Annotated in this window: 62 protein-coding genes (1 of these 62 running past the window's edge); 44 read left to right on the top strand and 18 right to left on the bottom strand. The window is 68.8% G+C overall.

Annotated features, from left to right (window positions below; all coding sequences use genetic code 11):
* The 18 genes from infB to ACFOWZ_RS18430 form a co-directional block, all read left to right on the top strand.
* Nucleotides 1-133, top strand: the final stretch of a protein-coding gene (gene infB, locus ACFOWZ_RS18515; RefSeq protein ID WP_382374050.1) for a translation initiation factor IF-2. Its footprint begins 3,050 nt before the window's first position; 133 of the gene's 3,183 nt are visible here — the last part of the coding sequence; its start codon lies beyond the left edge, outside the window; its stop codon occupies nt 131-133.
* Nucleotides 134-205: 72 nt separating this feature from the next.
* Nucleotides 206-502, top strand: coding sequence for a DUF503 domain-containing protein (locus ACFOWZ_RS18510; protein WP_382374048.1), 297 nt, complete (start codon nt 206-208; stop codon nt 500-502).
* Nucleotides 503-515: 13 nt separating this feature from the next.
* Nucleotides 516-965, top strand: coding sequence for a 30S ribosome-binding factor RbfA (gene rbfA, locus ACFOWZ_RS18505; RefSeq protein ID WP_382374046.1), 450 nt, complete (start codon nt 516-518; stop codon nt 963-965).
* A 126-nt stretch (nt 966-1,091) separates the two neighbouring features.
* Nucleotides 1,092-2,078, top strand: a complete 987-nt coding sequence (locus tag ACFOWZ_RS18500) for a DHH family phosphoesterase (RefSeq protein ID WP_382374044.1) — start codon at nt 1,092-1,094, stop codon at nt 2,076-2,078.
* Entirely contained in the window at nt 2,075-3,208 is a 1,134-nt protein-coding gene (locus ACFOWZ_RS18495; RefSeq protein WP_382374042.1) for an ROK family transcriptional regulator, read from the top strand. Before ACFOWZ_RS18500 ends, ACFOWZ_RS18495 begins: the two co-directional genes overlap by 4 nt.
* A gap of 464 nt (nt 3,209-3,672) precedes the next feature.
* Nucleotides 3,673-4,974, top strand: a complete 1,302-nt coding sequence (locus ACFOWZ_RS18490; protein WP_382374040.1) for an MATE family efflux transporter — start codon at nt 3,673-3,675, stop codon at nt 4,972-4,974.
* A 475-nt stretch (nt 4,975-5,449) separates the two neighbouring features.
* Nucleotides 5,450-6,775, top strand: a complete 1,326-nt coding sequence (locus ACFOWZ_RS18485; protein WP_382374038.1) for an MFS transporter — start codon at nt 5,450-5,452, stop codon at nt 6,773-6,775.
* Between the two features lie 11 nt (nt 6,776-6,786).
* Nucleotides 6,787-7,674, top strand: a complete 888-nt coding sequence (truB, locus tag ACFOWZ_RS18480; RefSeq protein ID WP_382374036.1) for a tRNA pseudouridine(55) synthase TruB — start codon at nt 6,787-6,789, stop codon at nt 7,672-7,674.
* Between the two features lie 19 nt (nt 7,675-7,693).
* Nucleotides 7,694-8,023, top strand: coding sequence for a hypothetical protein (locus ACFOWZ_RS18475; RefSeq protein ID WP_382374034.1), 330 nt, complete (start codon nt 7,694-7,696; stop codon nt 8,021-8,023).
* A 49-nt stretch (nt 8,024-8,072) separates the two neighbouring features.
* Nucleotides 8,073-9,005, top strand: coding sequence for a bifunctional riboflavin kinase/FAD synthetase (locus ACFOWZ_RS18470; RefSeq protein ID WP_382374032.1), 933 nt, complete (start codon nt 8,073-8,075; stop codon nt 9,003-9,005).
* Nucleotides 9,006-9,089: 84 nt separating this feature from the next.
* Nucleotides 9,090-9,569, top strand: coding sequence for a helix-turn-helix domain-containing protein (locus tag ACFOWZ_RS18465; RefSeq protein WP_382374030.1), 480 nt, complete (start codon nt 9,090-9,092; stop codon nt 9,567-9,569).
* Complete coding sequence (locus ACFOWZ_RS18460; RefSeq protein WP_382374028.1) at nt 9,566-10,012, top strand: 2'-5' RNA ligase family protein; 447 nt, start codon at nt 9,566-9,568, stop codon at nt 10,010-10,012. The genes ACFOWZ_RS18465 and ACFOWZ_RS18460 overlap by 4 nt, the downstream gene beginning before the upstream one ends.
* Before the next feature lie 127 nt (nt 10,013-10,139).
* A complete protein-coding gene (gene rpsO, locus ACFOWZ_RS18455) occupies nt 10,140-10,409 on the top strand; it encodes a 30S ribosomal protein S15 (protein ID WP_030471762.1) in 270 nt (89 codons plus the stop codon).
* A gap of 229 nt (nt 10,410-10,638) precedes the next feature.
* On the top strand, nt 10,639-12,891 hold the full coding sequence (locus tag ACFOWZ_RS18450) for a polyribonucleotide nucleotidyltransferase (RefSeq protein WP_382374026.1): 2,253 nt from the start codon (nt 10,639-10,641) through the stop codon (nt 12,889-12,891).
* Nucleotides 12,892-12,986: 95 nt separating this feature from the next.
* The gene (locus ACFOWZ_RS18445) at nt 12,987-14,288 is read left to right on the top strand and encodes a M16 family metallopeptidase (RefSeq protein ID WP_382374024.1); all 1,302 of its coding nucleotides are present in this window, start codon (nt 12,987-12,989) and stop codon (nt 14,286-14,288) included.
* Nucleotides 14,285-15,022, top strand: a complete 738-nt coding sequence (gene dapB / locus ACFOWZ_RS18440; RefSeq protein ID WP_382374022.1) for a 4-hydroxy-tetrahydrodipicolinate reductase — start codon at nt 14,285-14,287, stop codon at nt 15,020-15,022. The genes ACFOWZ_RS18445 and dapB overlap by 4 nt, the downstream gene beginning before the upstream one ends.
* Complete coding sequence (locus ACFOWZ_RS18435; protein WP_382374019.1) at nt 15,019-15,456, top strand: tetratricopeptide repeat protein; 438 nt, start codon at nt 15,019-15,021, stop codon at nt 15,454-15,456. The genes dapB and ACFOWZ_RS18435 overlap by 4 nt, the downstream gene beginning before the upstream one ends.
* Nucleotides 15,457-15,522: 66 nt before the next feature.
* Entirely contained in the window at nt 15,523-16,101 is a 579-nt protein-coding gene (locus ACFOWZ_RS18430; protein WP_382374017.1) for a hypothetical protein, read from the top strand.
* A gap of 42 nt (nt 16,102-16,143) precedes the next feature.
* Here the strand turns inward: ACFOWZ_RS18430 and ACFOWZ_RS18425 are convergent, their stop codons facing one another.
* Nucleotides 16,144-17,349: a winged helix-turn-helix domain-containing protein gene (locus tag ACFOWZ_RS18425; RefSeq protein ID WP_382374015.1), complete on the bottom strand. Its 1,206-nt coding sequence runs from the start codon at nt 17,347-17,349 to the stop codon at nt 16,144-16,146.
* Nucleotides 17,350-17,419: 70 nt separating this feature from the next.
* Between ACFOWZ_RS18425 and ACFOWZ_RS18420 the strand changes: the two genes are divergently transcribed.
* Together ACFOWZ_RS18420 and ACFOWZ_RS18415 are read left to right on the top strand one after the other, a co-directional pair.
* Entirely contained in the window at nt 17,420-17,962 is a 543-nt protein-coding gene (locus ACFOWZ_RS18420; RefSeq protein WP_382374013.1) for a GNAT family N-acetyltransferase, read from the top strand.
* A gap of 21 nt (nt 17,963-17,983) precedes the next feature.
* Entirely contained in the window at nt 17,984-18,490 is a 507-nt protein-coding gene (locus ACFOWZ_RS18415; RefSeq protein ID WP_382374011.1) for a hypothetical protein, read from the top strand.
* A gap of 168 nt (nt 18,491-18,658) precedes the next feature.
* Here ACFOWZ_RS18415 and ACFOWZ_RS18410 read toward each other — a convergent pair whose 3' ends face one another.
* Together ACFOWZ_RS18410 and ACFOWZ_RS18405 are read right to left on the bottom strand one after the other, a co-directional pair.
* Nucleotides 18,659-19,525 carry an SRPBCC domain-containing protein gene (locus tag ACFOWZ_RS18410; protein ID WP_382374009.1) on the bottom strand — a complete coding sequence of 289 codons (867 nt, stop codon included), beginning with the start codon at nt 19,523-19,525 and terminating at the stop codon, nt 18,659-18,661.
* Nucleotides 19,522-20,064, bottom strand: coding sequence for a winged helix-turn-helix domain-containing protein (locus ACFOWZ_RS18405; RefSeq protein ID WP_166042933.1), 543 nt, complete (start codon nt 20,062-20,064; stop codon nt 19,522-19,524). Before ACFOWZ_RS18405 ends, ACFOWZ_RS18410 begins: the two co-directional genes overlap by 4 nt.
* Nucleotides 20,065-20,193: 129 nt before the next feature.
* On the opposite strand from ACFOWZ_RS18405, the gene ACFOWZ_RS18400 reads away from it, so the two are divergent.
* Genes ACFOWZ_RS18400 through ACFOWZ_RS18390 form a run of 3 tightly spaced genes read left to right on the top strand, consistent with a single transcriptional unit; the run spans nt 20,194 to nt 22,300 of the window.
* Nucleotides 20,194-21,174 carry an aldo/keto reductase gene (locus tag ACFOWZ_RS18400; RefSeq protein ID WP_382374007.1) on the top strand — a complete coding sequence of 327 codons (981 nt, stop codon included), beginning with the start codon at nt 20,194-20,196 and terminating at the stop codon, nt 21,172-21,174.
* A 4-nt stretch (nt 21,175-21,178) separates the two neighbouring features.
* A complete protein-coding gene (locus ACFOWZ_RS18395; RefSeq protein ID WP_382374005.1) occupies nt 21,179-21,787 on the top strand; it encodes a TetR family transcriptional regulator in 609 nt (202 codons plus the stop codon).
* Between the two features lie 18 nt (nt 21,788-21,805).
* Nucleotides 21,806-22,300, top strand: a complete 495-nt coding sequence (locus tag ACFOWZ_RS18390; RefSeq protein WP_382374003.1) for a hypothetical protein — start codon at nt 21,806-21,808, stop codon at nt 22,298-22,300.
* A gap of 39 nt (nt 22,301-22,339) precedes the next feature.
* On the opposite strand, the gene ACFOWZ_RS18385 is transcribed toward ACFOWZ_RS18390, so the two are convergent.
* Together ACFOWZ_RS18385 and ACFOWZ_RS18380 are read right to left on the bottom strand one after the other, a co-directional pair.
* Nucleotides 22,340-23,242: a DUF4097 family beta strand repeat-containing protein gene (locus ACFOWZ_RS18385; protein ID WP_382374001.1), complete on the bottom strand. Its 903-nt coding sequence runs from the start codon at nt 23,240-23,242 to the stop codon at nt 22,340-22,342.
* Between the two features lie 5 nt (nt 23,243-23,247).
* A complete protein-coding gene (locus ACFOWZ_RS18380; protein WP_382373999.1) occupies nt 23,248-23,760 on the bottom strand; it encodes a toxin-antitoxin system HicB family antitoxin in 513 nt (170 codons plus the stop codon).
* A gap of 68 nt (nt 23,761-23,828) precedes the next feature.
* Here ACFOWZ_RS18380 and thyX point away from each other — a divergent pair, with 68 nt between their 5' ends.
* The 8 genes from thyX (at nt 23,829) to ACFOWZ_RS18340 (ending at nt 30,950) form a co-directional block, all read left to right on the top strand.
* Nucleotides 23,829-24,533, top strand: a complete 705-nt coding sequence (thyX, locus tag ACFOWZ_RS18375; RefSeq protein ID WP_382373997.1) for an FAD-dependent thymidylate synthase — start codon at nt 23,829-23,831, stop codon at nt 24,531-24,533.
* Between the two features lie 5 nt (nt 24,534-24,538).
* Nucleotides 24,539-24,940, top strand: coding sequence for an ACT domain-containing protein (locus tag ACFOWZ_RS18370; RefSeq protein WP_382373995.1), 402 nt, complete (start codon nt 24,539-24,541; stop codon nt 24,938-24,940).
* Between the two features lie 71 nt (nt 24,941-25,011).
* Nucleotides 25,012-26,451 (top strand): serine/threonine-protein kinase, encoded by a 1,440-nt coding sequence (locus tag ACFOWZ_RS18365; protein ID WP_382373993.1) that lies wholly within the window; start codon nt 25,012-25,014, stop codon nt 26,449-26,451.
* 2 nt (nt 26,452-26,453) lie between these two features.
* A complete protein-coding gene (locus ACFOWZ_RS18360) occupies nt 26,454-26,867 on the top strand; it encodes a hypothetical protein (RefSeq protein ID WP_382373991.1) in 414 nt (137 codons plus the stop codon).
* Nucleotides 26,868-26,875: 8 nt separating this feature from the next.
* Nucleotides 26,876-27,487 carry a TIGR03085 family metal-binding protein gene (locus tag ACFOWZ_RS18355; RefSeq protein ID WP_382373989.1) on the top strand — a complete coding sequence of 204 codons (612 nt, stop codon included), beginning with the start codon at nt 26,876-26,878 and terminating at the stop codon, nt 27,485-27,487.
* A gap of 19 nt (nt 27,488-27,506) precedes the next feature.
* A complete protein-coding gene (dapA, locus tag ACFOWZ_RS18350; RefSeq protein ID WP_382373987.1) occupies nt 27,507-28,403 on the top strand; it encodes a 4-hydroxy-tetrahydrodipicolinate synthase in 897 nt (298 codons plus the stop codon).
* On the top strand, nt 28,400-30,079 hold the full coding sequence (locus ACFOWZ_RS18345; RefSeq protein WP_382373985.1) for a ribonuclease J: 1,680 nt from the start codon (nt 28,400-28,402) through the stop codon (nt 30,077-30,079). The genes dapA and ACFOWZ_RS18345 overlap by 4 nt, the downstream gene beginning before the upstream one ends.
* 76 nt (nt 30,080-30,155) lie before the next feature.
* Entirely contained in the window at nt 30,156-30,950 is a 795-nt protein-coding gene (locus ACFOWZ_RS18340) for a F0F1 ATP synthase subunit A (RefSeq protein WP_382373983.1), read from the top strand.
* A 161-nt stretch (nt 30,951-31,111) separates the two neighbouring features.
* On the opposite strand, the gene ACFOWZ_RS18335 is transcribed toward ACFOWZ_RS18340, so the two are convergent.
* On the bottom strand, nt 31,112-31,726 hold the full coding sequence (locus ACFOWZ_RS18335) for a class I SAM-dependent methyltransferase (protein WP_382373981.1): 615 nt from the start codon (nt 31,724-31,726) through the stop codon (nt 31,112-31,114).
* Between the two features lie 104 nt (nt 31,727-31,830).
* Here ACFOWZ_RS18335 and ACFOWZ_RS18330 point away from each other — a divergent pair, with 104 nt between their 5' ends.
* Genes ACFOWZ_RS18330 through ACFOWZ_RS18320 form a run of 3 tightly spaced genes read left to right on the top strand, consistent with a single transcriptional unit; the run spans nt 31,831 to nt 36,145 of the window.
* Nucleotides 31,831-34,635, top strand: coding sequence for an AfsR/SARP family transcriptional regulator (locus ACFOWZ_RS18330; protein WP_382373978.1), 2,805 nt, complete (start codon nt 31,831-31,833; stop codon nt 34,633-34,635).
* Between the two features lie 9 nt (nt 34,636-34,644).
* Nucleotides 34,645-35,421, top strand: coding sequence for an alpha/beta fold hydrolase (locus ACFOWZ_RS18325; protein WP_382373976.1), 777 nt, complete (start codon nt 34,645-34,647; stop codon nt 35,419-35,421).
* 43 nt (nt 35,422-35,464) lie between these two features.
* Nucleotides 35,465-36,145, top strand: a complete 681-nt coding sequence (locus ACFOWZ_RS18320; RefSeq protein ID WP_382373974.1) for a hypothetical protein — start codon at nt 35,465-35,467, stop codon at nt 36,143-36,145.
* Here ACFOWZ_RS18320 and ACFOWZ_RS18315 read toward each other — a convergent pair.
* Nucleotides 36,042-36,785 carry a lysophospholipid acyltransferase family protein gene (locus tag ACFOWZ_RS18315; RefSeq protein ID WP_382375078.1) on the bottom strand — a complete coding sequence of 248 codons (744 nt, stop codon included), beginning with the start codon at nt 36,783-36,785 and terminating at the stop codon, nt 36,042-36,044. The two genes, ACFOWZ_RS18320 and ACFOWZ_RS18315, sit on opposite strands and share 104 nt — an antisense overlap.
* A gap of 147 nt (nt 36,786-36,932) precedes the next feature.
* Here ACFOWZ_RS18315 and ACFOWZ_RS18310 point away from each other — a divergent pair, with 147 nt between their 5' ends.
* Nucleotides 36,933-39,308 carry a DNA translocase FtsK gene (locus tag ACFOWZ_RS18310; RefSeq protein WP_382373972.1) on the top strand — a complete coding sequence of 792 codons (2,376 nt, stop codon included), beginning with the start codon at nt 36,933-36,935 and terminating at the stop codon, nt 39,306-39,308.
* A gap of 1 nt (nt 39,309) precedes the next feature.
* On the opposite strand, the gene ACFOWZ_RS18305 is transcribed toward ACFOWZ_RS18310, so the two are convergent.
* The 8 genes from ACFOWZ_RS18305 to ACFOWZ_RS18270 form a co-directional block, all read right to left on the bottom strand.
* The gene (locus ACFOWZ_RS18305; RefSeq protein WP_382373970.1) at nt 39,310-39,849 is read right to left on the bottom strand and encodes a GNAT family N-acetyltransferase; all 540 of its coding nucleotides are present in this window, start codon (nt 39,847-39,849) and stop codon (nt 39,310-39,312) included.
* Nucleotides 39,850-39,952: 103 nt separating this feature from the next.
* Nucleotides 39,953-40,420 carry a phospholipase gene (locus ACFOWZ_RS18300; protein ID WP_382373968.1) on the bottom strand — a complete coding sequence of 156 codons (468 nt, stop codon included), beginning with the start codon at nt 40,418-40,420 and terminating at the stop codon, nt 39,953-39,955.
* An 83-nt stretch (nt 40,421-40,503) separates the two neighbouring features.
* Nucleotides 40,504-41,157 carry a nitroreductase family protein gene (locus ACFOWZ_RS18295; RefSeq protein ID WP_382373966.1) on the bottom strand — a complete coding sequence of 218 codons (654 nt, stop codon included), beginning with the start codon at nt 41,155-41,157 and terminating at the stop codon, nt 40,504-40,506.
* A 5-nt stretch (nt 41,158-41,162) separates the two neighbouring features.
* Entirely contained in the window at nt 41,163-42,317 is a 1,155-nt protein-coding gene (locus ACFOWZ_RS18290; RefSeq protein ID WP_382373964.1) for a YcaO-like family protein, read from the bottom strand.
* Complete coding sequence (locus ACFOWZ_RS18285) at nt 42,314-42,724, bottom strand: hypothetical protein (protein ID WP_382373962.1); 411 nt, start codon at nt 42,722-42,724, stop codon at nt 42,314-42,316. The genes ACFOWZ_RS18290 and ACFOWZ_RS18285 overlap by 4 nt, the downstream gene beginning before the upstream one ends.
* 94 nt (nt 42,725-42,818) lie before the next feature.
* Nucleotides 42,819-43,610, bottom strand: a complete 792-nt coding sequence (locus ACFOWZ_RS18280; protein ID WP_382373960.1) for a hypothetical protein — start codon at nt 43,608-43,610, stop codon at nt 42,819-42,821.
* Complete coding sequence (locus ACFOWZ_RS18275) at nt 43,594-44,445, bottom strand: MerR family transcriptional regulator (RefSeq protein ID WP_382373958.1); 852 nt, start codon at nt 44,443-44,445, stop codon at nt 43,594-43,596. Before ACFOWZ_RS18275 ends, ACFOWZ_RS18280 begins: the two co-directional genes overlap by 17 nt.
* Before the next feature lie 63 nt (nt 44,446-44,508).
* Entirely contained in the window at nt 44,509-45,009 is a 501-nt protein-coding gene (locus tag ACFOWZ_RS18270; protein ID WP_382373956.1) for an amino-acid N-acetyltransferase, read from the bottom strand.
* Between the two features lie 244 nt (nt 45,010-45,253).
* Here ACFOWZ_RS18270 and ACFOWZ_RS18265 point away from each other — a divergent pair, with 244 nt between their 5' ends.
* The 9 genes from ACFOWZ_RS18265 to ACFOWZ_RS18225 all read left to right on the top strand — a co-directional run bounded on the left by ACFOWZ_RS18265 (nt 45,254) and on the right by ACFOWZ_RS18225 (nt 53,540).
* Nucleotides 45,254-46,438, top strand: coding sequence for an AAA family ATPase (locus ACFOWZ_RS18265; RefSeq protein WP_382373954.1), 1,185 nt, complete (start codon nt 45,254-45,256; stop codon nt 46,436-46,438).
* On the top strand, nt 46,365-46,979 hold the full coding sequence (locus tag ACFOWZ_RS18260; RefSeq protein WP_382373952.1) for an RloB family protein: 615 nt from the start codon (nt 46,365-46,367) through the stop codon (nt 46,977-46,979). Before ACFOWZ_RS18265 ends, ACFOWZ_RS18260 begins: the two co-directional genes overlap by 74 nt.
* 39 nt (nt 46,980-47,018) lie before the next feature.
* A complete protein-coding gene (rimO, locus tag ACFOWZ_RS18255) occupies nt 47,019-48,422 on the top strand; it encodes a 30S ribosomal protein S12 methylthiotransferase RimO (RefSeq protein WP_382373950.1) in 1,404 nt (467 codons plus the stop codon).
* On the top strand, nt 48,419-48,997 hold the full coding sequence (gene pgsA / locus ACFOWZ_RS18250) for a CDP-diacylglycerol--glycerol-3-phosphate 3-phosphatidyltransferase (protein WP_382373948.1): 579 nt from the start codon (nt 48,419-48,421) through the stop codon (nt 48,995-48,997). The genes rimO and pgsA overlap by 4 nt, the downstream gene beginning before the upstream one ends.
* On the top strand, nt 48,994-49,473 hold the full coding sequence (locus ACFOWZ_RS18245; protein WP_382373946.1) for a CinA family protein: 480 nt from the start codon (nt 48,994-48,996) through the stop codon (nt 49,471-49,473). Before pgsA ends, ACFOWZ_RS18245 begins: the two co-directional genes overlap by 4 nt.
* Nucleotides 49,474-49,575: 102 nt before the next feature.
* Nucleotides 49,576-49,998 (top strand): helix-turn-helix domain-containing protein, encoded by a 423-nt coding sequence (locus tag ACFOWZ_RS18240; protein ID WP_030471805.1) that lies wholly within the window; start codon nt 49,576-49,578, stop codon nt 49,996-49,998.
* A gap of 408 nt (nt 49,999-50,406) precedes the next feature.
* On the top strand, nt 50,407-51,258 hold the full coding sequence (locus tag ACFOWZ_RS18235) for a PspA/IM30 family protein (protein WP_053734427.1): 852 nt from the start codon (nt 50,407-50,409) through the stop codon (nt 51,256-51,258).
* Between the two features lie 28 nt (nt 51,259-51,286).
* A complete protein-coding gene (gene pspM / locus ACFOWZ_RS18230) occupies nt 51,287-52,108 on the top strand; it encodes a phage shock envelope stress response protein PspM (RefSeq protein ID WP_382373943.1) in 822 nt (273 codons plus the stop codon).
* Nucleotides 52,109-52,289: 181 nt separating this feature from the next.
* Nucleotides 52,290-53,540, top strand: coding sequence for a uracil-xanthine permease family protein (locus tag ACFOWZ_RS18225; RefSeq protein ID WP_382373941.1), 1,251 nt, complete (start codon nt 52,290-52,292; stop codon nt 53,538-53,540).
* On the opposite strand, the gene ACFOWZ_RS18220 is transcribed toward ACFOWZ_RS18225, so the two are convergent.
* From ACFOWZ_RS18220 to ACFOWZ_RS18210, 3 genes are read right to left on the bottom strand one after another with little or no spacing between them, the layout of a single operon-like run.
* A complete protein-coding gene (locus ACFOWZ_RS18220) occupies nt 53,515-54,498 on the bottom strand; it encodes a quinone-dependent dihydroorotate dehydrogenase (protein WP_382373939.1) in 984 nt (327 codons plus the stop codon). The genes ACFOWZ_RS18225 and ACFOWZ_RS18220 overlap by 26 nt on opposite strands.
* Nucleotides 54,499-54,540: 42 nt before the next feature.
* Nucleotides 54,541-55,068, bottom strand: a complete 528-nt coding sequence (locus tag ACFOWZ_RS18215) for a hypothetical protein (protein ID WP_382373937.1) — start codon at nt 55,066-55,068, stop codon at nt 54,541-54,543.
* Nucleotides 55,065-55,622: an RNA polymerase sigma factor gene (locus ACFOWZ_RS18210; protein ID WP_382373936.1), complete on the bottom strand. Its 558-nt coding sequence runs from the start codon at nt 55,620-55,622 to the stop codon at nt 55,065-55,067. The genes ACFOWZ_RS18215 and ACFOWZ_RS18210 overlap by 4 nt, the downstream gene beginning before the upstream one ends.
* Nucleotides 55,623-55,651: the final 29 nt, after the last annotated feature.

The following is a 55,651-nucleotide window of genomic DNA, read 5'->3' as shown; positions in this document are numbered from 1 at the left end:
CAAGCGGTTCAAGGACGACGCCACCGAGGTCCGCGAAGGTTTCGAGTGTGGTCTCACGCTCGGCAACTACAGCGACCTCAAGCTGGAAGACATCATCGAGACCTTCGAGATGCGCGAGAAGCCGCGCGCCTAGTCGGTTGACGTGAGGGGTGCGGAGCCGTTTAACCGGTGGCTCCGCACCCTTTTCTTCTGGAGGATCTTGCCCATGTACGTGGGGGCTCTGGAACTGGACGTGCTGCTCGGTGACGTCCACTCGTTGAAGGAGAAGCGCTCGGTGGTCCGCCCTGTCGTGGCGGAGCTGCGCAAGCGCTTCGAGGTCGCTGTCTCCGAGGCCGGTCATCTGGACCTGCATCGGCGCAGCCTGATCGGGGTCGCGGCCGTCGCCGCCGACTCCGAGCACGTCAGGGACGTCCTGGCCGCCTGTGAAAGGCTGGTCGCCGGACGTCCCGAACTTGAACTGCTCTCCGCCCGGACGCGTCTCGTCGGGCCGGAGGACGACTAGGAAGGGGAGGCTCGTGGCCGACACGGCACGTGCCCGCAAGCTCGCCAAGCGGATCTCGCAGATCGTTGCCTCGGCTCTGGAGCACGAGGTCAAGGACCCGCGTCTGGCTCGGGTCACCATCACCGACACCAAGGTGACCGGTGACCTGCACGACGCGACCGTGTACTACACGGTGCTGGGTGAGCGTCTGGATTCCGAGCCCGATCTCGCCGGTGCCGCGGCGGCGCTGGAGAAGGCCAAGGGCGTGCTGCGTTCCATGGTCGGACAGCAGACCGGGGTCCGCTTCACACCGACGCTGACGTTCATCACCGACACCGTGCCCGACACGGCGCGGAAGATGGACGAGCTGCTGGCCAAGGCTCAGGCCGCCGACGCCGAGGTGGCCAGGCTGGCCGCCGGGGCGTCTCCTGCCGGCGAGGCGGATCCGTACAAGGCGCCGCGCGAGGACGAGGACGAGGACTGACGCACCGTCCACACAGCACTGTTCGGGGCACCCGCGGTTGGGCCGTTCACCTCGTGCCAGAGGGACATGGTCTTGTCCGTGGGTGCCCTGCAGCACATCGGGACGGTGAACAGCTAACGTCTCCCTGTGGCAGACGACCTGAGCACCACCATTGCCGAGGCCGCGCGGTTGCTGGCCGACGCCCGCGACGTGACCCTGCTGAGTCACATCAACCCCGACGCGGACACGCTCGGGAGCGCGTTGGCGGTGGGGCTCGCGTTGCACCGGCGCGGGGTCGCGGTGCGAGTGGCGTTCGGTGAGCCCGAGACGGTGCCGGAGTCGCTGAAGGCGTTGGACACGGCGGGGTTGCTGGTCCACCGCGACGAGGTGCCTCTGGAGCCTTCGTTGTTGGTCGTGATGGACACCGGCAGCCTGCAGCGACTCGGGCCGCTGGCCGGCAGGGTCGAGCGGTGCACGGGTCCGGTCATCGTCGTCGACCACCACGTGTCGAACACGCGGTACGGGACGGTGCACTGCATCGACGAGCACGCGGAGGCGACGGCGCTCATCGCGTTGAAGCTGCTGGACGAGATGGACGTGGAGATCGACGAGCCGATCGCGCGGTGCATCTACGCGGGGCTGGTCACGGACACTGGGGGCTTTCGCAAGGCGGGGCCGGCGGCGCACGAGACGGCCGCCCGGCTGCTGCAGACCGGAGTGGACGCGTACAGCGTCACGCGGCCGTTGATGGACGCGCATCCGTTCGCGTACCTGGGCATGCTGTCGCGGGTGCTGGGCAGGGCCGAACTGGACCAGCGCGCGGCGGGAGGCCTCGGGCTGGTGCACGCGGTGGTCGGGCTGGACGACGCGCGCGATGTGCGCAGCGAGGAGGTGGAGAGCGTGATCGACGTGGTGCGTTCCACCTCCGAGGCCGAGGTCGCCGCCGTGTTGAAGGAGTTGCGACCCGGCTTCTGGTCGGTGTCGCTGCGGGCCGTGAGCCGGGTCGACGTGCGCGAGGTGGCGCAGGTCCTCGGCGGTGGTGGGCACCGGCTGGCCGCCGGGTTCACCTTCGACGGGCCCGCGGAGCAGGTCGTCGCCGCGCTCAAGGGCGCGTTGGAGCGGGTGGGGTCATGACGAGGACAGGAAGCCCGCGGCTGCTGCGGGAGATCAACGACCGGGCCGCGATCGAGACATTGCTGCGCAGCGGTGCGATGACGCGGGCCGAGCTGGAGGAGGTCATCGGCCTCTCCAAGCCCGCGACCGCCCAGCTGCTGGCGCGGCTGGAGGAGGACGGCATGGTCGTCCGCACCGGCCTGCGTGGTGGTGGGCGCGGCCCGCGCGCGCAGATGTGGGCGGTCAACGGCGGGGTGGGGCACGTCGCGGCCGTGGCGTTGTCGGCGGACCTGATCGACGTGGTCATCGCGGACATCACGGGCTCGTTGCTCGCGGAGCACAGCGCGCCGATGCCCAAGGAGAACACGCTGCAGGCGTTCCGGGAGACCGTGCAGAAGGCGGCGGCCCTCGCGGGTCTCCGGCTCGACGCGCTGTCGCACGTCGTGGTCGGCACGCCGGGCGCGGTGGACCCGGCGACCGGGCACCTGGGCTTCGCGCCGCACCTGCCGGGCCTGGTGGACGTCGACCTGCCCGCGACCCTGCGCGAGCTGCTGGGGACGTCGGTGTCGATCGAGAACGACATCAACCTCGCCGCGCTGGAGGAGATGAGCTCCGGCAGGGCGGTGGGCGTGCGGAACTTCGTGCTGTTCTGGCCGGCCGACGAGATCGGGTCGGCGGTCGTCGTCAACGGCGTGCTGCTGCGCGGTGTCACGGGCGGTGCCGGCGAGATCGACTCGATGCAGGTCCCCGGCGGCCGCTACGGCGACCAGGTCGACAGCGACGCGATCGTGGCGCTGGCGGCGTCGCACGGGATCTCGGCGTCGTCGGGTCTGGAGGCCGTCGCCCACGCGCTGACCTCCGGGACCGAAGGACGCGCGTTCTTGTCGGACCTCGCTCGTAGAATCGCTTTGGGGCTGGCGAACGTGGTGTGCGTGCTCGACCCGGAGCTGGTGCTGCTCTCCGGTGGAGTGGCGCAGGCCGGTGGCGAGACGCTGTGCGACCTGGTGTCGGCGGAGCTGCTGAAGCTGGTGGTGCCGCGGACGCCGGTGCACCTCGCGCAGATCACCACGAACCCGGTCCGTGCGGGGGCGCTGCACTCGGCGCTGGCGGTCGCGCGCGAGCAGGTGTTCGGGCTGCCGCAGCGGGCGTAGGTGGCGTTTCTTGTCGCTCGATCGGGTGGTTCAGGGCGCTTGGAGGTCCTGAAACGCTGTTACGCGCGCCTCGCGTATCGAGGAAGCGCGCGGGGGAGCGAACCGGGAGAGCGTTGGGTGAGCGAACCGGTAGGTCGGGGGGGAGTGAACCGGTAGGTCGTGGGTGACCGAACCGGTGGGCGTGGGGGAGTGAACCGGAAGAGCGTGGCGAGCGAACCGGGAGAGCCTGGGTGAGCGACCCGGTAAGGCGCGGGTGAGTGACCTGGTCGAGCGTGGGCGAGTGACCCGGTCGAGCGTGGTGAGCGAACCGGGAGGGCCTGGGAGAGCGACCCGGTAGGGCGTGGATGAGCGGCCCGGTTGAGCGTGGGCGAGTGACCCGGTCGAGCGCGGGGAGCTCCCAGGAGGTGAGTGCTTTCCATCGCTAAACAGATGGACAGCGCTCCCCGAACGCCTAGGTTCGGCCTGTGGAGGATCGGGTTCCCGCGCGGCGGGTGATCGGGTTGGCGGTGCCGGCGCTGGGCGTGCTGGCGGCCGAGCCGTTGTACGTGCTCGTCGACACGGCCGTCGTCGGGCACCTGGGCGCGCTGCCGCTGGCGGGCCTGGCGCTCGGCGGGGTGCTGCTGACGCAGGTGTCGACGCAGCTGACGTTCCTGTCGTACGGCACGACGGCCCGTACGGCCCGTCTGCACGGTGCTGGCCGCCGCGCCGACGCCGTCGAGGAGGGCGTGCAGGCCACCTGGCTGGCACTGGCGGCGGGACTGCTCGTGGTGGTGCTGGGCCAGCTGTTCGCGCGCCCGCTGGCGTCGCTGCTGGCCGGCGAGGGCGCGGTGGCCGACGCCGCGGTGGAGTGGGTGCGCATCGCGTTGTTCGGGGCGCCGTTCATCCTCGTGACGATGGCCGGCAACGGCTGGATGCGCGGCGTCCAGGACACCCGCCGGCCGTTGCGGTACATCCTGATCGGCAACGGCATCAGCGCCGTGCTGTGCCCGGCGCTGGTGTACGGCGCGGGGTGGGGGCTCGAGGGGTCGGCCGTCGCGAACGTGGTGGCGCAGGTGCTGGCGGCGGGGCTCTTCGTGCGCGCGCTCTTCGCGGAGAAGGTGCCGTTGGCGCCGCATTGGGGTGCCATGCGCGCGCAGCTCGGCATGGGGCGTGACCTGGTGTTGCGGAGTTTGGCGTTCCAGGCTTGCTTTGTGAGTGCGGCTTCGGTGGCTGCTCGGACGTCTGTTGCTGCTGTGGGGGCGCATCAGGTCGTGTTGCAGCTGTGGACGTTCCTGGCGTTGGTGCTGGATTCGCTGGCGATCGCCGCGCAGTCGTTGGTGGGGGCGGCGTTGGGGGCGTCTCGGCGGGTGCAGGCTGAGCGGCTGGCTTGGCAGGTCACTCGGTACGGGCTGGTTTTCGGGGTTGGGCTCGGGGTTTTGTTCGCTTGCCTGGTTTCTGTGTTGCCTCGGGCGTTCACTTCGGATGCTGGGGTGTTGGCGGAGATTCCGCATGCTTGGTGGTTTTTTGTTGCGCTGCAACCGGTTGCTGGGGTCGTGTTCGCGTTGGACGGGGTTTTGTTGGGGGCTGGGGACGTTCGGTTCATGCGGACTGCGACGTTGGGGGCGGCGGTGGTGGGGTTCTTGCCGTTGGTTTGGGCTTCGTACGTTTTCGGGTGGGGGTTGGTTGGGATTTGGACTGGGCTGTCGGCGTTCATGGTGTTGCGGTTGGGGGCTGTGGTGTGGAGGGCTCGGTCTGGGGAGTGGGCTGTTGTTGGGGCGGTTCGGTAGGAGCGCGTCGGGTCGTCTTGGGTCCGCCTGGGTTTCGTAGGTTGGCCTGGGTTTCGTAGGTCGTCCCCCTGTTGCGTTGGGCGGCTTGCTGTTGCGTAGGTGTTCGGCGTGTGGGGACCACCCCACCAGCGTTGTTTGCTCAAAACGGCTCGGCATCGCTTCGGCTCGCCTGCGGCCTCGCCTTGGGGCGGCTGGCCTTCGGCCTCGCCGCTTGTCGTGTTCCGCTCGTGTCAGGTCCGCCGTGTGCCGTTGGCCTTGCGCGTTCCGTTCGCATGGCCGGTCTCGCCCGGTTTCGCCCCCTCGGCGCCTTGCTTCGCGTCGCTGGCCGCCCGGAGGCCTGGCGGTGTGAGCGGGGGCACGGGCGTTTTGGCTGGTGGGGACCTGTGGCCGACCTCACGGCATGGAATCGTTACCAAGAAGGTTGTTTAGGCGATGTAACTAATATCTGCTCGCCTCCGACCTGGGAGAGTGCGTCTTGCCGTCGGTCGATCGCGCCACCCGAACCTCGTGGCTGATCTGGACCACCGCTGTGTTCGTCTACTTCGCCGCTGTGTTTCACCGGACCACGCTTGGTGTGGCCGGGCTGGAGGCCAGTGAGCGGTTTGGGCTCGGGCCCGCGCAGCTCGGGGTGTTCACCGTGTTGCAGATCGGGGTTTACGCCCTGATGCAGATTCCTACCGGGCTGCTCGTTGATCGGTTTGGGCCTCGGCGGGTGCTCACTGCCGCCGCGTTGCTCATGGGGACCGGGCAGTTGCTGTTCGCTGTCGCTGACTCGTACGGGCTGGGGCTCGTTGCTCGGGCCGTGCTGGGGATGGGTGACGCGATGACGTTCATCAGCGTCATTCGGCTCGTGGCTGCGCACTTTCCGCCTCGGCAGTACTCGTTGGTCGTGGCGGTCACGGCTGCGTTGGGTGGGGTGGGCAACCTCGTGGCCACTGTGCCGTTGACGCTCATGCTCGGGTCCGTTGGGTGGACCTGGGCGTTCTTCGTGGCTGGGGCGGTTACTGCTGCCTACTCGGGTGTGGCGTTCTGGCGGTTGCGGGACGTGCCTGCCGGGTTCGTGGCGCCGAAGCCCGAGGTTGTGCCGTTTCGGAAGATTTGGCCGAAGGTTCGGACGGCTTGGAGTGTGCCGGGGACTCGGCTCGGGTTCTGGGCGCACTTCAGCACCATGTCCACGCCTGCTGTGATCGGGTTGTTGTGGGGGTATCCGTACCTCGTGCAGGCGCAGGGCATGTCGGCCAAGGCCGCGTCGTCCACGCTCGGGTTGTTGGTCATCGGGGCGATTGTGGCCAGTCCGGTGATCGGGGCGTTGTTCTCGCGCAATCCTGAGTGGCGGATGCCCATTGCGGGTGGGTTCCTGGCGTTCGCGCTGGCTGGGTGGGGCGTGTTGTTGTTGTGGCCCGGTGGGCACGTGCCGGTGCCTGTTATCGCCGTTGTGTTTCTTGTGTTGACGGTTGGTGGGCCGATTTCCGGGGTCGCGTTCGCGTTGGCGCGGGACTACAACCCCTCGCACCGGCAGTCCACGGCCAGTGGGCTGGTCAACGTGGGTGGGTTTCTCGCGGTGACGGTGGCTGCGCTCGGGGTTGGTGTGTTGCTGGACCTCGTCGAGGGCGTGTTGGCGCCTGCCACGGCGTTTCGGGTCGCTTTCAGCTTTCTGGTGGCGGTGCTCGCGTTCGGCGGGTGGCGGATGCTCGTGTGGTGGCGGCGGGCGCGGGCGGCGGTGTTCGCTGCCGAGGAGCGCGGGGAGGCCGTGCCGGTGCAGTTGCGGCGTCGTCGTTGGGACGCTCTGCGCGTCGCTTAAGCTTTCCGGCCGTGAAACCCTCTGTTGCACCGGGCCTGGTCGTCGTCGACAAGCCGGACGGCATGACCTCGCACGACGTGGTGGCGCGTGTGCGCAGGATTCTCGGCACCCGCAAGGTCGGGCACGCCGGCACGCTCGACCCCATGGCCACGGGCGTGCTCGTGCTCGGCATCGAGCGGGCCACGAAGCTGCTCGGTCACCTCGCGCTCGACAGCAAGGCCTACCTCGCGACGATCGTGCTCGGGGCGTCCACCACCACGGACGACGCCGAGGGCGAGGTCTTGTCCACTGTGGATGCTTCTGACGTGGCCGACGACGCGATCGCCGCCGAGGTGGCGAAGCTCACCGGGCCGATCCAGCAGGTGCCGTCCGCGGTGTCGGCGGTGAAGATCGACGGCAAGCGGGCCTACGCGCGGGTGCGTGCTGGTGAGCAGGTTGAGATTCCCGCACGGCCCGTGACGGTGCATCGGTTCGACGTGCTGTTCACGCGCCGTGAGGACAAGACGGTGCTGCTCGACGTGATGGTCGAGTGCTCCTCCGGGACGTACGTGCGCGCGTTGGCGCGCGACCTCGGCGCCGCGCTGGGTGTCGGTGGGCACCTGGGTGCGTTGCGGCGCACCAGGGTCGGGCCGTTCGACCTGCGCGTCGCCCGGACGCTGGAGCAGCTGGAGGAGACGCCCGGCCTGTCGCTGGACCTCGACTCGGCGGTGGCCACGGCGTTCCCGCGCCGCGAGATCGACCCGCAGGAGGCATCGGCGCTTTCGCACGGGCAGCGGCTCAAGGCGGGCGGGATCGACGGGACGTACGGCGTGTTCGGGCCCGACGGGCACGTCATCGCGCTGGCCAAGGACGAGGGCACCGCGTGCAAGCCCGTGGTGGTGCTGAGCCCCGCTGGCTAGGCTCCGTCCGGGGGCTTTCATGAGGATTTCGCGAGCGTTGCTGTTCGTCAGGTTCTATCGGCGCAACGGACGGCTTTGGGTGCGGTCGTGGTGGCGGCGGTTCGAGCTGGAGCCGGGTATGGCGGCGGAGCTGACGAAGGTGGCCGGACCCAGGCGGCGGCTGACGATCCTGTCGGACGGTGAAGTGCTGTGGTCGTGCGTCTACTGGCCGAGCCTCTGGAACCTCGTGATCGACCCCGACCTCGACTTCACGTCCGCGGAGCCGGAGGACTTCGACCTCGGTTTGATGGTGTCGAACGTGCTGAGCAATCCCGCTCGGCTCGAGCGCCTGCGGACCGGTGGCGGGTGAACGGACCTGCGACTGCGGCGGCGCACACCGCCGACGTAGGCTGATCACCGTGCAACGCTGGCGCGGTCTGGATCACCTCCCCGGCGGCTGGGGCCGCTGCGTGGTCACCATCGGTGTCTTCGACGGTGTCCACAAAGGCCATCAAGCCCTCATCGGCAGGGCCGTCGAGCTCGCGGACGAGCGCGGCCTGCCGAGCGTCCTGATGACGTTCGACCCGCACCCGTCCGAGGTCGTGCGGCCCGGCAGCCACCCCGCGCAGCTGACGACGCTGCGGCGCAGGGCGGAGCTGGTGGAGGAGTTCGGCATCGACCACTTCGTCGTGGTGCCGTTCAGCCTCGAGACCTCCCGCATGCCCGCGGACGAGTTCGTGCACGAGGTGCTCGTCGAGAAGCTGCACGCGGCCGCTGTCGTGGTGGGTGAGAACTTCACCTTCGGGCACAAGGCTGCCGGTAACGTCGCGTTGCTGCGCCAGCTCGGGCAGCGGTTCGGATTCGTGACCGAGGGGGCTGATCTGGTGTCCGCAGAAGAGGTGACCTACTCGTCGACCTACGTCCGGGCGTGCATCGACGCCGGGGACGTGAAGGCGGCGGCGGAGGCGCTGGGCCGGCCACACCGGCTCGAGGGCATCGTCGTCAAGGGCGACGGGCGGGGGAAGGACCTGGGGTTCCCGACGGCCAACCTGTCGACGCCCAAGTTCGCGGCGGTGCCGGCCGACGGCATCTACGCGTGCTGGTTCACCGACGCCAAGGGCAAGACGCTCAAGGCCGCGGTGAGCGTGGGGACGAACCCGACGTTCTCCGGGCGGGAACGGCGGGTCGAGGCGTTCGTGCTGGACGTGGACGAGGACTACTACGGGCAGCGGGTCGCGGTGGACTTCGTCGACCGGCTGCGCGAGATGGAGAAGTTCGACTCCGTCGAGGCTCTTCTCGAACAAATGCACCGCGATGTAGACCGAACGAGGGAACTGCTGGCCGAGTCGTGACCGTCAGATTGGGCGAAGCGGACGTGGGTGTGTTCGCGGGCTGGCAGGATGCGGGTCGGAGTGCGGGCTACGGGAGAGGCTGAGGTGGAGGACCACAAGATCGTGCAGCGCAACCTCGCGCTGCAGCGGGAGTGGTACGGGGAGCCCTTGGGTGACCGGGTGCGCCGGCTCGTCGTGGCCTTCAACGTGTCCCAGGCTCAGCTCGCGGACGTGCTGGGGATCAGCGCGCCGATGCTCAGCCAGGTGATGAGCGGCCGCCGCGCCAAGATCGGCAACCCGTCCGTGCTCGCACGGATGATCATGCTGGAGCGCAAGGTCCTCACGCCGGACGTGGCGACCGGGGCGCCGGAGGCGTTGCAGCGCGCGCTCGACGACGTGCGCGAGTCCAAGCCGACCGTGTCCCGCGACTCGCTGCCGGTCAACGGCGACGAGAGCGTCGCGTACCCGGTGCTGCGCCGCATCGCCGACCGCACGGAGCTCCAGCAGGCCGCGGACATGCTGTCCGACGACTTCCCGGCGATCGCCGAGCTGTTCCGGCGCGCGATCAGGGCCGCCAACAGGTGAAGTTCTTCACCGCGATCTACCCGCCGCGGCACGTGGTGGACGAGCTCCGAGCGGTGCTCGACAGCGGCCCGGACGTGAAGTGGACCAAGCCGGAAAAGTGGCACATCACGTTGTGCTTTCACGGCGAAACTGCAGATGAGGAACGCTTCAAAGCCCTCGAGGGCCACGAGGTGCCGGAAATCCGGCTGAGGAACTTCGGCACCTTCCGCGACACGGTTCTGTGGGCCGGAATAGACGGCGACTTAAATCAGTTGGCAAGGGCAGCAGGCGCGGACGACAATTGGTTCGCGCACCTGACGGTGGCGTACGGATACCGGGGACAGCCGATGCCGGCCTTCCTGAGCAGTCCGTGGCAGCCGTCGGAAGCGGTGCTCGTGAGCAGTGCGGACGGTGTGTACACGCCCCTCACCCGGGTGGGGTTGCGCACGTCAGCGCGCCGCTGAGCACTGTGCCTGATAGCCTTCCCAGTTGGGTCTGGCTGCGGTCCGTGGCGGCCAGTACCGGCTACCCCGGCCAGCAATTCGGCGGGCGTGGGGCCGCACGGACCTGAACAAGTAGGAGAAGTACCTAGTGGCACTGTCCACGGAGCAGAAGAAGTCCATCCTCGGTGAGTACGGTCTGCACGACAGCGACACCGGCTCGACCGAGGCGCAGGTCGCCCTGCTGAGCAAGCGCATCGCTGACCTCACGGAGCACCTCAAGCAGCACAAGCACGACCACCACTCCCGCCGTGGTCTTCTGCTGATGGTCGGCCGTCGCCGCCGTCTGCTGAACTACCTGACCAAGGTGGACATCAACCGCTACCGCGCGCTGATCCAGCGCCTCGGTCTGCGCAGGTGATACTTGCCGAGGGGGAGTGACCGGCCGGTCACTCCCCCTCGGCGTACAACCGGGTGTATACAGATCCCTGGTTGAAAGAGGAACAAAACAGGGCCCGCATCGCGCGAAGCAGTTTCCGCGCCGGTCCTCGGTAGTGGCCCCCTGGTGGAACGCCCCAGGGGACTTCGATCGAAGACCGGCCTCGTCAAGACGCGTGTGCGGTGTCCAAAAGACGAGGAGTAACAAGTAAATGACGGACACTGAAGTCCACGAGGCGACTGCCGTAATCGACAACGGCAAGTTCGGCTCGCGCACCATCCGCTTCGAGACCGGGCGCCTCGCGCGTCAGGCCGCCGGAAGCGTGGTCGCGTACCTGGACGACGAGACGATGCTGCTCTCCGCCACCACGGCGTCGAAGCAGCCCAAGGAGCACTTCGACTTCTTCCCCCTCACGGTGGACGTCGAGGAGCGCATGTACGCCGCGGGCCGCATCCCCGGCTCGTTCTTCCGGCGTGAGGGCCGTCCGAGCACGGACGCGATTCTCACGTGCCGCCTGATCGACCGTCCGCTGCGCCCGTCCTTCGTGGACGGTCTGCGCAACGAGATCCAGGTCGTCATCACGGTCATGAGCCTCAACCCGGCCGACCTGTACGACGTCGTGGCGATCAACGCCGCGTCCGCGTCCACGCAGCTCGCCGGCCTGCCGTTCTCCGGCCCGATCGGTGGCGTCCGCGTGGCGCTGATCGAGGGCCAGTGGGTCGCGTTCCCGACGCACGAGCAGCTCGAGAAGGCCGTGTTCGACATGGTCGTCGCGGGTCGCGTGGTCGAGTCCGGCGACGTCGCGATCATGATGGTCGAGGCCGAGGCCACCGAGAACGTGATCGACCTGATCGGCGAGGGCGCCGTCGCCCCCACCGAGGAGGTCGTGGCCGCGGGTCTCGAGGCCGCCAAGCCGTTCATCAAGGTCCTCTGCGAGGCGCAGGCGCAGCTCGCGCAGGTCGCCGCCAAGGAGACCGGTGAGTACCCGACGTACCCGGCCTACCAGGCCGACGCGTTCGAGGCCGTCGAGTCGGCCGCTTCCGGCGAGCTCGCGCAGGCGCTGACCATCGCGGGCAAGCAGGAGCGCGAGGAGAAGCTCGACGAGATCAAGGCCGCCACGCTGGACAAGCTGGCCGAGCAGTTCGAGGGTCGCGAGAAGGAGGTCGGCGCCGCGTTCCGCTCGCTGACCAAGAAGCTCGTGCGCCAGCGGATCCTGCGCGACAAGGTCCGCATCGACGGCCGCGGCCTCACCGACATCCGCGACCTGGGTGCCGAGGTGGCCGTGATCCCCAGGACGCACGGCTCGGCGCTGTTCGAGCGCGGCGAGACCCAGATCCTGGGTGTCACCACGCTGAACATGCTGCGCATGGAGCAGCAGATCGACTCGCTGTCTCCCGAGACGCACAAGCGCTACCTGCACCACTACAACTTCCCGCCCTACTCGACCGGTGAGACCGGCCGCGTGGGTTCGCCGAAGCGCCGCGAGATCGGCCACGGTGCACTGGCCGAGCGCGCGCTCATGCCGGTGCTCCCGAAGCGTGACGAGTTCCCGTACGCGATCCGCCAGGTGTCCGAGGCTCTCGGCTCCAACGGCTCGACGTCCATGGGTTCGGTCTGCGCCTCGACCCTGTCGCTGCTCAACGCGGGTGTCCCGCTGAAGGCGCCGGTCTCCGGCATCGCGATGGGTCTCGTCTCCGACGAGGTCGACGGCAAGACCGAGTACGTGGCGCTGACCGACATCCTCGGTGCCGAGGACGCGTTCGGCGACATGGACTTCAAGGTCGCGGGCACCAAGGAGTTCGTGACGGCGCTGCAGCTCGACACGAAGCTCGACGGCATCCCGTCCGAGGTGCTGGCGCAGGCGCTGGGCCAGGCCCGCGACGCGCGCTACACCATCCTGGAGGTCATGGCCGAGGCCATCTCCGACCCGGACGAGATGAGCGCCTTCGCTCCGCGCGTCACGTCGGTCAAGATCCCGACCGACAAGATCGGCGAGGTCATCGGCCCGAAGGGCAAGATGATCAACTCGATCACCGAGCAGACCGGTGCCGACATCTCCATCGAGGACGACGGCACGATCTACGTCGGTGCGGCGGACGGCCCCTCGGCCGAGGCCGCGATCGGCATGATCAACGCGATCGCGAACCCGCAGCTGCCGAAGGTCGGCGAGCGCTTCCTGGGCACCGTGGTGAAGACGGCCGCGTTCGGCGCGTTCGTCTCGCTGCTGCCCGGCAAGGACGGCCTCGTCCACATCTCGAAGCTGGGCAACGGCAAGCGCATCGCGAAGGTGGAGGACGTCGTCAAGGTCGGCGACAAGCTCCGCGTCGAGATCGCCGACATCGACCAGCGCGGCAAGATCAGCCTGATCGTCGTGTCCGATGACGACGCAGCGGACGCCAAGCCGGCGGCGGCTCCCGCTGCCGAGGCTCCGGCTGAGGCCGCTGAGGCGGCTCCCGCGCAGTGAGTGCGACGAACAACGTGACGGCCGCGGGTGCATCCACCCGCGGCCGTCCGCGTACTGCAACGCCTGGGCACCTCCAGAAGCCGGGCAGCACGCGGGTGCTCGAGACGTCCGCGGGGTCCGAGGTGCGGCGCAGCATGCTGCCCTCGGGCCTGCGGGTCATCACCGAGCGCATCCCGAGCGTGCGGTCCGCCTCGGTCGGGCTGTGGGTGCAGGTCGGGTCCCGTGACGAACGGCCCGAGGTCGCGGGTGCCGCGCACTACCTGGAACACCTGCTGTTCAAGGGGACCTCGCGGCGTTCGGCGGCGGCCATCGCGGAGGAGATCGACGCGGTCGGCGGCGAGCTGAACGCGTTCACCGCCAAGGAGCACACCTGCTACTACGCGCACGTCCTGGACGAGGACCTGCCGCTCGCGGTGGACCTGGTCGCGGACGTGGTGTTCGAGGCGATCTGCGGTCCGCGTGACTTCGAGACCGAACGCGGTGTCGTGCTCGAAGAGATCGCGATGCGCGACGACGACCCCGAGGACCTGCTGCACGACGCGTTCATCGAGGCGTTGTTCGGCGGGCACGCGCTGGGCCGGCCGGTGCTCGGCACCGAGAAGTCCATTCAGGACATGGAGAGGGACAACCTCTTCTCGTTCTACAAGAAGCGCTACACGTTGCCGCGCATGGTGTTCTCCGTCGCCGGCAACATCGAGCACACGCACGTGATGCGTCTGGTGCGCAAGGCCATCGGCGACCGGCTGTCGCGGGAGGGCACCGCGGTCGCGCCACGGGCGGGTCGCGCGCGCATCGCCGACGCCCGCAAGCTGGTGCTGCACACCGACGACACCGAGCAGGCGCACCTGATGCTCGGCATGAAGGGCCTGGACCGCCACGACGAGCGCCGGTTCGCGCTGAACGTGCTGAACGCGGCGATCGGCGGCGGCATGAGCTCCCGGTTGTTCCAGGAGGTGCGCGAGCGCCGAGGCCTGGCGTACCAGGTGTACTCGTCGGTCGGCCTGTACGCGGACACCGGCACGTTCTCCGTCTACGCGGGCTGCCAGCCGGACCGGCTCGGCGAGACCGCGGGCGTGATCCGCGAGGTGCTCGTGGACGTCGCGCGGGGTGGCCTGTCGGACGCGGAGGTGGCGCGCGGCAAGGGACAGCTGCGCGGCGCGCTCGTGCTGGGCCTGGAGGACACCAGTTCCCGCATGTCGCGCATCGGCAAGTCCGAACTGAACTACGGCGACCACCTGAGCGTGGAAGACACGTTGGCTCGCATCGACGCGGTGTCCGCGGACGAAGTGGCGCTGCTCGCACGTGATCTGCTGCGCCGTCCCGTCGCCGCGGCCGTGGTCGGCCCTTACGATCACGCCGACGATCTGCCGGACCAGGTACACGAGGTGATTGCATGATTCGCGTCGGAGTTCTCGGCGCGCGGGGCCGCATGGGTTCCGAGGTCGTCCGCGCGGTCGAGGCCGCGAAGGACATGGAGGTCGTGGCGGCGATCGACGCCGACGACTCGTTGCAGGCCCTGGTGGACTCCGGTGTGCAGGTCGTCGTCGACTTCACGCACCCCGACGTCGTGATGGGGAACCTGGAGTTCTGCATCGCGGCCGGAATCCACTGCGTCGTGGGCACTTCCGGGTTCGACAACGCGAAGCTGGCCGCGGTGGAGCAGTTGCTGGCTTCGAAGCCCGAGGTCGGTGTGCTCGTCGCGCCGAACTTCGGCATCGGTGCCGTCCTGCTGATGCGCTTCTCCGAGATCGCGGCCCGGTACTACGAGTCGGCCGAGATCATCGAGCTGCACCACCCGCGCAAGGCCGACGCCCCGTCCGGTACGGCCGCGCACACGGCTCGTCTGATCGCGGCGGCGCGTGAGGGCATGGACCCGATGCCTGACGCGACCACGCAGGAGGAGCCGGGCGCGCGCGGTGCTGTCGTGGACGGCGTGCGTGTTCACTCGCTGCGGATCTCCGGGATGATCGCGCACCAGGAGGTCGTGTTCGGCGGCGAGAGCGAGACGCTGACGATCCGTCAGGACTCGTTGCACCGGACGTCGTTCATGCCGGGCGTCGTCCTTGGTGTCCGGGAGATCGTGGGTCGTCCCGGTCTCGCGGTCGGTCTCGACAAGTACCTCGACCTGTGAAGGTTCGAATCACGGTCGGGGTGCTGATCGCGGCTCTCGCGGTCTACTTCGTCCTGCTCGCCGGCCGCGCGGTGGCTCTGCTGCAGACCGGCTCGGTGGTCGGCGTGCTGCTCGGCGTGGGCGTGCTGATCCTGCCGCTGCTCGGCGTGTGGCTCGTGTACTCCAACCTGCGTTTCGGTTGGGAGACCGAGAAGATGGCCCGCGAGCTCGACGCGGACGGGCTGCTGCCGGACGTCTCGCACCTGCCGCGGCGGCCGTCGGGGCGGGTGGACCGGGAGGCTGCCGACTCGTGGTTCGAGGAGCGGCGGGCCGAGGTCGAGGCCTCGCCGGAGGACTGGCGGGTCTGGTTCCGGCTCGCGTACGCGTACGACATCGCGGGGGACCGCGGGCGGGCGCGCGAGACGATGCGGAAGGCGATCGAGCTGCACTCCTGATCTTGCCGGGGTGTTGGCCAGGGCGGACGTGTCCAACGCGTCCGCCCTGCTCGCTATCCTGCGGCGGTGACGGTGACCGCTGACGACCTCGACGCGGCCCTCTCCTGCGTGGCCGACACGCTCGGTCCCGCGACCGGCCGGGACTGGGTGATCTCGCCCGGTACGGGGGAGTGGAACTGCCGGCAGACCGCTGAACACGTCGGCGACTGCCTGCTGTCCTACGCGGCCCAGCTCGTCGCCCGGCCTGATGCCCGCTACGTGCGCTTCCTCGCCGTCGCGGACGAGGAGGCGAGCCCGGCCGAAGTGCTGGAGTTCGCGGTGGCCGGTGGCCGGATCCTCTCCTCGGTCGTGCGGACGACTGCGCCGTCCGTTCGCGCCTACCACCCCACCGGCATGGCAGACCCGGCTCACTTCGCGGGCATGGGCTGCGTCGAAGCGCTGGTGCACGGCGAGGACATCGCCCGCGGCCTCGGACTGAGGCTCGACCCGCCACGCGACGTCTGTGCCCGCGTGCTCACGAGGATGTTCCCCCACGACGACCTCGACGTGGATCCCTGGACCGGGCTGCTGTGGGCCACCGACCGCACCAGCCTGCCCGGCCGTGAGCCGCAGACCGGCTGGCGCTGGCAGGGCCCGCCGGTCTGAGCTCTCGCCGGTCGAGCTGAGCAGGGTGGAACGGCTCGCCGGTCAGCTGTGCGTGACCGCCACGGCCAGTTCCGCCGCCAGATCCCCCTTCTGCACCACCAGCACGTCCTCCAGCCCCAGCCAGTCGGCCATGTGCCGCAGCTCGCCCGCCAGTTCCGCCGCCACCCGCGGCCGCTCCACGCCTTCCTCGGACCAGGCCGACTGCACGCGCAGCACCCCCGCCGCGCGGTCCGCCTTCAGGTCCACGCGGCCCACCAGTTGGCCGTCCAGCAGGAACGGGAACACGTAGTAGCCGTGCACCCGGCGCGGCTCCGGCACGTAGATCTCGATGCGGTACCGGAAGCCGAAGATGCGTTCGGTTCGCGCGCGCTCCCAGATCAGCGGGTCGAACGGGCACAGCAACGCGCGGCCTGCCACCCGCCGCGGCGCCTTCGCCTCCACGTGCCGGTAGCCGACGCCTCGCCAGCCGTCGACCGACACCGGCTCCAGGACGCCTTCTTCCACCAGCGATGCCACCGCTGCCTGCGAGCGGCGCGGGTCGAGGCGGTAGTAGTCGCGGAGGTCCGGTTCGGTGGCCACGCCCAGGGCCATGGCGGAGCGCAGGACCAGTTCGCGGGCGCCCTCCTCGGGAGTCCACTTCTGCGCCAGGACGTCCGGCGGGATCACGCGCTCGGTGAGGTCGTAGAGCCGTTCGAACGAGCGGCGCGTGCCAGTGGTCAGGACGCCCACGCCGAACAGGACCTCGCACACCCGCTTGACCTCGGACCAGTCCCACCACGGGCCCTTCGAGCGGCCCGAGTCGCCGATCAGGGCCTTCTCCAGGGCTCCGGCGCCGATCGGGCCCAGTTCCTTCACGGCGGCCAGGACCTCGTCCACGAGCTGGGGTGAGCGTTCGAGGATCGCCTGGTAGTTCTGCCACCAGCCGCGCTTCTTGGCTCCCGAGTGGAACAACGGCCAGTCGAGGACCGGTACCAGCGACGCCTCGTGGGCCCAGGTCTCGACGAGCATGCGGGGCTTGCGCGACGTGTGGGTCCACGCCGCGTCGTCCAGCAGGGACGGGTCGTAGGAACCCAAGCGCGAGAACAACGGCATGTAGTGCGCGCGCACGGCCACGTTCACGGAGTCGATCTGCAACAGCTGCACGCGTGACAGCACCCGTTGCAGGTGCCTGCGCGTGGCCGCCGACGGCCTCAGGTCGGTGAAACCCTGCGCGCCCAGCGCGATCCGGCGGGCCACGTCCGCACTCATCCTCTGCACCCGGCCGATGTTGCCACGCACCCCTGACAATTCTGCGCGGCGGCGTCGATAAGGTGCGGACATGGCCGACGCCGGCGTGCACCTCGCCACCGCTGCTGATCTTCCAGAGATCGTCCGCATCCACCGGGAGACGTGGCGCCTCGCCTACGCCCAGCTGTTGCCGCCGGAGGTGCTCGACACGCTCGACACCGACGAGGCGTGGGGGCTGGCGGTTCAGCAGGGGGCGGTGCTCAAAGCCGTCGAGGGGGAGTGGATCGTCGGGTTCGTCGTCGCCAGCAAGGCGCCGGACGACGAGGTCGCCAAGGCCGACGGGTCGCTGCCGGAGGACGCCGCCACGACCGCACTGCTCAGCGTTCTCGTCGAGCCGCGCTGGGGGCGTCGCGGTCACGGCACGCGGCTGGTCGCGGAAGCGTGCAGGCGCCTGAGCGAGGCGGGCGCGACGAGGGGCATCGCGTGGGTGCCCGAGGCGGACAAGGCGTCGCGCAACTTCTACGAACGACTCGGCTGGACGGGTGACGGGACGGTCCGCACGTTGGACGCGAGCGGGCGTCCGTTGCGGGAGGTCCGGGTGTCCGGGCCGTTGGAGATCCGCCTCGGCGACTGAGATGTGTGTAGCCTCGGCTGAGTGCTCGCCTTGGTTGGCCTCGCCTTCGGGGTCGCGCTCGGCTCAGCGGTAGTTCCCCTGATCAGCATCGAGATGTTCGTGCTGGGACTGTGCACGCGCTGGCCGGACGTCTCGTTCTGGATCGTCGGCCTCGCCGTGGCCGTCGGCCAGGTGCTGGGCAAGCTGCTCTACTTCTACGCGGCGCGCGGCGACATCCACCTGCCGAAGTTCCTGCACCGCGAGCCGAAGGACAAGCCGTCACGGCTGAAGCGCTGGTTCGGGCCGGGCACGCGCGTCCACCGCTGGAACACCTGGATCCACGTGAGGTGCCGGGCGCACCCGAACTGGATGGCCGGCACGCACGCGGTGAGTTCGCTGGTCGGGGTGCCGCCGTTCATGGCGACGACTGTTCTCGCCGGGTTCGCGGGCATGTCCACGGCGATGTTCGTCGTGACCGGCATGGCGGGCCGCTTCGCGAGGTTCAGCTTCCTCGCGGCCTCGCCGGCCGTGGTCATGGCCTGGTTCTAGCTGAACAAGATCGACGCGGTCACGGAGAAGGCGATCAGCAGAGTGGCAACGGCGATGCGGGCTGAATCGAGCACGAACTTAACCATATCGATCCGTCGCCGATGAAAGACAGGCGCAAACGGGTCAGAACCGAATGATCTGGCTCTCACCCGCCTGCTTCACGCCCGATTATTCGAGCACCAGTAGGCCGTCAGGCAAACCGGGGATGTCGTACGAGTGCCACATCGGGCGCCAGCCGGGCAGCTCCAGCATCCGCTTCAGGTCCGCGAAACCGCTGAGCCAGCCCATCCACGCCCCGTAAGGCGGGTTGCCGGTGTCGAACCCGCTCTGCACGAACGTCAGGTGCGTCCTGCCCTCCGAGCCCTTCAGCTCCCAGGACGCGACCATCCCTTCCTGAAAGTCCAGCGCGAAGTGCCCCTCATCGAGCGCGATGATCTTCGCCGGGTGCTCGTTCTGCTCGAAGCTGCCCATCGTCCACCGGCCGCCGACGTGCGGCTCGATCTCCATCCGCGCACCGAACCACCGCGCGAACACGTCGGGGTCGGTCAGTGCGTCGATGATGGCCGCGGGCGTCGCCGCGATGTCGGTCTCGAACCGCTGCTCGGGCGTGGTGAAGTCGCAGAACCCGAACACCGGCCGTCCCTCGACGTGCTCGACCAGGTTCGCCAGCGCCAGCGGCCAGAACGTCTGGAGGATCTCCGACTGCTCGTCGCCCACGCTCCAGGTCGGGTACGGCGTCTGCGTCATCGCGATGAGCGTCTCGCCGTCACCCTGCTCCACCCCGAGCTCGACCGTGTACTCGGTGCCGTACAAGGCCCACGAGAAGCGCACTGACCTGTCGTCGTGGTCCAGCAGTTTCTGCCGGCCGCGTTCGCCTTCCGGCGTGTAGCGCCCCCAGAACTCGTAGTGGCCGCCCTCCAGGTCCACCTGCGCGTGCTCGGCGAGCCACGTCCGCAGGCCTTCCGCGGTCGTCAGGGCCTCGTGGATCCTGGCGGCGGGCGCGGACGTGCGGACGCGGATGGTTCCGGTGCTCATCGATCGTCTCCTTTGGGATAGCAGGCGAGCGCGATGCGGAACGCATCCCCTTCCGCGCCGCCGTATCGGGTGAAGAGGTCCTGCAACGTCGTCTGCAGCTCGGCGAGGAACTGCTGGCGGTCTTCCGGCCGGACGCGGATCTCGCCGGACACGCCGACCGACGGCAGTTCGGACGAGCGGTCCAGCGCCGCCACGTCGACCTGGATCTGCTCGGCGAGGTCCACGAGGTGTCCCAGCGCGAGTTCGTCGCGCGAACCGATCCGGCCGACCAGTCGCGGCGACAGCCAGTACGACCGCGCCACGGCCTGGTAGAGGCCTTCCTGGACGCCGCGCACCTTGCGTTCGGCGACCTGGGTCGCGAGACCGGCCTTGACCAGCTGTTTCACGTGGTAGTGCACGCGTTGCGGCGTCTGATCGAGCACCTCGGCGACCTCGGTGCACGAACGCGGCGCGGCGAGCTGCCGCAGCACCTCCACTCGCTGCGGCTTGAGCAGTGTCTCGGCCTGCTCCATCCGGTCCAGGTAGATCACGTCTCTCATCGCAAAAACAACTTTGAACGTTCAAAACTATTTTGTCAATTGAGCCGACAAAGATGGACTGACAGATATTGAAATCTGTCAGTCCATCGGGCAGGGTGGAAGTCACCGAAGAGATGAAGGAGTCCGGAAATGCAGAAGCGTCAGCTCGGAGCCACCGGTCCGGTCGTGTCCGCCATCGGGCTGGGCTGCATGGGCATGTCCAACGCCTACGGCCCCGCCGACCGGGACGAGAGCATCGCGACCATCCACGCCGCGATGGACGCGGGCGTCACGTTGCTCGACACCGGTGACTTCTACGGCATGGGGCACAACGAGCTGCTCATCAACGAGGCGATCAAGGGCCGCCGCGACGAGGTGCAGCTCAGCGTCAAGTTCGGCGGCCTGAGGGACGCGGACGGCGCGTTCATCGGGTTCGACACCCGCCCGGTCGCGGTGGCCAACTTCCTCGCGTACTCGCTCGAACGGCTCGGCACCGACCACGTCGACATCTACCGGCCCGCGCGGCTCGACCCGAACGTGCCCATCGAGGCCACCATCGGCGCCATCGCCGAGCAGATCGAGAAGGGATACGTCCGGCACATCGGCCTGTCCGAGGTCGGCGCCGAGACCATCCGCCGCGCCCACGCCGTGCACCCGATCGTCGACCTGCAGATCGAGTACGGGCTGCTGGAGCGCGGTGTCGAGCGGGAGATCCTGCAGACGACCCGCGAGCTGGGCATCAGCATCACCGCGTACGGGGTGCTGTCGCGCGGCCTGATCTCGGCCACGCCGCCCGCCATCGGCGACGACTACCGCGTCCACACGCCTCGGTTCCAGGGCGACAACCTGATCCACAACCAGGCTCTCGTCGAGAAGCTCAACGAGATCGCGACCAACAAGGGCATCACGGTCGCGCAGCTCGCCATCGCGTGGGTCGCGGCACGCGGAGAGGACGTGGTGCCTCTCGTCGGCACGAGCAAACGTGCGAGGCTGAGCGAGGCGATCGGGGCCGTCGACGTGACGTTCACCGAGCGGGAATTGCAGGAGATCGAAGCTGTTGTTCCTGTTGGAGCCGCTGCGGGCACCCGGTACCCGGCCCAGCAGATGGCCATGTTGGACAGCGAGAGGTGAGCAAGTGGCGGAGGCGTTGACGTCGGAGGCGATCCTCGCGGCTACCGAAGAGGTGCTGCGCAGGTACGGCCCCGCCAAGGCGACGGTGGTCGACGTCGCCAAGGCGCTCGGCGTCAGCCACGGCAGCGTCTACCGCCACTTCGCCACCAAAGCCGCGCTGCGGGAGGCGGTGACCCGGCGCTGGCTCGACGCGCAGCACGCGGCGATGGAGCCGGCGTTCGACCAGGGGTTCACCGCCGCCGAGATGCTCAGGGCCTGGCTGCAGAAGCTCTTCGACCGCAAGAGGCACTCGCACGTCGAGGAACCCGAGCTGTTCGCGACGTACCTGGTGCTGGTCAGGGAGAGCCGCGCCATCCCCGAGTTCCACATCGAGCACCTGGTGGGTCAGCTCGCGCGCATCATCCGCGCGGGAGTGGATACCCAGGAGTTCGTGACCGACGACGTGCGGAAGACGGCGCTGGCGGTGTGGGACGCGACCGACAGGTTCCACCACCCGGCGCACGCCCAGGAGTGGGCGGATCCTCACATTCAGGACGCGTTCGACGCCGTCGTCTCACTGGTCATCGCTGGACTGCGGTACAACCGAATCCCGAGTGCCGCAGGCGATGCTTGAGGGTCACGGAGGTGAGCGGTGCCGCCTGACGAGTGGATCGATCTGCTGGGAGCGCCAGAAAGGCGTCCTGACCCGGTCGACTGGGACGCGGTCAGGGCGCGGGCGGGCACGGACCTGCCGACCGACTACGTGCACCTCGCCGAGGCCTATCCACCGCTGATCGTCGGCGGTTACGTCCGAATCCTGCACCCCACCGCGCGTGCCGCGTTCATGAACTGGATGGCGCAGGCGCCCAAGATCCTGCGGGTGCTGAGACGCCAGCCGGGACTGCGGGTGCACCCGGACGTCCCCGGCCTGCTGCCGTGGGGCACGACACCGGGTGGCGACCACTGCCTCTGGTACACCCGCGGCGAGCCGGACGAGTGGACCGTGGTGATCACGGACCTGCGGCAGAGCTGGTCGTACGAAGGCAACTTCTCGAGCTTCGTAAGGAAGTTCCTGACCGGCGAGATCCGCTGCCCGGTCTTCCCGGACGACGTCCCCGGCGGCTCCAAACCGTTCCAGGAGCCCTGACCGCCGGCTTTTTCGGCGTGCCTTTTCTCCGACCCCCGGTCAGTTTGCGGCGGCGGTTACGAGAGCGTTGCCGCTGCCCGTGCGGCCTGTGACGGTGAGAGAGGCGTCTCCCAGCGGTTGCGAGGAGACCTCGAAGTCGCTGCGGGCGTTGCCGGACGTGGACACCAGGTCGATGCGCGCGAGCGTGCCCTGGCGGATGCCGACGCGGATGTTGCCGGACCCGGTGCCGAGCTGGATCTCGCCCGACGCGGCGTCGGCCACGGTCAGATCGCCGCTGCCGGTGCGGACCTGGACGTTGCCCTGCACCGCACCCAGCCACACGTCGCCGGTCCCGGTGATCAGCGTCGTCGTGCCGCCCACGGACGACACCTCGACGTCACCGCTGCCCGTCTTGGCCTTCAGCGAGGAGAGCATCGTGCCGAGCCGGACCGTGCCCGCGCCCGAGTTGACCTTGGCCTCGCCGGTCGCCCTGTCCGCGGACACGCTGCCCGTGCCGGTGTTGAGGTCGAGCCGGCCCGCACCGCCCGTGACGCTCACGTCTGCGGCGCCGGTCCGTGATGACACGTGCGACCCGACGGGTGCCGTCACCACCACCGAGAGCGGCACGGCGCGCAACGGCAGCGCCTTCGACGACTCGATGCGCAAACGGTTGCCCAGCAGCTCGACGCGTGCCTCGCGCACGGCCTCCTCCGGACCGGCTGCGGGAGCGGTCTTGTCGGGGCCGAACTGGCCGCTGACCCAGCTGAGCACGCTCGACAGGCCCTCGGTCCACGAGTTGCCCGCGGTCGGGTCGTGCCGGACCTCGACGTGCACGCCCGGCTCGTCGACGAGGTGCACCTGCACCCGGCCGCTGAGCAGCGAGATGTCGATCTCGGCGATCCCTGCGAACTCGAAGCTCTGCTGCCGCACCACGCCTGTCGGTTCGTCTGTCGGTTCGGTCATCCCGCTCACCCCTGCACCCATCCGCGGACGCGCGACCCCGAGCCGGCGTTCCCGCTCCACCCCTTGTGGTGATGCTTGTGCTTGCCGTGCACCGCGCCGCCCACGGCCTGCTGGATGAACGAGTTCAGCGACACGCCCTGGGCCGCGGCGGCGGCCTCGGCCTTCGACTTGAGCTCGTTGATCATGCGCAGGGTGATGCGGCTGATGTCACCCGTGGCGTCACCTGCGCCGAAGTTCGGCACCTCCTGACGCGGGCCGGGCTCCGGCTCCGGTTCCGCGGACCCCGTGACGACCACCTGGACGTCGCGGCCGGCCAGGCGAACCTCCACGACCTGGCCTTCCAGGGAGGCGGTGACCTCCGCGGCCAGATCCGACAGTGCGTTCATGATTGCCAGTCGCGCGGCTGGCTCGAGCGCTGCGGACAACGCGGCGGCCGTTCGACGGGTGTTCTCGTCCCCCGCTGATGCGGCCGTCGCCAGGTCCTCGCGCAGTGACGCGATGTACGGCGACAGATCCATGACACCACTATGACGTCACATCTGGCGTCGCGCAACCACCGCGTGACATCAGGACTAGTGTCCGGGCCATGCCGAGAGTGCGCTTGGTGGCGAAAACCGAGTTCATCCCGCCGGACGACGTGCCGTGGACGACCGACGCGGACGGCGGCGCGGCGCTGGTCGAGTTCGCCGGCCGCGCCTGCTACCAGTCGTGGGACCGCTCGAACCCCCTGACGAACACCAACGCGACGTTCCTGCACCACCTGCTCGACGTCGGCCACCTCGCGGCGTTCGAGCACGGCAGCGCCACGCTGTACCTGACCGAGCTGCCGCGCTCGCTCACCCACGAGCTGGTCCGGCACCGGCTCTTCTCGTACTCGCAGCTCTCCCAGCGCACCGACCCGACCGACGTCGTCGAGCCCGACCTGATCGCGAAGGACCCGGAGCTGCACGCGCGGTTCGTCGCCGCGACCGAGGCGAGCCTGCGTGCGTACGAGGACTTGGTGCAGAGCCTCGAAAAGACCGTGAACGGCCGACGCGCGCGACAGATCGCACGGTCCGTGTTGCCCAACGCGACGGGCACCGAGATCGTCGTGACGGGCAACTACCGCTCGTGGCGGCACTTCATCGCGATGCGCGCGACGGAGCACATCAACGTCGAACTGCGCGAGCTCGCGGTCGCCTGCCTGCGGGAACTGATCAAGGCCGCGCCGAACGCGTTCGCGGACTTCGTGATCTCGACACTCCCGGACGGCACAGAAGTTGCTTCGAGCCCACTGGTGGTTGAAGGCTGACGCCCATGAAGCGGCTCATCGTGGACGTCCGCCCTGGCGAGTACACGGTCACGCGCCTGGCGGCGGACGCCCGAGTCCCCGCCGGGCTGCTCGACCTGACCGACGTGCTGGTGTCGGTGACCAGGACCCCGGACGAGATGTCGATCATCGCGCCCTCGTCGTTCGAGTTGCCTGTGGACAACGCCGAGAAGGGCTGGCGGCTGCTCACCGTGCGAGGTCCGCTGGAGTTCACCCTCACCGGCATCATGGCGGCGCTCGCTGGTGAACTCGCGGCCGCCGGCGTCTCGCTGTTCGCGCTGTCCACATACGACACGGACCACCTGCTCGTGAAGCACGCGGACCTCGGCCGCGCCGTGCTCGCGTTGCGTGCCGCAGGTCACGAACTGGTTGTAGCACCGGAAGCGTAGGAACCGATCCTCCGTGTGGCGGGTCTGAAGTACCGTCAACGCCCCCGGCTCATCGTTGTAGGAGCGCCACGTTGCACGGACAGGCAGTCGAACCGCGCGTCATCGCCGGCAGGTACGCCCTGGTGGCCGAGCTCGGCCGCGGTGGCATGGGCATCGTGTGGCGTGCGCAGGACCGCCACATCGGACGGTTCGTCGCGATCAAGGAACTGCACCTGCCGGACGGCATCGCGCACGAGGAACGCCGTGTGCTCGAAGAGCGCGCTCTGCGTGAGGCGCGCACCGCGGGCAAGCTCAACGACCCCGGCATCGTGACCGTCTACGACGCGATCAACGAGAACGGCACGACGTACATCGTCATGGAGCTGGTCGAGGCGGCGACGCTGTCGACGTTGATCAGCGCCCACGGCCCGATGCCGCCGAACCAGGTCGTGTCGATCGCGCTGCAGGCCTTGTCCGCGCTGGAGACCGCGCACGCGGCGGGGATCGTGCACCGCGACGTGAAGCCCGGCAACCTGATGGTCCGCCCGGACGGCAAGCTCAAGCTCACCGACTTCGGCATCGCGCAGGCCGTCGACGACCCGCGCCTGACGACCAGTGGCAGCCTCATCGGTTCGCCCGCGTACATGGCGCCGGAACGCATCCACGGCCACGAGGCCGGTCCTGCGTCCGACTTGTGGGCGCTCGGTGCGACGCTCTGCTACGCCGTCGAGGGCTGGAGCCCGTTCGAGCGCTCGTCCACGGCCTCGACGCTGCACGCGATCATGAGCGAGACGCCGCGCCTGACGCGTGCCACCGGTGTGCTCGGTGCCGTGATCACCGGTCTGCTGATCGCCGACCCGAACGCCCGGCTGTCCGGCCCGCAGGCACGCGCGATGCTCGCCAGCATCGGCAACCAGCCGACGCCGCCCACCGGGATCCCGCCGCAGGCCACGCAGCAGTACCAGCAGAACGCGCCCGTCGACCCCGCGAAGAAGAAGCGCAACCGCATCCTCGCGATCGTCGGTGTGGTCGCCATCGCGGCGGCCGCGTTCACCGGTGGCATCTACGCGCACAGCTGGTTCACGGCACCGGGCGGCGGCAGCACCAACACCCTGACCTACGGCGAGGGCGGTGAGGTCCCCGTCTTCGGGCTCTCCGAGAACGTCTGCGGCAACGGCCAGGTCGCGCCGACCAAGCAGCTCGACTCGGACACCCGCGAGGAGTGCGACAAGCCGCACGACTTCGAGGTGTTCGACGTGGTCGAGACGTTGCCGGTGAACTCGAGCCTGCCCGACTCGACCTACCCCGGCGTCGAGGCGCTGACGAACCTCGGTGTCGCGCGCTGTGAGCTGACGCTGAAGTCGCAGTGGGTCAAGGAGGGCGGGAAGCTCAAGCTCACCACGCTGATCCCCACCGAGACGGCGTGGAAGAAGGACAAGAACGACAGCGCGGAACGCCGCATCTACTGCGTGGCGGCCAAGAAGGACGGCAGCACGCTGAACAGCACCATCAGCGCGAAGAAGGACAACTGACGGTGAAGAGAAGGATCATCTCCGCGCTGCTGGTGCTCGGCTGTGCGGCGGCCCTGTCGGCGTGCGCGAGCAACGAGGACAAGTTCGTCTCCGAGCTGAAGGCCGCGGGCTTCAGCAACCCCGGCCCGGCCAGCACGGAGACGTCGAAGAAGTCCAAGAAGGTCGGCAAGCGCACGGTCAAGTCCTCGGAGAAGACCATCGAGGTCGTCGTGCGGGTCAAGGGCTGCGACCTGGAGTTCGCCAAGACCTCAGGTCAGTCGGGATACTGGCTGGACGAACTGCACGTCAACGGACAGGAACCGGACTGGCCCGGCTATCCGGAGAACCTGAACCGCGACCAGGTGGTCAAGCTGCTGGCGGACAAGTCCGCGAAACCGGACGGATTCGCCGGCTGCTACAAGCCGAACGAGCCCTAGGAGTAGGTGTGGGTCTCGCCCGCGACGAGCGCAAGGCGCTCGTCGACCTGATGACCGAGCTCGGCCCCGACGCGCCCACGTTGTGCGGCACGTGGCTGACCAAGGACCTCGCCGCGCACCTCGCGATCCGCGAGCGGCGCCCGGACACCGCGCCCGGCATCGTGCTGCCGGTGTTCGCGAAGTGGACGGAGAAGGTCCAGGAGGACTACACGCACAAGGCGTGGAGCGAGCTCCTCGACCTGGTGCGCACACCGCCGTTCTGGATCCAGCCGGTCGACGACCTCATGAACACGGGCGAGTACTTCGTGCACCACGAGGACGTGCGGCGCGCACAGGCCGACTGGGAGCCACGGCCGTACGACGCTCGTCGCGAGAAGGTGCTGTGGAAGCTGCTGCCGTTCACCGCGCGCATGACGTACAAGTCGTCGCCTGTGGGCGTGACGCTGGTACGGCCTGATGGCGAGCACATCGTGGCTAAGCCGGGTGCGAACGGCGTGGTGATCACGGGCGAGGTGTCGGAGCTGGTGATGCTCGCGTTCGGGCGCGATCAGGCCCGAGTCGAGTACAGCGGTGACGCCGACGCGGTCGAACGCGTGCGGTCGTTGAACCGAAGTGTCTGAACTCGGGTAGTTTCTGCGCATGCCTGCAAGCCCCTACGCAGGGCCGAACCGCCCGTTCGGCCGCGTTCTCACCGCCATGGTCACGCCGTTCGACTCGCGCGGCGAGGTCGACCTGCCCAAGGCGCAGGAGCTGGCGAAACACCTGGTGGACCTGGGCAACGACGGGCTGGTCGTGAACGGCACGACCGGCGAGAGCCCGACCACGACCGACCGCGAGAAGGCCGCACTGATCACGGCTGTCGTCGAGGCGGTGGGCGACCGCGCGACCGTCGTCGCCGGCGCGGGCACCTATGACACCGCACACAGCATCCACCTGGTGCAGCAGGCCGAGAAGGCGGGCGCGCACGGCGCACTGGTCGTGACGCCGTACTACTCGCGGCCGCCGCAGGAGGGCCTGCTCGCGCACTTCACCGCCGTCGCCGACGCGTCGGAGCTGCCGGTGATGCTCTACGACATCCCGCCGCGCGCCGTCGTGCCGATCGAGGTCGACACGCTCCTGCGCCTGGCGGAACACCCGCGGATCCTCGCCGTGAAGGACGCCAAGGGCGACCTGCACGCGGGCAGCCGGGTGATCGCTTCGACCGATCTCGCCTACTACTCGGGCGACGACCCGCTGAACCTGCCGTGGCTGTCCGTGGGCGCCGTCGGGTTCGTGAGCGTCATCGGTCACCTCGCGGCGGACCGGCTGCGGGATCTCGTCGACGCGTACGAAGCCGGGGACGTGGCCCGGGCGAAAGAAATCCACGAGTCGCTGCTGCCGCTGCTGCGACCCTTCCGCCGGGTCCCCGGCGTGACGTACACGAAGGCTGCGCTGCGCCTGCGCGGACTCGACGTGGGTGACCCGCGTCTGCCGCTGGTGCCGGCCGCGGCCGAGGACATCGAGGCCATCGCGGCCGAACTGGGAGTAAACGCGTGACCCAATCGACCGAATTGCCGCCCGCACTGCCGGAAGGCGGCCTGCGGGTCGTCGCACTCGGCGGAATCGGCGAGGTCGGCCGCAACATGACCGTCTTCGAGCACGCCGGCCGGCTGCTCGTGGTCGACTGCGGCGTTCTTTTCCCCGAGGACGACCAACCGGGCGTGGACCTGATCCTGCCCGACTTCCGCGCCATCGAGGACCGGCTCGACGACATCGACGCCATCGTCCTGACGCACGGCCACGAGGACCACATCGGTGCGGTCCCGTTCCTGCTCAAGCTGCGTCCCGACGTGCCGGTCGTGGGCTCCCGCTTCACGCTGGCGCTGCTCGCCGCCAAGTGCCGCGAGCACCGCCAGACGCCGAAGCTGGTGGAGGTGAAGGAAGGCCAGCGCGCGACCTACGGGCCGTTCGAGCTGGAGTTCTTCGCCGTCAACCACTCTATTCCGGACGCGCTCGCCATCGCGATCCGCACGGCGGCCGGACTCGTGCTGCACACCGGTGACATCAAGCTGGACCAGCTGCCGCTGGACGGCCGCCTCACCGACCTGGCCGGGTTCTCCCGCCTGGGCGACGAGGGCGTGGACCTGTTCCTGGTCGACTCGACCAACGCCGAGGTGCCCGGTTTCGTGGTGCCGGAGCGCGAGATCGGCCCGGTGCTGGAGAACGTGATCCGCAAGGCGCGCCAGCGGGTCATCGTCGCCTGCTTCGCCTCGCACGTGCACCGCGTGCAGCAGGTGCTGGACGTCGCGGTGCAGTACAAGCGGAAGATCGCGTTCGTCGGCCGCTCGATGGTCCGCAACATGGGCATCGCGTCCGAGCTGGGCTTCCTGAACGTGCCGGACGGGTTGTTCGTCGACCTCGACGTCGCGATGCGGATGGAGGAGGACGAGGTCATCTTCGTCTCCACCGGGTCGCAGGGCGAGCCGCTGTCGGCGTTGTCGCGCATGGCCCGCGGCGACCACCGGCAGATCTCGATCCGCGAGGGCGACACGGTGATCCTCGCGTCGTCGCTGATCCCCGGCAACGAGAACGCGGTCTTCAACGTGGTCAACGGTCTCGCCAAGCTCGGCGCGACCGTGGTGCACCAGGGCAACGCCAAGGTCCACGTCTCCGGCCACTCACCGGCCGGCGAACTTCTGTTCCTGTACAACGCTGTTCGCCCGTCGAACGTCATGCCGGTGCACGGCGAGTGGCGCCACCTCCGCGCGAACGCAGCGCTGGCCGTCGCCACCGGTGTCGCCGAGGACCACGTGGTGATCGCCGAGGACGGCGTCGTCGTCGACCTGGTCGACGGCAAGGCCACGGTGTCCGGACGCGTTGTGGTGGGCCACGTCTACGTCGACGGCCTGTCGGTCGGCGACGTCGGTGAGTCCACCTTGTCCGATCGTCTGGTGCTGGGCGAGGGCGGTTTCATCTCGATCTCCGTCGCCATCGACACCACGACCGGGCGTGCCGTCACGGCGCCGACGATCTCCGGGCGCGGGTTCTCCGACGACCCCAAGGCGCTCGACCAGGTCGTGCCGCTGGTGGAGATGGAGCTGGCGCGGACCGAGGCCGAGGGGATCACGGACACGCACCGGGTCGCCCAGGCCGTGCGGCGCGTTGTCGGGCGCTGGGTGGCGGAGACGTACCGGCGCCGGCCGATGATCGTGCCGACGGTCATTCCGGTGTGAACGTGACCCTGCTGTGATCTGCGTCCCCCTCGTCCGCTAAGGTCTAACTCCAGACCATGGACGAGGGGGTCGCCTCATGGCCGATGTTTTCGCACCACCGGGCAAGGAAGACATCTTTCTTCCGCCGATCTTCACCTGGCACCACCCGTTCGGACTTCCGTTCGACTTCGTGGTGGACAAGGCACTGGTCCTGCTGTTCCTGTCCGTGGCGATCATCATGGGGTTCTTCCTGATCACCACGAGGGACCTGAAACTCGTCCCGTCCCGGTGGCAGTTCGCCGCCGAGTCGGTCTACGACTTCGGCCGCAACACGATCGCGCGCGAGCAGATCGGCGCCAAGGAGTTCGCGCCGTACGTGCCGCTGATCGTCAGCATCTTCTGCTTCGCGCTGGTGAACAACCTCTACGGGTTGATCCCCTTCGTGCAGTTCCCGACGTTCACGCACAGCGGGTTCCCGTTCGCCGTGGTGGTGATCATCTACCCGCTCTACCACTTCGTGGGCGTCAGGAAGTTCGGGCTCAGGGGGTACCTGCGCAACCAGTTCATCATCCCGGGCGTGCCGAAGGGCGTGCTGTGGGGCCTGCTGATCCCCACCGAGGTCATCCTCAAGTTCTTCTTCGACCCGCTGAACCTCATGATCCGGGTGTTCGCGGCGATGTTCGCGGGTCACCTGCTGGTGCTGGTGTTCACGCTCGGCGGGGAGTTCCTGTTGCTGCACGGCCCGATCTGGCTGAAGCCGGTGTCGGTGCTGGGCTTCGCGCTCGCGATCGGGCTGATCTTCCTCGAAGCGCTCGTGCAGGTGTTGCAGGCGTACATCTTCGCCTTGCTGTCAGCGCACTTCATCGGCCGCGCGCTCGCCGAGCAGCATTAGTGCTGTGACCGCCAGCCTCCACCGCGTCTTCCGGCGCTCAGCAGGGCATCTCGCGGCACCGCCCCCGCGCCCCCATACGTCCAGTATGAGGACGCGGGGGCGGCACCGCGACATACCCGTCTGAACGTCGGAATACGGGGCGAAGGCTGACGGTCACAGCACTAAGGTCGTTGGCAAACCAGGTGAAGCGACTCTTCGGGCGTCGCGCCGGGGAACGAAGGTGTGAACACCGGACGGCTCCGGCGCACGACCCGCAGGCCCACGTCGCCCAGGTGCTTCTCGAAGTTCTCCTCGGAGAACGACGACACCTCGATCTCCTGGCCCATCCACGGCAGCGTGACCTGCTCGACGTCGATCGCCACGGTGGCCAGGAAGAAGTGGCCGCCCGGTCGCAGCCACGTCGACACGCGGCCCAGGGTCTGGATGATCTCGGCCTGGGGCATCTGCAGCAGCGAGAACACCGCGCAGATGACGTCCCACGAGCCGGCGGGCGACTCGAAGTCGCGGATGTCGATCTTGTGGAAGCTGGCGTCGGGGACCTGGTCGGTCGCGATGTCGACCATCACCGGGGAGACGTCGATGCCGGTGACCTTCATGCCGGCCTTGGCGAGCGTCCGCGCCACCGGGACGCCCGTGCCGCAGCCGATGTCGAGCACGCGCGAGCCCGACGGCTGCGTCGCGGCGAACCAGGCGAGGGTGCCGTGCAGTGCGGGCTGGTGCGACCAAGCCCGTTGGTATTCCAGTCCGAGCGTGTCGAAGACCTCGGCCGCGTTCATCTCCGCCCCTCATTTCGGCCCAATCCACCTGATGTGAAGTGTGGAGAAGCCCTCTGCACGGACTCTGGATGGCTTCTGGACGAAAACTGACGGTAGGTTGCTGGGTGACTGCGGACAGCGACGGAGTGGGACAGAAGGTGCAGAACGAGTTGCGCGTCAGCTTGCTGGGCGCGCTCGCCGCGACGGTGGACGGCCAGGAGCTCACTCTGGGGCCACCGCGGCAGAGGGCTGTGCTCGCCGTGCTGGCCTTGCGCGCGAACCACGTCGTGTCGCGCAGTGAGCTGATCGACGCCGTCTGGGGTGACGAGCCGCCCGCCAGCGCGGACAACGGCATCCACACCTACGTGGCGGGACTGCGCCGTCTCTTCGAACCGGGCAGGGCCTCGCGCGCGCCGAGTTCCGTGCTGCTCTCCACGGACGCTGGATACCTGCTGAAGTTGCCGTCGGACAGCTCCGACGCCGCGCTGTTCCGCACGTACCTCGACGATGCCGGGCGGCTGCGCGACAGGCCCGCGGAGGCCATCGCCGCGTTCGACGCCGCGCTCGGTTTGTGGCGCGGTGTCGCTCTGGACGGCGTGCCGGGTCCGTTCGCTGCGGTGGAACGCGCGCGCCTGGCCGAACTGCGGCTCACGGCCGTGGAGCAACGTGCGGCGCTGATGCTGTCCGTCGGGCGTGAGACGGAGGTGGCGGCGGAGCTCGCGACGTTGGTCAGTGCGCATCCGCTGCGAGAGAGGCTGCACGGCCTGCTGATGTCCGCGTTGTACCGCGGTGGCAGGCAGGCGGAGGCGCTCGCCGTCTACGCGGACCTGCGCCGGCTGCTGATCGAGGAGCTCGGCATCGAGCCGGGGCCCGAACTGCGCCAGGTCCACGAGCAACTCCTGGTCGGCCAGCACGACCCGCAGCCGGAACCGGCCGCGCCCGTGCTCGTCCCCGTCCAGCTGCCGCACGAGATCCGCGACTTCACCGGCCGCGAGAAGGAACTCACGAAGCTCTCCGAGGCCGTCCCGAGCGACCACTCGCCGGTGCTCGTCGCGATCACCGGCACCGGTGGCGTCGGCAAGACCGCCTTGGCCGTCCGGTTCGCGCACCAGGTGGCCGCCCGGTTCCCGGACGGGCAGCTGCACGTCGACCTGCGCGGGTTCGACGCGTCGGCACCGCCGGTGCAGCCCGCCGCCGCGTTGCACCAGCTGCTGCAGAGCCTCGGCGTGCCCGCCGAACGCATCCCGGACGACCTGCCCGCGAGGTCCGCGCTCTACCGCAGTGTGCTGGCGGGCAAACGGGTCCTGGTGCTCCTCGACAACGCCCGGCTGGCCGAGCAGGTCCGCCCGCTGTTACCGGGCAGGTCGTCGTCGATGGTGCTGGTCACCTCCCGCAACCACCTCGGCGGGCTCGTAGCGCGTGACGGCGCGCACTCGCTGACGCTCTCGACGTTGACGCCCGACGAAGGGCTCGCACTGCTGACGTCCGCCGTGGGCTCGGACCGCGTCGCGGCGGAACCCGAGGCCGCGGCCAAGCTCGTCGAGCTGTGCGGGCACCTGCCGCTGGCGGTGCGGATCGCGGCCGAACGCGTCGTCACGCGGCCGCACCTGACGCTGGCGGACCTGGCGGACGACCTCGCCGACGAGCGCGACCGGTTGAACGTGCTGGCGACGGGCGACGACGAGGACACGGCCGTGCGGGCGGCGTTCTCGTGGTCGTACCTGGCGCTGAAGCCGGACGCGGCGCGGATGTTCCGGTTGATCGGCCTGCACCCCGGCGCCGAGATCAGCCTCGCTGCCACCGCCGCGCTGGCCGGTGTGCCGGTGTCGCGCGCACGGACGTTGCTGGACGTGCTGACGGGCGGCCACATGATCGAGGAGGTCGCTCGCGGACGGTTCCGGCTGCACGACCTGCTCCGGTTGTACGCCACGGAGCTCAGCGCCACGGAGGAGTCGTCGGACGGGCGCGACGAGGCCGTGAAACGCCTGCTGCGGTGGTACTTCGACACCGCGAACGCCGCCGGCACCGTCATCTCGCCACCCGACCACCCGTCGTTCCTGCTGCCGCCACTGTCCACTCAGGACTTCGCTTCACACGACGAGGCGTTCACCTGGTGCCGCACCGAATCCTCGAACCTGCTGGCGGTGGCGAAGCTCGCCGAGGAGGAGCATTCGCCCACGGCGTGGCAGATCCCGGTGGCGCTGTGGAACTACTTCATCGTCTCGAGCGCGCTGGACGAGTGGACGCGCACGTACCGCGTCGCCGAACGCGCGGCCGCCCGTGACGGCAACCAGGCCGCCCGTGCGTGGGCGGTGCACGGCCAGGGTCTCTCCGCCTTCCGCGGCCAGCGTTTCGCGGACGCGCTGGAGCTCTTCGACCGCGCGCTGGCGATCCGGCGCGAGATCGACGACCGCGTCGGTGCCGCGTGGAGCCTCACCGGGCTCGGCATGGCGTACGGCGGGTTGCGCCAGTTCGACCTCGCCGTCGACAGGTTCGGCGAGGCGCTGGACCGGCACGCCGAGGCCGGGTCGTGGTTCGGCGAGGGCGGCACGAGGTTGTTCCTGAGCGACATCCTGCGTTCGGCGGGCCAGCACGAAGCGTCGCTGGCGGCGGCGCGGCGGGCGTTCGAGCTGATGGACTCGCACGACGCCGTGCACGGCAAGGCGATGGCGCTGGTCAGCATCGGCTGGGCGCAGTGCAAGCTGGGGCAGCGCGTGGAGTCGCGCGACTCGTTCCGGGACGCACTGAGCTTCCTGCGCGTGCTCGGCGATCGCAAGAGTCTCGCGGAAGCGTTGCACGGCCTGGGGGAGACGAGCCTCGGGCAGCCGGACGTGGCGCGGACGCACCTCCTCGAGGCGTTGGCGATCTACGAAGACTACGACCACCCTCTTGTGCCGGAAGTGCGCGCACGGCTGCACGAGTTGGCATAGAACTGCGGTGTGCATTTCGTAGAACACGGCGCGGGCACTCCGGTGCTCGCCATTCACGGTTGGACCCCTGACCACCGCCTGATGACAGGCTGCATGGAACCGTTCTTCGAGACCAGGCCCGGCTACCGGCGCCTGTACCCCGATCTGCCCGCGATGGGGAAGTCGTCGGCCGACGGGATCGACTCCAGCGACGACGTCCTCGCGGCGCTGGAGAAGTTCGTCGACGCCGAGATCGGCGGCGAGCCGTTCCTGCTGGTCGGCGAGTCGTACGGCGGCTACCTCTCCCGCGCCCTGGCGCACCGCCGCCCGGACCAGGTGCGCGGGCTGGCGCTCATCTGCCCGGTCGGCACGAACCTGCGGTCACCCGACCGGACGGTGCCGGAGTTCGAGGTCCGCCGGTCCGACGGCGTCGAGCTGGACCCGGCGCTGGCCGCGCAGTTCGACGGCCTGGCCGTGGTGCGCACGGCCGAGACGGCGCGGCGCTTCGCCGAGGAGATCCTGCCCGGACTGCAGGTCGCCGACCGCGAGGCGATGGTGCGGATCTACGAGCGGTGGGAGCTCTCGGAAGGTCCGGAGCTCGGCACCTACTCCGGGCCCTCGTTGATCCTCACCGGACGCCAGGACAACGCCACCGGGTACGAGGACGTGTACCCGTTGCTGCCGCACTACCCGTACGCGTCGTTCGTCGTGCTGGACACGGCAGGGCACAACCTCCAGATCGACCAGCCGGCACTGTTTAACGCGCTCATGGGCGAATGGCTGGACAGGGTGGCTCATTCAGGGTGATCCCTGATGCGCTTCGCCATGATGTGTAGGCACGCTACATGTCATGGCGAAGCGCGCGAGAACGTTGCTGGTGTGGTTGCACGTGGTCACGTCCGTCGGCTGGCTCAGCCAGGCCGTCGCGTTGTTCGCGTTGCTGCTCTACGGCCTGAACACGGGCGACGTGAACGCGTTCAGGATGGCGCGGGTGCTCGACCACCACGTGCTCGCGTTCATGGGGGCCGCCAGCGCGTTCAGCGGCATGATGCTCAGCGCCACGACGCCGTGGGGCTACTTCAGGCACTGGTGGGTGCTCGCGAAGTTCGTGATCACGGTGGGGCAGCTCCACGTCGGCATCTTCATCCTGAGCGACAACCTCGAAGCCGCCGCGAACGGTCACGTCAGCGCGTGGTTGCCCGTCGGCACCGCCTGCATGATCAGCGCGTTCTCGTTCCAGACGTGGCTCAGCGTGGCGAAGCCGTGGGGCCGGACGCCGTGGGCAGACCCGAAGGTGAAGCTGCCCACGGCGAGCACGAAGGCGTTCGTGCTGGCACTGGTGATTCCTTTGGCGGACCTCGTGATCGGGCTGTACACCGCGAGCCCAGCGCCGTTCCTCATGCTGGTCACGGTGATCGCCTACTCGATCAGGCGGGCCGCCAGGGGGAGGAACCGGTCGTCGGCCGCGTCGGGTCGTGGAACCTCGGCAGGTCCGGCTCGTCGAGACGCAGCGGCACCAGGCCCTCGGTGATCGCGAGCATGATCCGCTCGTGGGCCCGGCGCGCGTCGCCCATCGTCTCCGCGGACAGGTCTGACAGCTCGACCGGCTTGCCGAAGTGGACCTTGAACGTCGGCCGCTTGCGGATCGCGGACAGCCACGACGTCAGGTAAGGCAGGAAGTCCTTCCAGCCGGAGACGTGCAGGTTGCCCCAGTACACGGCCTCGTGGGCGCCCCACTGGCTGATCGGGACCACCGGGATGCCGCCGCCCAGCGCCATGCGGGCGACACCGGTCTTGCCGCGCTCGGGCCACATGCCGGGATCCAGCGTGATCTTGCCCTCGGGGTAGACGGCGATCGGGTCGCCGCCGGACTGCAAGGCCTCCACGGCGCGGTGCATCGCCTCGCCGACGTTGGCGGACCTGCGGTCGACGCGCAGATGACCGCACGCCTTGAGCGCCGGGCCCATGATCGGCGCGTCGAGCAACCCGCCCGCGAGCATGAACCGCGGGTTGATGCCGATCTTGCGGCACGCGGCGATGAGCACGAACGGGTCGAGGTTGCCGATGTGGTTGGAAGCGAGCAGCAACGGCTTGCCGAGCAGCTCCGGTGGAACGTCGCCGGACACCTCGAGCTTGCCGGTCAGCGCGACGAAGCCACGGTCGATCGCCATGAGCACGCGCCAGAAGAGCGGTGTGGACACGCGGGCAGCGTACGGCGTGTCGAAACGACACCGTGCACGATCCGGTGAACCATGAGGTTTCGCATGCGTCCCAGTTGCAAACGGGGCTGGTGAGACGCGAGGGACTACCTTATACACATGGCCGGGCGTACAGGGACTTCGAGAAAGACCACGTCACGCGGCAAAGCACCAGCCAAGCCGCGGGCGCGATCCACCGCGTCCAGAAAGCCCGCTCCACGCAAGAGCAGTGGCGCCATCAGCGCCGTGTGGGGTGGCATCGGACGCGGCGTCGGCACCGTGGTGCGGGCGATCACCGGCACCAAGGGCCTCGATCCCGAACACCGGCGGGACGGCATCGGCCTGTTCCTCATCGCGCTCGCGTTCATCACCGGCGCGGGCGTGTGGTGGCAGGCGGGCGGCCCGGTCGGCCAGTGGGTCGACGTCGCCGTGCGCAGCTCCGTCGGGTTCCCGGCGGTGATCGTTCCCGTCGTGCTGCTCGGCATCGGCGTGACGCTGATGCGCACCGACGCGAAGCCCGAGGAGCGCTTCCGGCTGGTCGTCGGCGGCGTGCTGATCGGCATCGGCGTGCTCGGCATGTTCCACCTGATCGGCGGCCTGCCGATGGACCCGCTGGCGCGCCGCGACGCGGGTGGTGCGCTGGGGTACCTGGCCGGCGGGTTCCTCGCGCAGGGCCTCACGCCGTGGGTCGCGGGCCCGTTGCTCATGCTGATCTTCGTTTTCGGTCTCCTCTGCGTGCTGCACTGGCCGGTTCGTGAGGTGCCGCAACGACTTCGTGCGCTCGTGCACCGCGAACGGCCGGAGGAACCGGAAGCCGAGACCGACGAGGAAGAAGAGCCGAAGCCGGTTCGCCTGCGCCGGCCCAGCAGGCGTCGCCAGGCCGCCGCGCCCGTCGAAGAGGAGCCGCAGGCAGAGCTCCCGCTGGAAGAGCCTGCGGAGCCCGCGCCGAAACCCGTTGCCGCGAAGGAGAAGAAGGCCTCCGCTCCGGCGCTGGCCGTGCGCGCGGTGGAGGGCGAGTACCAGCTGCCGCCGCCGAACGTCCTCAAGGACGGCGACGCGCCGAAGACCCGCAGCAAGGCCAACGACCACATGATCGAGGCCATCACCGGCGTCCTCGACCAGTTCTCGATCGACGCCCAGGTCACCGGCTTCACCCGTGGCCCGACGGTCACGCGGTACGAGGTCGAGCTCGGCCCCGGCGTGAAGGTCGAGAAGATCACCGCGTTGACCAAGAACATCGCGTACGCCGTGGCGACGGACAACGTGCGCCTGCTGGCCCCGATTCCCGGCAAGTCCGCCGTCGGCATCGAGGTGCCGAACAGCGACCGCGAGATGGTGCGGCTGGGCGACGTGCTGCGCGCGCCGTCCACGGTCAAGGACACGCACCCGATGGTGATCGGCCTCGGCAAGGACATCGAGGGCCACATGGTCACCGCGAACCTGACGAAGATGCCGCACCTGCTGGTCGCGGGCTCCACGGGTTCCGGCAAGTCGTCGTTCGTGAACTCGATGCTGGTGTCGCTGCTGGCCCGCGCGACGCCGGACGAGGTCCGGATGATCCTGATCGACCCGAAGATGGTCGAGCTGACGCCGTACGAGGGCATCCCGCACCTGATCACGCCGATCATCACGCAGCCGAAGAAGGCTGCGGCGGCGCTGGCGTGGCTCGTCGAGGAGATGGAGCAGCGCTACCAGGACATGCAGGTCAACCGGGTGCGCCACGTCGACGACTTCAACCGCAAGGTCCGCTCCGGCGAGATCACCGCGCCTCCCGGCTCCGAACGCGTCTACCGGCCGTACCCGTACATCATGGCGATCGTCGACGAGCTCGCCGACCTGATGATGACCGCGCCGCGCGACGTGGAAGACGCGATCGTGCGCATCACGCAGAAGGCCCGCGCGGCCGGCATCCACCTGGTGCTGGCGACGCAGCGTCCGTCCGTGGACGTCGTCACCGGTCTGATCAAGACGAACGTGCCGTCCCGCCTGGCGTTCGCGACGTCGTCGTTGACGGACTCGCGGGTCATCCTCGACCAGCCCGGTGCGGAGAAGCTGATCGGCATGGGCGACGCCCTGTACCTGCCGATGGGTGCGTCGAAGCCGGTGCGCATCCAGGGCGCGTTCGTCGGCGACGAGGAGATCTCGTCGATCGTCGAGTTCACCAAGAACCAGGCGCAGCCCGAGTACACCGACGGCGTCACGGCGGCCAAGGCGGGCGAGAAGAAGGAGATCGACGCCGACATCGGCGACGACCTGGAGCTGCTCGTGCAGGCGACGGAGCTGATCGTCACGTCGCAGTTCGGCTCGACGTCGATGCTGCAGCGCAAGCTCCGCGTCGGGTTCGCGAAGGCGGGGCGCCTCATGGACCTGCTGGAGACCCGCGGGGTGGTCGGCCCGTCCGAGGGCTCGAAGGCACGTGAGGTGCTGATCAAGCCGGACGAGCTCGAGTCCGTGATCTACCTGATGCGCGGAGGCGGCCCCGCCGACGACGAGTAGGTCACCCGGCCCGCACGCCGAACCACTGCTCCGCGCCGAACTCCTCGAACCGTTCGACCTCGGTGAAGCCCAGCTTCGCCGCGAGGTGCATCGAGGCTTCGTTGGCGGTCTGCGTGGTGAGCACCACCGGCTCACCGGGATGCGTGTTGACGAACCAGTCGAGTGCCGCCGCGCACGCCTCGGCGGCGTACCCGCGGCCCCACGACTGCGGCACGAACAGGTAGCCGAGCTCGGCCTCGCCGCCGTCCGGCAGGAACAGTCCTTTGCTGCCGGGGGCGCGCCGGTCGAACGTGATCATGCCGATCATCGTGCCGTCGAGGTCGACCACGAAGCAGCCGAAGCGCCTGCCCGGCACCTCGGGTGCTGTGCGCTCCAGTTCTTCGCGCGACTGGGGGCCACCGATGTAGGTGCCCACCTCTGGTGAGGTGAACAGGTCGATGAACGTTGCGCGGTCTTCGGGTGCCGACTCGCGGAGCACCAGGCGCTCGGTTTTGATCGGGGCCGGTAGCCAGGTGACGCGTGCGAGTCGGTCGGTGCTCATGGTCTTCCCCCAAGCTGACGCAGGGGTCCCCTTTGGTTTGGGACCCCTGCGTTTCAACGTACTCCGGAGGTCTGACAGCCCAGCCGGGCTACTTCGGACCGGGCTACTTCAGGCCGGCCTGCTGGAGGCTCTTCGCCGTGGACGACGCGGTGCCGCCGAACTCCCGCACAGCCGCGTAGTAGACGTCGGCCGTCCGCTTGCAGGTCCAGTTGCTGCCGCAGACCTTGTACATGTCGGACTTGAAGTTGTTGTCGATCCGCAGCCGGTTCGCCTCGCTGAACCGCGACTGCCGCTTGTAGTTGCGGTAGCCGAAGTCGTGCCGGTAACAGGTCGGCAGGAACTTGAACCCGAACGGGTTGTCCGGCGAGTACGAACAGCCGTCGGACGACCAGTCGAGCTGGCCGGCGTAGGGCTGCTGCGCGCGCAATGTTGTGAACTGGCTGAGTGTCTTGGCGTAGAGGTAGTCGTCGGTCACCGCGACGATGTCCACGGCCTGAGCCGGGGCTCCTGTGAAGATCAGGGCCAAGGACGCGGCGGCACCCACGAATGCCGAACGCAGGGTCTTCGACATGGCGAGCTCCTCGGGATGTGAGCAGGGTCTCGCCTTGTTGTAGCGGTGATCGACTGTCCTCGGTAGACACGATCTGATGAACGTCAGGTGATCACGTGACCGCACGCGATCGCTGTGGCCACGCGAAGTTCGCGGGGTAAGCCGAGTGAGTGAAGCATCTCGTTGTCGGCTACTCCGCCGAGCAGATAGCCGCCGAGTTTCTGTTCCGCCAAACGGAGGCAGATGCTCTGGGCCGCGGCGCCCACCTCGATCAGTCCGAACCGGCCGGCGCGTTCGCCGTACTTCTCGAAGCCCTCGTCGTCCTTCAGCACCAGAACGATCGTGAGCGGTGGGACCTCCGGAGTGCCGAGGATCTCCGCGAGGTCCTCGGGTGCGGCGCCGATGTCCTGCAGGGCGTGCCGGCGGATGTCGTAGCGGACCGCGCGTCCGTTCAGGAAGGCGTAGCAACGCAACGGGTTCAGCCCGCCGGCCGACGGGAAGCTGTTGTCGCCCAGCGCGCCGAGGACGGTGCCGAGCTGCTTGTCGGTCAACGGCCTGTCCGCGAACTCCCGCGTGCTCTTCCGCGCCTGGAACAGCTTCTGCAGCCGGTCATGGGGCTTGGGCAGGGGCGCAGGTGCGGCCGGCAGCTCCAGCGGGTCGACCAGCGGTGGTTGCGGCCGGAAGTCGCGCAGCCGCTCGCCGAGCCTGCGCTGGTGCAGCGGCGAGAACCGGCTGGCCGCCCAGAAGTCGTCGAACATCGGTCTCACCCCAGCGGATGTGGTGCGGGATTGGGGAACACGCCCGGTGAGGCGTGCGGGTAGCGCCAGTCCAGCTCCCGCGCGCGGCCGCCGAGGTGGGGCCAGCGGTGGTCTGCGTGCAGCGGCGCGAGGTCGGGGGAGAGGACACGGACGCAGTGCAGCCCGACGGCGGACAGTTCCGGGGTGGTCAGCTCGCGGTAGGCGAGCCGGATGCCCGCGCCGTCGAGCGCGTTGACCAGTTCGGTCAGTTCCTCTGCCGTGCCGCGTGAATCGGCGTCGGGCGGTGGGTCGGTCTCGATGCCGGAGAACCACGGCAGCGCGTTCCACTTCTCCGGATGCGTCGCGTAGTACACGGCGTGCTCGTCGAAGTCGGTGGCCTCGTCGACGGGCCGGTCGCCGTTGCGCGCCAGCCACACCTCGATGAACACCGTGCCCTGCACCCACTCCTCGTACGCCTTCCGCAGTGCGTCCGCGACCGTCGCGCGGCAGGCGAGGCCGAGCGTGGGACGCGGTTTTCCGGCGATCGGCAGCGACCCCGCCACGGCGATCACCGGGTGCGGGCTGTAGGCGGGCGTGAGGTCGAACGCCTGGGCGCCGTGCGGAAGATCCGCCGAGAACCGTTGGGGCGCAATGGAGTGCAGCCAGGTCGTGGTGAACGCGTCGCGTTCGACCAGTTCCTGGACGGCCCGCAGCAACGCACTGGTCGTCGACGGACCGGCCGCGAGCCCGGACGACGTCGTGGGCAGCCCGTACGACGCGTCCAGGCCCACCAGTCCGGCGGGCACGCGGATCGGTTCGTTGCCCGGCAACGTCCACGCCCGCGTGTACTTCGTGTCGACGTATCCCTTGCGGTAGCGGTAATCGCCGCGCACGCGTTGCTCGACCGTGTGCAGGCTGAAGTGCTCCAGCGGCCAGCACTCCCCGTCGGTGGCGATCTCCAGCGGCGCCCGCGCGGCGGCGTGCCGTTCCAGTGCCTCGGCGATCGCGGCAACCCTGCTCGTACCACCGGAAGTGCCACCGGTGGCGAACGGTTCCGGCACCGCAGCCCAGCCCTCGACGTCCACATCGGACAGACTGTGCGGCACGGGGTGCAGCTGCGACACCACACCCTGCCGCCACCCGACCGCGCGCTCGACCAGCGCCTCCGCCACGGTCTTCACGACTTCCTCCGGTAGCGGCGGAAGAGCCAGTACCCGAACCCCAGCGCCCCACCGACGTAGAGCACCGCGCCGACCGCGACGTGCGTACCGGCGGCGATCGGTCCCAGCAACGGCAACGCGATGAACGGCTCGGCGCACCACAGCAGGGACCAGCCGAGCAGTCGCTCCAGGCTCATCCACGGCCTCGGCGACCGGGCGAGGAACCCTGCCGCGCCGGCCCACGCCAGCGCCGCACCGAACGCGCCGGCCCACCAACCCCAGTGCAGGTCGAAGACCGCGCCCACCGTGGCGAACGGCAGGACCACGACGAGCAACGGGAACAGCGCGGCGGGAAGGACGATCGCGCTGCGCGTGCCCGGTTCGGGCAGGTCCTTGGTGTCCTGGTACAGCGCCGCGGGGATGTGCACAGCCGCACCGACCGAGGAAACCGCGCAACAGCAACAACAACAGCAACAGGTGGGCGTCGCGGCGTTGGAGGCGGCCGCACCGGGTGAGAACTGGTCAGGTAACCGGACTGCTGTCCCGTTCATGGTGCCCCCAAGGAAGTGTCACGCGCCCGAACTCGACCTTCGGGCAGATCTCGCAGTCGGCGGCCGGCAGCACGCTCTCGCGCGTCGTCGTGAACTCGTCGAGGTTGACGGTCACGACCGCGTCCAGCAGTGCCAGCGAACCGTTGCGGATGTTCTGAACCGCCTGCAGTGCAAGCGAAATCGGGAAGTCGAACTTCAGTGCCGCCGGATGCGGGGGAGGCGGCGGATCTCCCCACCGCCGCCCCGCCCGCACCGCGAGGCACGCCAGGCACGCACCGGCGCCCGGAACCACGAACGGTCCGATCGCGGCGGTGTGGTGGTACGCGAGGTCCAGCAACAGGTGCGGAACCTTCGTCTCGCGCGCCACCTCGACGAGGTCGACCAACGTGCCGGTGGTCCGCACGACGAGCAAGAGGTCCGGATCGTCGTCGTGCGGCAACCGCTCCACCAGCCCGGCGGGCGCCTCTCCGACGAACCGCGTGCCGATTCCCAAGGGCTCGCGGTCGTCGGTCGGCAACCCCGCCGGGCGGAGAGCGCCCAGGGTCCTCAGCTGGGCCACGTGCCGGCGCACCGGTTCCCCCAACCGGCTTTCGTCGACAGTTCGAGCCACTCCCCTCAATACCGGCTCGAACAGTCCCGCCAGCGCCACGGCCACCGCCCCGGGCAGGTCCGGAATCAGGTACGCGAGGTCTGCCCCCGCGTACACGACCAGGCCTTCGTCTCGTATCTGCGCCTGCCACGCGGGATCAGCGATCAGGCTCATCCTCGTCCCCCTTCAGCAGGAAGCGCTCGATCTCCTGCTCGCTCGGCAGATCTCCCGCCGGATCCATGAGGTTCTCGGCGATCGGCGGCAGCGGCTGCTCGGCCCACGCGGGCTGGAAGTCGTCGCTGGGCAGCAACCCGTGCCGTGACGCGAACTCCTCGGCCGCGTCCCGGATGGACTCCCGCAGCGTCCCCACCACCGCGGTCTCCGCCGTGTACGTCAGCTCGACGAGCAACGCCCGCACGTTCTCCAGCTGGTTCTCGTCACCGGCCTTGCGGGCGAGCTCCGGCCAGAACTGCCGCTCGAACAACCGCACGAAGTCCGCCGCCACCGCGTCGGTCGCCGTGCGCAGGCGCGTGAAGCTGTCCATGACGTCATCGCTGGGCACCCTGAGGCCGGCGAGCCTGCCGCCCGCCTCGAGTGCCCAGCGACGCGCGTGCGGCCAGCCGTACTTCCACCGCACCAAGCCCAACCGCATAGCCCGGAGGAGGAGTCGCGGTTGGACGTCTCCCATCGGAATCAGGTGCTTGATGTCGCGCACCTTGATCCGAACCCAGTCGTCGGGCCCCTCGGTCTCGCCCATGCCGAGAACCGCGGCGACCGACTCGCCCTTCTCGCGCGCCGAGATCAGCTCGGCGATCGCCGGCAGCGAGAACCCCCGCTGCTGCAACCGCTGGACCAACGTCAACCGCTCGACGTGCGAGGCGTCGTAGTACGCCACGCGCCCCTGCCGTCTCGGCGCGTGCAGCACACCCTTCGTCTGGTACATGCGAATGGTGCTGCTGGGCAGGCCGATCCGGGCAGCGAGCTCGTCGATGGTCAGCGATTCGGGCACGGGACAGATCTTGGCGCCGCGCCGTTAGTTGAGTCAAGACTCTTCGAGTAATTACTCGAAGAGTTACAACTCAACGAGCATCCGGCTGTTGCCGAGCGTGTTCGGCTTCACGTAGCTCAGGTCGAGGAACTCGGCGACGCCCTCGTCCACCGATCGCATGATCTCCTCGTAGACCTCGGGGCTCACCGGCGTGCCATCGATCTCCACGAAGCCGTGCTTGGCGAAGAACTTGGTCTCGAACGTCAGCACGAAGATGCGCGCGAGCTGCAGCTCCCTGGCCGTCGCGATGAGCTGGGCCACGATCCGGTGCCCCACGCCGCGGCCGAGCGCCATGGGGGAGACGGCCACGCTGCGGATCTCGGCCAGGTCCTCCCACATCACGTGCAGGGCGCCGCAGCCGAGCAGCTCGCCGTCCTCCTCGGCCACCCAGAACTCCTGGACGGCCTCGTACAGCGCGACCAGGGGTTTGGCCAGCAGGACCTTGCCGGCGTACCCGTCGATCAACGCCTTCATGGCGCGCACGTCGCTGGTGCGGGCGCGCCGCACGACTATCCCACTGGTCACAGTGGTCAGTATGAGCTTGCCCGCCGAGCTGATCGCGACCAGTGGTACACCTCTTGGAAGGCCCGCTTCTGAGCACCTTCCAGCCGTTCTGTGCGACTTACTCGCATCCTCATGCCTGTAGTCTGCTTCTGGAGGTGGATGAGCAATGCTTCGCAGCTTTCGACTGGGGAACCACCGTTCGTTCCGCGACGAGCGTGAATTGCTGCTCATGCCCGCCTACTCGAAGGATCGTGACGTCCTGCCGGTGGCGGCGATCTACGGAGCGAACGCTTCGGGCAAGTCGAACCTCCTTGACGGTCTGCAGTTCATGGCTTCGGCTGTACGCGACTCCTTCGCCGTGTGGCCTCCGGACGGAGGAGTGCCTCGACGGCCGTTCAAGCTCGACGAGTCGCGTGTCAAGCCCTCCGTGTACGTCGTCGAGCTGATCGAGGCCGGCGTCCGGTACACGTACGGCTTCGAGGTGGACGATCACCGCGTTCGGGAGGAGTGGCTGTACAGCTATCCCGAGAAGCGCAAACGGATCTTGTTCGAGCGCGTCGGCAGTGAGATCAAGTTCGGTACGACGATCGCCGAGGGCGGGGCGAAAGGCGACGTGCTCAAGGGACTTCTTCGGCCGAACTCGCTGTTCCTCAGTCTTGGCGCTCAATCAGGGCTCGACGCCGTTCTTCCAGTACAACGATGGTTCGCGCACAAGCTGGTGTTCCGCGGCGAAGCGCACGCTCAGTTCGACCACGGCGCGATCACGCGGTTTCTTCGCTCCAACGACGGGTTGGCCGATCAGTTCGTCAGCCTGCTGCGAATCGCAGACCTCGGAATCACCGGCATCCTGTACAGCGAAGATCGGCCGGCGGACGAAGATGAGATTTTCGCGATGCTCCGCCTGATGGAGCCGGACAAGTCGAATGACAGGGTCCGCGAGTTCCTGGAGCAAGTACTTCGGCAGCAAGGTCGAGTTCGGCTCACGCACGGACCGGCGAACCGGGCGTTCGACATCGGCGAGGAGTCGGCGGGTACCCGCTCCTGGCTGATGTTGCTGCCCATCGTCCTCGCGATGCTCCGTGATGGCGGCACGCTGGTCGTCGATGAGATCGATTCGAGTCTGCATCCACGTCTCACCGCGGCGTTGGTGGGCATCTTCCGGAGCGCTGAGATCAACGTGGGTGGTGCCCAACTGATCTTCACCACGCACGACGCGAGCCTGCTCAGCCCGGTCCTGGGCGACGAGGTGCTCACCCGTGAGGACGTCTGGTTCGTGGACAAGAACTCCGAGGGTGCATCCGATCTGTATCCGTTGACGGACTTCAAACCGCGCAAGGAGGGCGAGAACCTGGAGCGCCGCTACCTCGGCGGCAGCTATGGCGCCGTCCCCGACGTGCAAGCAGAGGCGCTCGTGTCCGCCGTCCTACGAGGTGTCGATGGCGCGGCGTGAGAACTCGCCTCGTCGTCGCCGCACACCTACGCGAGTTTCGGCCAGTCGTGTGCTCGCCGTGTGCTGTGGGCAGACTGAGCAGGCATACCTGGACGGGTTGAAGCGGCTGTCCAAGCCTGTGACGGTGAAGGCGGTGGTCAAAGTCGGTTCGCCTGCGCAGCTGGTGAGGTACGCGGGGAAGATGCGTGAGAGCGACCGCGGCGGGTTCGACGAGTACTGGTGCGTTGTGGATGTCGATGAGTTCGACATCGCCGAAGCCATCGCAGAGGCCGAGTCGACGGGGATCTCGTTGGCCGTGTCGAACCCGTGCTTCGAAGTGTGGTTGATCCTTCATTTCGAGGGTTGCACGGCCGGCATCTCCAGCCCGAAGGCCGCCGCGGAGAAACTACGCCGGCACGTGCCTGGCTATGCGAAGGGGACACTCGACTTCGCCTTGCTCGCGGAGCGCGTCGACAAGGCTGTCGAGCGGGCCAAGGCGTTGGGCGCCGGCAACCCCTCGAGCGACATGTGGCGGCTCGTCGAGGTCGTTCGGAAGCACTGAGTTCAAGCGCTCACACCTGGGCCGGTTACGCTGAGCACCGTGTCTTCTCCCACCACTCCGCGACGCGTGTCGCTGCTGACCCTGGGCTGTGCCCGCAACGAGGTCGACTCCGAAGAGCTCGCCGGACGCCTCGGCGAGGGCGGCTGGGAGCTGGTGGACGAGGGCGCGGACGTCGTCGTCGTCAACACGTGCGGCTTCGTCGAGCAGGCGAAGAAGGACTCGGTCGACACGCTGCTCGCCGCGTCCGACACCGGGGCCAAGGTGGTCGCGGTCGGGTGCATGGCCGAGCGCTACGGCAAGGAGCTCGCGGACAGCCTCCCGGAGGCGGCCGCGGTCCTCGGCTTCGACCAGTACAACGACCTGGCTGAGCGCCTCAACGACGTGCTGCACGGCAAGCAGGTCGAGTCGCACGTGCCCGTCGACCGGCGCACGCTGCTGCCCATCACGCCGGTCAAGCGCCAGGAGGCGAAGAACGACGTGCAGGTGCCCGGCCACGGCTGGGGCCCCACGAACGTCCAGCGGCGCAGGCTCGACGACGCCCCCGTGGCGCCGTTGAAGATCGCGTCCGGCTGCGACCGCCGGTGCTCGTTCTGCGCGATCCCGAGCTTCCGGGGCGCGTTCGTGTCGCGGCACCCCGACGAGGTCGTGGCCGAGGCCATGTGGCTCGCCGAGAACGGCGTCAAGGAGCTGTTCCTCGTCAGCGAGAACAGCACCAGCTACGGCAAGGACCTGCCGCGCGAGCAGGGCGCCCTGGAGCAGCTCCTCCCCAGGCTGGCGTCCATCCCGGGCGTCGAGCGGGTCAGGGTCAGCTACCTGCAGCCGGCCGAGACCAAGCCGTCGCTGGTGGCCGCCATCGCGAAGACCGAGAAGGTCGCGAACTACTTCGACATGTCGTTCCAGCACTCCAGCGAGAACGTGCTGCGGCGCATGCGCCGGTTCGGCGACACGGACAGCTTCCTCAAGCTCGTGTGGCAGATCCGCGAGCACGCCCCCGAGGCGGGCATCCGCAGCAACTTCATCGTGGGCTTCCCCGGCGAGACCGAGGAGGACCTGGCCGAGCTGGAGCGGTTCCTCACCGAGGCGCGGCTCGACGCCGTCGGCATCTTCGGCTACTCCGACGAGGACGGCACCGAGGCGGAGAACCTCGACGGCAAGCTCGACGCGGACACCATCGCCGAACGCGTCCAGCGCATCGGCAACCTCGTCGAGGAGCTGACGAGCCAGCGCGCCGAGGACCGGGTCGGCTCCGAGGTCGTCGTGCTGATCGAGCACGAGGAGGACGAGGAGAGCGACTGCGTCGGCAGGGCCGAGCACCAGGCTCCCGAGGTCGACGGCGAGTGCATCGTGCTCGAAGCCGAGGGCCTCAAGCGCGGCGACTTCGTGCGGTGCCGTGTCGTCGACTCCGAGGGTGTCGACCTGATCGTCGAGGTGCTCCCGACATGACAGAGGCCAGGAAGGTCCCGCTGCTCAACGTCGCCAACATCCTCACGATGGCGCGGATGGCACTGGTTCCGGTCTTCCTGCTCTCATTGTTCGCGGCGGGCGGTTTCGACACGACGTGGCGGCTCATCGCGTTCGGGATCTTCGCCGTCGCGAGCTTCACCGACCACATCGACGGCACGCTCGCCCGCAAGCACGGGCTGATCACCGACTTCGGCAAGATCGCCGACCCGATCGCGGACAAGGCGCTGACCGGGTCCGCGCTGGTCGGCCTGAGCATGCTCGACGTCCTGCCGTGGTGGATCACGATCGTCATCGCCGTGCGCGAGGTGGGCGTGACGCTGCTGCGGTTCTGGGTGATCCGCTACGGCGTGATCCCGGCCAGCCGCGGTGGCAAGGCCAAGACGTTGCTGCAGGTCATCGCGATCGGCCTGTTCCTGCTGCCGCAGAACGACGTGATCGCGCTGATCGCGTGGGTGATCATGGCGGCCGCGCTGGTCCTCACGGTCGTCACGGGAATCGATTACGTCATCCGCGCGTTTAAATTGAAAGCCCGCGCGGGTAGGGCGGTGGCGTGACGAACGTCGTCGAGCTGCTCAAGGCGCGCGGGCAGACCGTAGCCACTGCCGAGTCGCTGACCGCGGGTCTGCTGTGCGCGACGATCGTCGACACACCGGGGGCGAGTGCCGTGGTCCGCGGTGGGTTGATCGTCTACGCGACCGAGCTCAAGCACGAGCTCGCGGGCGTGGATCAGCAGTTGCTCGACGAGCACGGCGCCGTGCACCCCGACGTCGCGATCCAACTGGCCGAGGGAGCCCGGAACCGGTGCAAATCGGACTGGGGGATCGGACTGACCGGGGTCGCGGGCCCCGATCCACAGGACGGAGTCGCTCCAGGCACGGTCCACATCGGCTTGAGCGGGCCTGGAGTGTCCACAGTGCGGACCATCACGCTGAGTGGTGACCGGAAAACGGTGCGCCGCACAGCCGTGGAAAAAGCGCTGGTCCTGCTGTCGGATCATCTGCTGATCACCGGGGACGGGAACAAACGATGACTTCGCGTTCGTTCGCCCTTGGCGGACGTGTTCGGAAGTCACTGCCCGTTGTCGGTGTCGATCGGTAACGTAGGGACACGGCCGGCCGGAAGGAGGCGCGCGATGACCGTGCTGCTGCGCGAGGCGATCGGTGATCGGCTTCGCCATGCCCGCACCAACCAACGCCGCACGCTGCGCGAGGTCTCTCGGACCGCCCGCGTGAGCCTGGGGTACCTGTCCGAGGTGGAGCGCGGCCGCAAAGAGGCGTCCAGCGAGCTCCTCGCGGCCATCTGTGAAGCGTTAGAGCTGCCGCTGTCCGAGCTGCTGCACCACGTCGCCTCCGACATCGGCGCCGTCTCGCAGACGCCCGACACGGTGCCGGACACCGTCCCGGACGGTCGCTCCGAGCGCGGGAAGCTGGAAGGTGGCCGCGTGCTGCCGACCACGCTGTCGGACGACCTGTCCGACCTGCGCCTGCAGCCGATGCTCAGTCACAGGCTCACGAGCAAGATCGGCGAGCCCCCGAAGGCAGTCGTCGCGGCTTGATCCCCTGTCATCCACGGCCCCGCACCCCACCCGGCGTGCGGGGCCGCCCGCATTCACCCGTTCGGGGCCGCACGCGGGGACCTTTCGTACTCTCGGAGCGAACGAAAGGTCCCCGCGTGCGGTTGTGGCCGCCGCCACGTGACTGTGTGCAACAAGAACGGGTCGTCGCACGTTCAACTGACAACGACGGCGGCGTGCTGAGCGGCAGGCAACGGCTTGGCCACAGCACGCTGGGTCACCGCGTCTCGGGGCGCGGGTGCGGGCAGGATTGGTCGCCGGCGGGCGCGTCAATCCAAAGTCCCGGGGTGGGTCGGGGTCTTCCCGGATATCTCCCCAGGTTGGTGGAACCGCCGACGCACAATTGAGACGATGGATCCAACACCGGCACCGAGAAGGCAGGCGTAGGAGATGGCCAGTCCGTTCGTGAAGTTCTGGAAGTACCTGATGGCATCGTTCTCGTCCAAGATCGACGAGCACGCTGACCCGAAGGTGCAGATCCAGCAGGCCATCGAGGAGGCGCAGCGTCAGCACCAGGCGCTCTCTCAGCAGGCCGCGGCCGTGATCGGCAACCAGCGTCAGCTGGAGATGAAGCTGAACCGGCAGCTCGGCGACGTCGAGAAGCTGCAGGCGTCCGCCCGTCAGGCCCTGGTGCTGGCCGACGAGGCGCGCTCCAAGGGCGACGAGCAGAAGGCGCAGCAGTTCGAGAACGCCGCACAGGGCTTCGCCACCCAGCTCGTCACCGCCGAGCAGGGCATCGAGGACCTCAAGACGCTGCACGACCAGTCGCTGCAGGCCGCCGCACAGGCCAAGCAGGCCGTCGAGCGCAACTCGATGATGCTGCAGCAGAAGCTGGCCGAGCGCACGAAGCTCCTCAGCCAGCTGGAGCAGGCGAAGATGCAGGAGCAGGTCTCCGCGTCGCTGACCCAGATGAGCGAGCTCGCCGCACCCGGCAACGTGCCGTCGCTGGAAGAGGTCCGCGACAAGATCGAGAAGCGCTACGCGACCGCGATCGGGTCCGCCGAGCTCGCCCAGAACTCGGTGCAGGGCCGCATGCTCGAGGTCCAGGCCTCGACCACGCAGCTCGCCGGGTCGTCGCGGCTGGAGCAGATCCGCGCGTCCATGCACGGCGGTCAGGCGAACACGCCGCCGCAGGTGACCGCGGGCAACAGCGCCGCCGCGCAGATCCAGGCCGAGATCGCGCAGCGCGTCCAGCAGGAGCAGAAGACCACGCAGCAGCAGGTCCCGCCGGCTCAGCACTGAGCGGGTCAGGAGGAGTCAGCAGGTGATCATGGAGCCCTGGAGAAACCGTCCCAACAACGAGATCGTCCGCAAGGTCGTCAACGAGTTGGGTGCGTCGCTCCAGGGCCACCCGCTGGCCGAGCAGGCGCGGTACCGCCTGCAGAAGTGGAACGACCCCCGCGCCAAGCTCGAACGCAAGCGCAAACGCACCAACGCCGTGCTCACGTTCTGGCTCGCGCTGATCACGATCTTCGGCACGCTGGCCGTGTTCGGCTTCACCGGCGTGCTCGGCACGTGGGCCGCGGTCGGCGGCACGATCGGCGCGGCCGTGCCCGGTCTGCTCGCCGTGCGCAGCGGGTTCAAGCTGCGCGAGCTGAGTGCGGCCAAGCAACGCCTGGCGCTGTCCCCGCCGCCACCGCCCCGGCCGCCGCTGCCCGCGCACATCTCCGCCGCGCGCGTACCGATGGAGAAGCTGCACAGCGCCGAGGACGCGATGAACGAGCTGCTGCGTCAGCTCGACTCGCCCGCGTTGACGTCGATGCCGACGGAGTCCGTCCAGCACGCCCGCCAGACCGCCCAGGAGGCCGCCACGGCGATCCGCGCGGTGTCCGGGCAGCTCCAGGCCGTGGAGCGCGCTCGTGACACGGCACCGCACCTGGAACGCGCGCCGTTGGTCGAGGGCGTTCGGGTGCTCAGGATCCAACTGGCGGACGGCGTCGACCGCTACTGTGCGTTGGTGGCGGAAGCGGGCAAGGCGCTCGCGGCGAGCACGCAGTTCCAGGATCCGCGCGCGGTGCTGGACGATGCGACCGACCACCTGGCAGGCCTGGCGTCAGCCATGCGAGACGTGTCAGGCTATTCAGCGTATTAACGGTGACGCTGTGTAGTTGTGTCCGCCTATTCGGCGGTTCTCCCTGGGATCTTTACGGCGATCGTGTGATTATCAGACCGTTATCTAGCCGTAGCCACTACATGGCGTGGCAGGATTCCGGGGCCGGTCTGCGGGAAGTCCGGCTGAATTGCCGGGAGGCAGTGCGTTGGCGTTGTGGACCGTGCACGGGGACGGTCGGATCACCGACAGTGAAACCGTCGCACCGCAGGAGCGGGTGAGCTGGCCGCTCACGATCGGGTTCGGAGTGCAGCACCTCGTCGCCATGTTCGGGGCGACGGTGCTCGTGCCCACCGCCACCGGCCTCCCCGTCGCCACCACGCTGCTGTTCTCGGGCCTGGGCACGCTGCTGTTCCTGGTGATCACCAAGAACCGCGTGCCGAGCTACCTGGGCTCGTCCTTCGCCTTCGTGGCGCCGCTGGTGGCCGCTCGGGAACAGGGCATCGCGGCCCAGCTCGGCGGTGTCGTCGCCGCCGGTCTGCTCGTGATCGTCGTCGGCATCGCGGTCAAGGCGCTCGGCGTGCGGCTGCTGGAGTCGGTCATGCCACCGGTCGTCACCGGTGCCGTCGTGATCATCATCGGCCTGAACCTCGCGAACCAGGCCACCTCGAACTTCGAGAAGCAGCCGTTGCTGGCCGCCATCACGACCGTGCTGATCCTGCTGGCCGGGGTGCTGGGTCGCGGCCTGGTCTTCCGGTTCTCGGTCCTGCTGGGCTTCGTCGCGGTCTGGGCAGGTGGTCTCGCGTTCGGCGCGGTGTCCTCGGACAAGCTCGAGGCGCTGCGGGACGCCGCGTGGGTCGGCCTGCCGACGCTGTACCAGCCGGAGCTCCGGCCGTCGGTGGTGCTGCTGATGCTGCCCGTGGTGATCGTGCTGGTGGCCGAGGTCGTCGGACACGTGAAGGCGGTCGCGGCGCTCACGGGCCGCAACCTCGACGGCAGCGCGGGCGACGCGATCATCGCGAACGGCCTGTCGACAGCCCTGTCCGGCCTCGGCGGTGGTGTCGGGACGACGACGTACTCCGAGAACATCGGCGTCATGGCCGTGACCCGCGTCTACACGACGGCGGCGTTCGCGTTCGCCGGTGTGTTCGCCGCGGCACTGGCGTTCTCCCCGAAGGCCATCGCGCTGTTCGGCACCATTCCACCCGGTGTGCTGGGCGGCTGCACGTTGGTGCTCTACGGCCTGATCGTGCTCATCGGCGTGCGCATCTGGATGGACCGCGGAGTCGACCTGGCCAACCCGGCGAACGCCATGGTCGGCGGCGCGGCGCTGGTCGCGGGCGTCGGTGACCTCACGATCGAGATCGGCGACCTGCAGATGGGCGGGATGGTGTGGGGGTCGCTGCTGGTCGTGATCCTGCACCCGGTGATGCGCTGGCTGCGGGCGGCTAGGCGTCCTTCAACGCCCGGTTGATCCTCGACACCAGTCCGGGGCCCTCGTAGATGAACCCGGTGTAGATCTGCACCAGGCTCGCGCCAGCGTCGATCATGCGCCTGGCGTCGTCCGCGGTCGCGATGCCACCGACCCCGATCACCGGCAGGTCGCTGTTCTTGGTGATGAACCGAACCACGTCGTTCGCGCGCTGGGTGAGGGGCTTGCCGCTGAGACCGCCCGTCTCGTCCCTGTACGGGCTCCTGAGGCCCTCACGGCTGAGGGTGGTGTTCGTGGCGATGAGGCCCTTGATGCCGTTGTCCACGCACACCTGGATGACCTCGGCGATGGCGTCCTCGGTGAGGTCGGGCGCGATCTTGACCAGCATCGGCTTGGTCGTGGCCCGCGTCAGCGCCTGAACCAGTTCGGTGAGCGCGCCCTTGTCCTGGAGGCTGCGCAGGCCTGGCGTGTTGGGCGAACTGACGTTGATCGCGTAGTAGTCGCCGTGGTTTTTCAGGGCGTTGAGCGAGTTCAGGTAGTCCTGCACGGCGTCCCCGACCGGAGTGATCTTGGACTTGCCGAGGCTGATGCCGAGCGGTGCCTTCAACGGCGTCCGGTCGAGCTTCGCCGCGAGGGCCTGCGCACCCGCGTTGTTGAAGCCCATCCGGTTGATGATCGCCTCGTCCTCGCGCAGGCGGAACAGCCGCGGCTTGGGGTTGCCCGGCTGCGCGTGCCACGTGACGGTGCCGACCTCGACGAACCCGAAGCCCAGCGCGGCCCACGCCGGCAGCGCGCGGCCGTCCTTGTCCAGCCCGGCCGCGAGCCCGACGGGGTTGGGGAACCGGACGCCGAAGACGGTGCGCGGGTTGTTCTGGTTGCGGGCGAACTTCGCCAGCGGGCTCAACCGCGCCATGACGTTGAGCGTGGTCTCGTGGACCCGCTCCGCGTCGCCGCCGTGCATTCCGAACAACGCCCTGCGAACCACCTGCTTGTAAACCACGCGCCCACCCTATAACGCCAGTTCAGGGTGGGCGCGCGGCCCTCAGTTCCCGACCTCGGCCAGGCAGTCCGGCGCCGGGTCGCGGTGCGGACCGGTGTAGCTCAGTCCGGTACCGCGGTTCGGCATGTTCGAGATGCCCAGCAGGATCGTGTACCCGGGCGGGACGTCACCAGGCCTCATCGTGACCGACCCGTCCTCTTCGTGGCGCGGCAGCTTGTAGTCGCCGAGGAGGTCCATCTTGCTCTCGTCGAGAGGAGCGCAGTCACGCGACATCGGCACGGCTTTCGCGCCGATCCCGTACTCGCGCAGCTTGGCGTTCGCCGGGTCGATGCCTTTGATGTCCTTGATGGTCAGCGTGACGCTGCCGTCGGCGTTCTTGGTGACTGCGTATGCCTCCGGGGTGTTCCCGCTCGTCGTGATCGCCACGGTGGCCGTACCCGCGATCGCGAGTGCCCCCGCCGCCACGAGCAACGGCCGTGCGGACCTCGTGTGCCGCTCCGGCGCTTCCTCCACCGTCTGCCCGTGCTCACGCATCAGGTCGTTGAGCAGGTTGTCCTTGAACGTCGTCATCGCTGTCCCCCTCGCGTGGCCAGGGCACGGACCTTGCCGCGCACCCGGAAGAGCTTGATCCGCAGCGCGCCGGACGACATGCCCAGCACCTTCGCCGCGTCCTTCGGTGTCATGCCGACCAGGTCGACGAGCTCGACGACCTCGCGGTCGGTCGGGCTCAGAGCCGCCATCGCCGCGATGAGCTCACGGCCTTCCCGTTCCGCGTCGATGCGCGTGACCAGGTCGGCGATCTCGTCGGTGTCGAGTGAACGGCGGCCGTGAATGCGCGCGACCACGTCCCGGCCGCGTGTGACGGCCTCGCAGTGCTGCGCGAACACCCGCCGGGCGATGCCCAGAACCCAGCCGCGGGCGGTGCCTCGCGAGGGGTCGAACGTGGCGAACGAGGTGATGGCGGCGACGAACGTGTCCGCGGTGAGGTCCGCGGCCGTCTGCGGGTCCGCGGTGCGCCGCGCGAAGTACGACGTGACCACGTCGAACTCGGACTCGTAGATCTCCTCGAACGCGCGCGCTGCGCGGGTAAGAGGCGGTGGTGGTGGATGTCGTGGGGCTGTCATCGGCTGACTCACGCCAATGATTGCCGACT

The organism is Lentzea rhizosphaerae (assembly GCF_042649515.1).
In the GTDB taxonomy this organism is placed as follows: domain Bacteria; phylum Actinomycetota; class Actinomycetes; order Mycobacteriales; family Pseudonocardiaceae; genus Lentzea; species Lentzea aerocolonigenes.
This window is presented reverse-complemented; position numbering and strand designations above follow the sequence as displayed.

Coding starts and splice junctions, on each gene's coding strand:
- ACFOWZ_RS18510 (WP_382374048.1), top strand. CDS start 206: ATGTACGTGGGGGCTCTGGAACTGGACGTGCTGCTCGGTGACGTCCAC.
- ACFOWZ_RS18495 (WP_382374042.1), top strand. CDS start 2,075: ATGACGAGGACAGGAAGCCCGCGGCTGCTGCGGGAGATCAACGACCGG.
- ACFOWZ_RS18475 (WP_382374034.1), top strand. CDS start 7,694: ATGAGGATTTCGCGAGCGTTGCTGTTCGTCAGGTTCTATCGGCGCAAC.
- ACFOWZ_RS18450 (WP_382374026.1), top strand. CDS start 10,639: ATGACGGACACTGAAGTCCACGAGGCGACTGCCGTAATCGACAACGGC.
- dapB (WP_382374022.1), top strand. CDS start 14,285: ATGATTCGCGTCGGAGTTCTCGGCGCGCGGGGCCGCATGGGTTCCGAG.
- ACFOWZ_RS18425 (WP_382374015.1), bottom strand. CDS start 17,349: ATGAGTGCGGACGTGGCCCGCCGGATCGCGCTGGGCGCGCAGGGTTTC.
- ACFOWZ_RS18420 (WP_382374013.1), top strand. CDS start 17,420: ATGGCCGACGCCGGCGTGCACCTCGCCACCGCTGCTGATCTTCCAGAG.
- ACFOWZ_RS18410 (WP_382374009.1), bottom strand. CDS start 19,525: ATGAGCACCGGAACCATCCGCGTCCGCACGTCCGCGCCCGCCGCCAGG.
- ACFOWZ_RS18405 (WP_166042933.1), bottom strand. CDS start 20,064: ATGAGAGACGTGATCTACCTGGACCGGATGGAGCAGGCCGAGACACTG.
- ACFOWZ_RS18400 (WP_382374007.1), top strand. CDS start 20,194: ATGCAGAAGCGTCAGCTCGGAGCCACCGGTCCGGTCGTGTCCGCCATC.
- ACFOWZ_RS18385 (WP_382374001.1), bottom strand. CDS start 23,242: ATGACCGAACCGACAGACGAACCGACAGGCGTGGTGCGGCAGCAGAGC.
- ACFOWZ_RS18380 (WP_382373999.1), bottom strand. CDS start 23,760: ATGGATCTGTCGCCGTACATCGCGTCACTGCGCGAGGACCTGGCGACG.
- thyX (WP_382373997.1), top strand. CDS start 23,829: ATGCCGAGAGTGCGCTTGGTGGCGAAAACCGAGTTCATCCCGCCGGAC.
- ACFOWZ_RS18370 (WP_382373995.1), top strand. CDS start 24,539: ATGAAGCGGCTCATCGTGGACGTCCGCCCTGGCGAGTACACGGTCACG.
- dapA (WP_382373987.1), top strand. CDS start 27,507: ATGCCTGCAAGCCCCTACGCAGGGCCGAACCGCCCGTTCGGCCGCGTT.
- ACFOWZ_RS18340 (WP_382373983.1), top strand. CDS start 30,156: ATGGCCGATGTTTTCGCACCACCGGGCAAGGAAGACATCTTTCTTCCG.
- ACFOWZ_RS18335 (WP_382373981.1), bottom strand. CDS start 31,726: ATGAACGCGGCCGAGGTCTTCGACACGCTCGGACTGGAATACCAACGG.
- ACFOWZ_RS18320 (WP_382373974.1), top strand. CDS start 35,465: ATGGCGAAGCGCGCGAGAACGTTGCTGGTGTGGTTGCACGTGGTCACG.
- ACFOWZ_RS18315 (WP_382375078.1), bottom strand. CDS start 36,785: ATGGCGATCGACCGTGGCTTCGTCGCGCTGACCGGCAAGCTCGAGGTG.
- ACFOWZ_RS18310 (WP_382373972.1), top strand. CDS start 36,933: ATGGCCGGGCGTACAGGGACTTCGAGAAAGACCACGTCACGCGGCAAA.
- ACFOWZ_RS18305 (WP_382373970.1), bottom strand. CDS start 39,849: ATGAGCACCGACCGACTCGCACGCGTCACCTGGCTACCGGCCCCGATC.
- ACFOWZ_RS18300 (WP_382373968.1), bottom strand. CDS start 40,420: ATGTCGAAGACCCTGCGTTCGGCATTCGTGGGTGCCGCCGCGTCCTTG.
- ACFOWZ_RS18295 (WP_382373966.1), bottom strand. CDS start 41,157: ATGTTCGACGACTTCTGGGCGGCCAGCCGGTTCTCGCCGCTGCACCAG.
- ACFOWZ_RS18280 (WP_382373960.1), bottom strand. CDS start 43,610: ATGAGCCTGATCGCTGATCCCGCGTGGCAGGCGCAGATACGAGACGAA.
- ACFOWZ_RS18260 (WP_382373952.1), top strand. CDS start 46,365: ATGGCGCCGTCCCCGACGTGCAAGCAGAGGCGCTCGTGTCCGCCGTCC.
- pgsA (WP_382373948.1), top strand. CDS start 48,419: ATGACAGAGGCCAGGAAGGTCCCGCTGCTCAACGTCGCCAACATCCTC.
- ACFOWZ_RS18240 (WP_030471805.1), top strand. CDS start 49,576: ATGACCGTGCTGCTGCGCGAGGCGATCGGTGATCGGCTTCGCCATGCC.
- ACFOWZ_RS18235 (WP_053734427.1), top strand. CDS start 50,407: ATGGCCAGTCCGTTCGTGAAGTTCTGGAAGTACCTGATGGCATCGTTC.
- pspM (WP_382373943.1), top strand. CDS start 51,287: ATGGAGCCCTGGAGAAACCGTCCCAACAACGAGATCGTCCGCAAGGTC.
- ACFOWZ_RS18215 (WP_382373937.1), bottom strand. CDS start 55,068: ATGACGACGTTCAAGGACAACCTGCTCAACGACCTGATGCGTGAGCAC.
- ACFOWZ_RS18210 (WP_382373936.1), bottom strand. CDS start 55,622: ATGACAGCCCCACGACATCCACCACCACCGCCTCTTACCCGCGCAGCG.